Annotated in this window: 59 protein-coding genes and 1 pseudogene (2 of these 60 only partly in view); 23 read left to right on the top strand and 37 right to left on the bottom strand. The window is 73.0% G+C overall.

The annotated features are described in order from the left end of the window. Together ABZ193_RS06105 and ABZ193_RS06100 are read left to right on the top strand one after the other, a co-directional pair. Positions 1-609, top strand: partial view of a class I SAM-dependent methyltransferase gene (locus ABZ193_RS06105; RefSeq protein WP_354709110.1) — the 3' portion only. The gene continues 99 nt to the left of window position 1, outside the view; 609 of the gene's 708 nt are visible here — the last part of the coding sequence; its start codon lies off the left edge, out of view; the stop codon is at positions 607-609. Positions 610-620: 11 nt separating this feature from the next. After that, positions 621-1,472, top strand: coding sequence for a dihydrodipicolinate synthase family protein (locus tag ABZ193_RS06100; RefSeq protein ID WP_354709109.1), 852 nt, complete (start codon positions 621-623; stop codon positions 1,470-1,472). Here ABZ193_RS06100 and ABZ193_RS06095 read toward each other — a convergent pair. Next, on the bottom strand, positions 1,462-2,031 hold the full coding sequence (locus ABZ193_RS06095; RefSeq protein ID WP_354709107.1) for a class I SAM-dependent methyltransferase: 570 nt from the start codon (positions 2,029-2,031) through the stop codon (positions 1,462-1,464). The two genes, ABZ193_RS06100 and ABZ193_RS06095, sit on opposite strands and share 11 nt — an antisense overlap. Before the next feature lie 79 nt (positions 2,032-2,110). Here ABZ193_RS06095 and ABZ193_RS06090 point away from each other — a divergent pair, with 79 nt between their 5' ends. Next, entirely contained in the window at positions 2,111-2,695 is a 585-nt protein-coding gene (locus ABZ193_RS06090) for a helix-turn-helix domain-containing protein (RefSeq protein ID WP_237334883.1), read from the top strand. Here the strand turns inward: ABZ193_RS06090 and ABZ193_RS06085 are convergent. From ABZ193_RS06085 to ABZ193_RS06075, 3 genes are read right to left on the bottom strand one after another with little or no spacing between them, the layout of a single operon-like run. Then, positions 2,680-3,393, bottom strand: coding sequence for a TRIC cation channel family protein (locus ABZ193_RS06085; protein ID WP_020417904.1), 714 nt, complete (start codon positions 3,391-3,393; stop codon positions 2,680-2,682). The two genes, ABZ193_RS06090 and ABZ193_RS06085, sit on opposite strands and share 16 nt — an antisense overlap. A gap of 31 nt (positions 3,394-3,424) precedes the next feature. After that, a complete protein-coding gene (locus tag ABZ193_RS06080) occupies positions 3,425-3,655 on the bottom strand; it encodes a hypothetical protein (protein ID WP_237334882.1) in 231 nt (76 codons plus the stop codon). Next, positions 3,652-4,029, bottom strand: a complete 378-nt coding sequence (locus ABZ193_RS06075; protein WP_237334881.1) for a helix-turn-helix domain-containing protein — start codon at positions 4,027-4,029, stop codon at positions 3,652-3,654. The genes ABZ193_RS06080 and ABZ193_RS06075 overlap by 4 nt, the downstream gene beginning before the upstream one ends. Before the next feature lie 98 nt (positions 4,030-4,127). Between ABZ193_RS06075 and ABZ193_RS06070 the strand changes: the two genes are divergently transcribed. Then, on the top strand, positions 4,128-5,018 hold the full coding sequence (locus tag ABZ193_RS06070; RefSeq protein ID WP_237334880.1) for a zinc-binding dehydrogenase: 891 nt from the start codon (positions 4,128-4,130) through the stop codon (positions 5,016-5,018). A 4-nt stretch (positions 5,019-5,022) separates the two neighbouring features. Here the strand turns inward: ABZ193_RS06070 and ABZ193_RS06065 are convergent, their stop codons facing one another. From ABZ193_RS06065 to ABZ193_RS06055, 3 genes are read right to left on the bottom strand one after another with little or no spacing between them, the layout of a single operon-like run. Next, positions 5,023-6,021, bottom strand: a complete 999-nt coding sequence (locus ABZ193_RS06065; RefSeq protein WP_354709106.1) for an ADP-ribosylglycohydrolase family protein — start codon at positions 6,019-6,021, stop codon at positions 5,023-5,025. Further along, positions 6,018-6,725, bottom strand: a complete 708-nt coding sequence (locus ABZ193_RS06060; protein WP_354709105.1) for an NUDIX domain-containing protein — start codon at positions 6,723-6,725, stop codon at positions 6,018-6,020. Before ABZ193_RS06060 ends, ABZ193_RS06065 begins: the two co-directional genes overlap by 4 nt. 25 nt (positions 6,726-6,750) lie before the next feature. Then, positions 6,751-8,151: a DHA2 family efflux MFS transporter permease subunit gene (locus ABZ193_RS06055; protein ID WP_354709104.1), complete on the bottom strand. Its 1,401-nt coding sequence runs from the start codon at positions 8,149-8,151 to the stop codon at positions 6,751-6,753. 92 nt (positions 8,152-8,243) lie between these two features. Here ABZ193_RS06055 and ABZ193_RS06050 point away from each other — a divergent pair, with 92 nt between their 5' ends. Continuing rightward, complete coding sequence (locus ABZ193_RS06050; RefSeq protein ID WP_354709103.1) at positions 8,244-8,741, top strand: helix-turn-helix domain-containing protein; 498 nt, start codon at positions 8,244-8,246, stop codon at positions 8,739-8,741. Positions 8,742-9,084: 343 nt separating this feature from the next. Here ABZ193_RS06050 and ABZ193_RS06045 read toward each other — a convergent pair whose 3' ends face one another. Then, on the bottom strand, positions 9,085-10,227 hold the full coding sequence (locus tag ABZ193_RS06045; protein ID WP_354709102.1) for a hypothetical protein: 1,143 nt from the start codon (positions 10,225-10,227) through the stop codon (positions 9,085-9,087). 258 nt (positions 10,228-10,485) lie between these two features. Here ABZ193_RS06045 and ABZ193_RS06040 point away from each other — a divergent pair, with 258 nt between their 5' ends. Both ABZ193_RS06040 and ABZ193_RS06035 read left to right on the top strand, forming a co-directional pair. Then, the gene (locus ABZ193_RS06040; RefSeq protein ID WP_237334874.1) at positions 10,486-11,604 is read left to right on the top strand and encodes a tyrosine-type recombinase/integrase; all 1,119 of its coding nucleotides are present in this window, start codon (positions 10,486-10,488) and stop codon (positions 11,602-11,604) included. 37 nt (positions 11,605-11,641) lie between these two features. Next, entirely contained in the window at positions 11,642-12,526 is an 885-nt protein-coding gene (locus ABZ193_RS06035; RefSeq protein ID WP_237334873.1) for an SMP-30/gluconolactonase/LRE family protein, read from the top strand. A 137-nt stretch (positions 12,527-12,663) separates the two neighbouring features. Here ABZ193_RS06035 and ABZ193_RS06030 read toward each other — a convergent pair whose 3' ends face one another. Further along, positions 12,664-13,500, bottom strand: a complete 837-nt coding sequence (locus tag ABZ193_RS06030) for a patatin-like phospholipase family protein (protein ID WP_354709101.1) — start codon at positions 13,498-13,500, stop codon at positions 12,664-12,666. Further along, positions 13,497-13,676 (bottom strand): hypothetical protein, encoded by a 180-nt coding sequence (locus tag ABZ193_RS06025; protein WP_084506088.1) that lies wholly within the window; start codon positions 13,674-13,676, stop codon positions 13,497-13,499. Before ABZ193_RS06025 ends, ABZ193_RS06030 begins: the two co-directional genes overlap by 4 nt. A gap of 25 nt (positions 13,677-13,701) precedes the next feature. On the opposite strand from ABZ193_RS06025, the gene ABZ193_RS06020 reads away from it, so the two are divergent. The 4 genes from ABZ193_RS06020 to ABZ193_RS06005 all read left to right on the top strand — a co-directional run bounded on the left by ABZ193_RS06020 (position 13,702) and on the right by ABZ193_RS06005 (position 17,148). Further along, positions 13,702-14,214, top strand: coding sequence for a CGNR zinc finger domain-containing protein (locus tag ABZ193_RS06020; RefSeq protein WP_020417914.1), 513 nt, complete (start codon positions 13,702-13,704; stop codon positions 14,212-14,214). 87 nt (positions 14,215-14,301) lie between these two features. Further along, on the top strand, positions 14,302-15,474 hold the full coding sequence (locus ABZ193_RS06015) for an FAD-dependent oxidoreductase (protein WP_354709100.1): 1,173 nt from the start codon (positions 14,302-14,304) through the stop codon (positions 15,472-15,474). Then, entirely contained in the window at positions 15,471-16,379 is a 909-nt protein-coding gene (locus ABZ193_RS06010) for an RNA polymerase sigma-70 factor (protein ID WP_354709099.1), read from the top strand. The genes ABZ193_RS06015 and ABZ193_RS06010 overlap by 4 nt, the downstream gene beginning before the upstream one ends. 10 nt (positions 16,380-16,389) lie before the next feature. Continuing rightward, positions 16,390-17,148 (top strand): SGNH/GDSL hydrolase family protein, encoded by a 759-nt coding sequence (locus tag ABZ193_RS06005; RefSeq protein ID WP_354709098.1) that lies wholly within the window; start codon positions 16,390-16,392, stop codon positions 17,146-17,148. Here the strand turns inward: ABZ193_RS06005 and ABZ193_RS06000 are convergent, their stop codons facing one another. Then, positions 17,149-17,709 (bottom strand): helix-turn-helix domain-containing protein, encoded by a 561-nt coding sequence (locus tag ABZ193_RS06000; protein WP_354709096.1) that lies wholly within the window; start codon positions 17,707-17,709, stop codon positions 17,149-17,151. A 137-nt stretch (positions 17,710-17,846) separates the two neighbouring features. Here ABZ193_RS06000 and ABZ193_RS05995 point away from each other — a divergent pair, with 137 nt between their 5' ends. Then, complete coding sequence (locus ABZ193_RS05995) at positions 17,847-19,190, top strand: MFS transporter (protein WP_354709094.1); 1,344 nt, start codon at positions 17,847-17,849, stop codon at positions 19,188-19,190. On the opposite strand, the gene ABZ193_RS05990 is transcribed toward ABZ193_RS05995, so the two are convergent. The 5 genes from ABZ193_RS05990 to ABZ193_RS05970 all read right to left on the bottom strand — a co-directional run bounded on the left by ABZ193_RS05990 (position 19,162) and on the right by ABZ193_RS05970 (position 23,654). Continuing rightward, positions 19,162-19,374 carry a hypothetical protein gene (locus tag ABZ193_RS05990; protein ID WP_020417920.1) on the bottom strand — a complete coding sequence of 71 codons (213 nt, stop codon included), beginning with the start codon at positions 19,372-19,374 and terminating at the stop codon, positions 19,162-19,164. The genes ABZ193_RS05995 and ABZ193_RS05990 overlap by 29 nt on opposite strands. Positions 19,375-19,491: 117 nt before the next feature. Next, positions 19,492-20,865, bottom strand: coding sequence for an SPFH domain-containing protein (locus tag ABZ193_RS05985; protein WP_354709093.1), 1,374 nt, complete (start codon positions 20,863-20,865; stop codon positions 19,492-19,494). A 28-nt stretch (positions 20,866-20,893) separates the two neighbouring features. Next, the gene (locus ABZ193_RS05980; RefSeq protein ID WP_354709092.1) at positions 20,894-21,325 is read right to left on the bottom strand and encodes an NfeD family protein; all 432 of its coding nucleotides are present in this window, start codon (positions 21,323-21,325) and stop codon (positions 20,894-20,896) included. A 75-nt stretch (positions 21,326-21,400) separates the two neighbouring features. After that, entirely contained in the window at positions 21,401-22,210 is an 810-nt protein-coding gene (locus ABZ193_RS05975; protein WP_354709090.1) for a DUF3097 domain-containing protein, read from the bottom strand. Continuing rightward, the gene (locus tag ABZ193_RS05970; RefSeq protein WP_354709089.1) at positions 22,191-23,654 is read right to left on the bottom strand and encodes a DHA2 family efflux MFS transporter permease subunit; all 1,464 of its coding nucleotides are present in this window, start codon (positions 23,652-23,654) and stop codon (positions 22,191-22,193) included. The genes ABZ193_RS05975 and ABZ193_RS05970 overlap by 20 nt, the downstream gene beginning before the upstream one ends. Positions 23,655-23,853: 199 nt before the next feature. On the opposite strand from ABZ193_RS05970, the gene ABZ193_RS05965 reads away from it, so the two are divergent. The 3 genes from ABZ193_RS05965 (at position 23,854) to ABZ193_RS05955 (ending at position 26,019) form a co-directional block, all read left to right on the top strand. After that, positions 23,854-24,234, top strand: a complete 381-nt coding sequence (locus tag ABZ193_RS05965; protein WP_020417924.1) for a helix-turn-helix domain-containing protein — start codon at positions 23,854-23,856, stop codon at positions 24,232-24,234. Between the two features lie 79 nt (positions 24,235-24,313). After that, positions 24,314-25,150 (top strand): helix-turn-helix domain-containing protein, encoded by an 837-nt coding sequence (locus ABZ193_RS05960; RefSeq protein WP_354709088.1) that lies wholly within the window; start codon positions 24,314-24,316, stop codon positions 25,148-25,150. 149 nt (positions 25,151-25,299) lie between these two features. Further along, complete coding sequence (locus tag ABZ193_RS05955; protein WP_354709087.1) at positions 25,300-26,019, top strand: SGNH/GDSL hydrolase family protein; 720 nt, start codon at positions 25,300-25,302, stop codon at positions 26,017-26,019. 20 nt (positions 26,020-26,039) lie between these two features. On the opposite strand, the gene ABZ193_RS05950 is transcribed toward ABZ193_RS05955, so the two are convergent. The 12 genes from ABZ193_RS05950 to ABZ193_RS05895 form a co-directional block, all read right to left on the bottom strand. After that, entirely contained in the window at positions 26,040-26,612 is a 573-nt protein-coding gene (locus ABZ193_RS05950) for an alkaline shock response membrane anchor protein AmaP (RefSeq protein ID WP_354709085.1), read from the bottom strand. Beyond that, a complete protein-coding gene (locus ABZ193_RS05945) occupies positions 26,609-27,139 on the bottom strand; it encodes a DUF6286 domain-containing protein (RefSeq protein ID WP_354709084.1) in 531 nt (176 codons plus the stop codon). Before ABZ193_RS05945 ends, ABZ193_RS05950 begins: the two co-directional genes overlap by 4 nt. Beyond that, positions 27,136-27,507 (bottom strand): Asp23/Gls24 family envelope stress response protein, encoded by a 372-nt coding sequence (locus ABZ193_RS05940; RefSeq protein ID WP_354709082.1) that lies wholly within the window; start codon positions 27,505-27,507, stop codon positions 27,136-27,138. The genes ABZ193_RS05945 and ABZ193_RS05940 overlap by 4 nt, the downstream gene beginning before the upstream one ends. A gap of 4 nt (positions 27,508-27,511) precedes the next feature. After that, on the bottom strand, positions 27,512-27,688 hold the full coding sequence (locus tag ABZ193_RS05935; RefSeq protein WP_020417930.1) for a hypothetical protein: 177 nt from the start codon (positions 27,686-27,688) through the stop codon (positions 27,512-27,514). A gap of 1 nt (position 27,689) precedes the next feature. Continuing rightward, positions 27,690-28,142 (bottom strand): Asp23/Gls24 family envelope stress response protein, encoded by a 453-nt coding sequence (locus tag ABZ193_RS05930; protein WP_354709080.1) that lies wholly within the window; start codon positions 28,140-28,142, stop codon positions 27,690-27,692. A 58-nt stretch (positions 28,143-28,200) separates the two neighbouring features. Then, positions 28,201-28,497, bottom strand: a complete 297-nt coding sequence (locus ABZ193_RS05925) for a hypothetical protein (protein WP_020417932.1) — start codon at positions 28,495-28,497, stop codon at positions 28,201-28,203. Further along, positions 28,494-28,847, bottom strand: a complete 354-nt coding sequence (locus ABZ193_RS05920) for an Asp23/Gls24 family envelope stress response protein (protein WP_354709079.1) — start codon at positions 28,845-28,847, stop codon at positions 28,494-28,496. The genes ABZ193_RS05925 and ABZ193_RS05920 overlap by 4 nt, the downstream gene beginning before the upstream one ends. An 11-nt stretch (positions 28,848-28,858) precedes the next feature. Beyond that, entirely contained in the window at positions 28,859-29,410 is a 552-nt protein-coding gene (locus ABZ193_RS05915) for an Asp23/Gls24 family envelope stress response protein (protein WP_354709078.1), read from the bottom strand. Continuing rightward, positions 29,401-29,964 (bottom strand): sigma-70 family RNA polymerase sigma factor, encoded by a 564-nt coding sequence (locus tag ABZ193_RS05910; RefSeq protein WP_354709077.1) that lies wholly within the window; start codon positions 29,962-29,964, stop codon positions 29,401-29,403. Before ABZ193_RS05910 ends, ABZ193_RS05915 begins: the two co-directional genes overlap by 10 nt. 127 nt (positions 29,965-30,091) lie before the next feature. Next, positions 30,092-30,379 (bottom strand): CPCC family cysteine-rich protein, encoded by a 288-nt coding sequence (locus ABZ193_RS05905; RefSeq protein ID WP_354709076.1) that lies wholly within the window; start codon positions 30,377-30,379, stop codon positions 30,092-30,094. A 3-nt stretch (positions 30,380-30,382) separates the two neighbouring features. Further along, positions 30,383-31,186, bottom strand: a complete 804-nt coding sequence (locus tag ABZ193_RS05900) for an SCO1664 family protein (RefSeq protein WP_345069588.1) — start codon at positions 31,184-31,186, stop codon at positions 30,383-30,385. Between the two features lie 2 nt (positions 31,187-31,188). Beyond that, the gene (locus ABZ193_RS05895) at positions 31,189-31,767 is read right to left on the bottom strand and encodes a DUF3090 domain-containing protein (RefSeq protein WP_020417938.1); all 579 of its coding nucleotides are present in this window, start codon (positions 31,765-31,767) and stop codon (positions 31,189-31,191) included. A gap of 76 nt (positions 31,768-31,843) precedes the next feature. On the opposite strand from ABZ193_RS05895, the gene ABZ193_RS05890 reads away from it, so the two are divergent. Genes ABZ193_RS05890 through ABZ193_RS05875 form a run of 4 tightly spaced genes read left to right on the top strand, consistent with a single transcriptional unit; the run spans position 31,844 to position 35,417 of the window. After that, positions 31,844-33,766, top strand: a complete 1,923-nt coding sequence (locus ABZ193_RS05890) for a prolyl oligopeptidase family serine peptidase (RefSeq protein WP_354709074.1) — start codon at positions 31,844-31,846, stop codon at positions 33,764-33,766. Further along, positions 33,763-34,620: an LD-carboxypeptidase gene (locus ABZ193_RS05885; RefSeq protein WP_354709073.1), complete on the top strand. Its 858-nt coding sequence runs from the start codon at positions 33,763-33,765 to the stop codon at positions 34,618-34,620. Before ABZ193_RS05890 ends, ABZ193_RS05885 begins: the two co-directional genes overlap by 4 nt. Next, entirely contained in the window at positions 34,610-35,026 is a 417-nt protein-coding gene (locus ABZ193_RS05880; protein WP_354709072.1) for a TIGR03668 family PPOX class F420-dependent oxidoreductase, read from the top strand. The genes ABZ193_RS05885 and ABZ193_RS05880 overlap by 11 nt, the downstream gene beginning before the upstream one ends. A 28-nt stretch (positions 35,027-35,054) precedes the next feature. Beyond that, on the top strand, positions 35,055-35,417 hold the full coding sequence (locus ABZ193_RS05875) for a hypothetical protein (protein ID WP_354709071.1): 363 nt from the start codon (positions 35,055-35,057) through the stop codon (positions 35,415-35,417). Between the two features lie 5 nt (positions 35,418-35,422). Here the strand turns inward: ABZ193_RS05875 and ABZ193_RS05870 are convergent. From ABZ193_RS05870 to ABZ193_RS05845, 6 genes and pseudogenes are all read right to left on the bottom strand, one after another. Next, positions 35,423-36,241 (bottom strand): annotated as a pseudogene (locus tag ABZ193_RS05870) (IS481 family transposase); the annotation flags it as partial. Positions 36,242-36,344: 103 nt separating this feature from the next. Then, complete coding sequence (mptB, locus tag ABZ193_RS05865; RefSeq protein WP_354709070.1) at positions 36,345-37,898, bottom strand: polyprenol phosphomannose-dependent alpha 1,6 mannosyltransferase MptB; 1,554 nt, start codon at positions 37,896-37,898, stop codon at positions 36,345-36,347. A gap of 74 nt (positions 37,899-37,972) precedes the next feature. Beyond that, entirely contained in the window at positions 37,973-39,589 is a 1,617-nt protein-coding gene (locus tag ABZ193_RS05860) for an ABC transporter ATP-binding protein (protein WP_354709069.1), read from the bottom strand. Next, positions 39,586-40,482, bottom strand: a complete 897-nt coding sequence (locus tag ABZ193_RS05855; RefSeq protein WP_237334851.1) for an ABC transporter permease — start codon at positions 40,480-40,482, stop codon at positions 39,586-39,588. Before ABZ193_RS05855 ends, ABZ193_RS05860 begins: the two co-directional genes overlap by 4 nt. Next, positions 40,479-41,495, bottom strand: coding sequence for an ABC transporter permease (locus ABZ193_RS05850; RefSeq protein WP_020417947.1), 1,017 nt, complete (start codon positions 41,493-41,495; stop codon positions 40,479-40,481). Before ABZ193_RS05850 ends, ABZ193_RS05855 begins: the two co-directional genes overlap by 4 nt. 2 nt (positions 41,496-41,497) lie before the next feature. Next, positions 41,498-43,303: an ABC transporter substrate-binding protein gene (locus tag ABZ193_RS05845; RefSeq protein WP_354709068.1), complete on the bottom strand. Its 1,806-nt coding sequence runs from the start codon at positions 43,301-43,303 to the stop codon at positions 41,498-41,500. 115 nt (positions 43,304-43,418) lie between these two features. Here ABZ193_RS05845 and ABZ193_RS05840 point away from each other — a divergent pair, with 115 nt between their 5' ends. Continuing rightward, positions 43,419-44,246, top strand: coding sequence for a M55 family metallopeptidase (locus tag ABZ193_RS05840; RefSeq protein WP_237334849.1), 828 nt, complete (start codon positions 43,419-43,421; stop codon positions 44,244-44,246). Beyond that, positions 44,239-45,528: a M20/M25/M40 family metallo-hydrolase gene (locus ABZ193_RS05835; RefSeq protein WP_237334848.1), complete on the top strand. Its 1,290-nt coding sequence runs from the start codon at positions 44,239-44,241 to the stop codon at positions 45,526-45,528. The genes ABZ193_RS05840 and ABZ193_RS05835 overlap by 8 nt, the downstream gene beginning before the upstream one ends. 162 nt (positions 45,529-45,690) lie before the next feature. On the opposite strand, the gene ABZ193_RS05830 is transcribed toward ABZ193_RS05835, so the two are convergent. Genes ABZ193_RS05830 through ABZ193_RS05820 form a run of 3 tightly spaced genes read right to left on the bottom strand, consistent with a single transcriptional unit; the run spans position 45,691 to position 47,941 of the window. After that, positions 45,691-46,677, bottom strand: coding sequence for a HEAT repeat domain-containing protein (locus ABZ193_RS05830; protein ID WP_354709067.1), 987 nt, complete (start codon positions 46,675-46,677; stop codon positions 45,691-45,693). After that, positions 46,671-47,342 carry a HEAT repeat domain-containing protein gene (locus ABZ193_RS05825; RefSeq protein WP_354709066.1) on the bottom strand — a complete coding sequence of 224 codons (672 nt, stop codon included), beginning with the start codon at positions 47,340-47,342 and terminating at the stop codon, positions 46,671-46,673. Before ABZ193_RS05825 ends, ABZ193_RS05830 begins: the two co-directional genes overlap by 7 nt. Positions 47,343-47,380: 38 nt before the next feature. Next, a complete protein-coding gene (locus ABZ193_RS05820; protein ID WP_354709065.1) occupies positions 47,381-47,941 on the bottom strand; it encodes a TetR/AcrR family transcriptional regulator in 561 nt (186 codons plus the stop codon). A gap of 189 nt (positions 47,942-48,130) precedes the next feature. Between ABZ193_RS05820 and ABZ193_RS05815 the strand changes: the two genes are divergently transcribed. Continuing rightward, positions 48,131-51,946 carry a GH92 family glycosyl hydrolase gene (locus tag ABZ193_RS05815; RefSeq protein ID WP_354709064.1) on the top strand — a complete coding sequence of 1,272 codons (3,816 nt, stop codon included), beginning with the start codon at positions 48,131-48,133 and terminating at the stop codon, positions 51,944-51,946. A gap of 259 nt (positions 51,947-52,205) precedes the next feature. After that, on the top strand, positions 52,206-53,964 hold the 5' portion of the coding sequence (locus tag ABZ193_RS05810) for a GH92 family glycosyl hydrolase (RefSeq protein ID WP_354709063.1). It continues 1,337 nt past the right edge of the window; the window shows 1,759 of its 3,096 coding nt (coding positions 1-1,759); its start codon is at positions 52,206-52,208; its stop codon lies beyond the right edge, outside the window.

Raw genomic sequence — 53,964 nt, 5'->3', positions numbered from 1 at the left:
GTCTGTGACCTGCTCGACGCCATCCCCGAGCCGCACGTGCTCGACGTGTGCTGCGGCGAGGGCCTGCTGTCCGAGGAGTACCTGCGCCGCGGAACCGCCGGCCGCGTCACCCTGCTCGACGGCTCGCCGGAGATGCTGGACAAGGCCGCCGCCCGGCTCGCGCCGTTCCCCGGCCGGTGGCAGCGGGTGCGGGCGGACATCCACGACCGCGGCTGGCGGCGCGGCCCGTTCGGCGGCGTGATGACCTCGCTCGCGGTGCACCACCTCGACGGCCCCGGCAAGCGGGCGCTCTACCGCGACCTGCACGACATGCTCGTGCCGGGCGGGGTGTTCGTCATGGCCGACCTGGTCGAACCCGTCGGCGCCCGCGCCCGCGAGGTCGCCGCCGCGCACTGGGACCGGGCCGTGCGCGACGCGGGCGGCGACGACGCGGCGCAGGCGTTCGAGGGCGCCGAGTGGAACTACTACCGCCTGCCGGGCCCGGACCCGGTGGACACGCCGTCCTCGATCGCCGAGCACCTGACCTGGCTCGCCGACGCCGGGTTCGCCGACGTGGACCTGGTCTGGCTGCACGCCGGGCACGCGATCTTCACCGCCACCCGCCCCTGAAAGGACGACGCATGTTCACCGGCCTGTCCGCCTTCCCGCTCACCCCGGTCACCGGATCCGGCATCGACACCACCGGCTACGCGCGGCTCGTCTCCCGCCTCGCCGAGGCCGGGGTGGACTCGATCGGCGCGCTGGGCTCCACCGGTTCCTACGCCTACCTGACCCGCGAGCAACGCGCCGAAGCGGCCAAGATCGCAGTCGACGCGGCGGCGGGCACCCCGGTGATGGTCGGCATCGGCGCCACGGCCACCAGCCAGGTCCTCGCGCTGGCCGAGGACGCCCAGAACGCGGGCGCGGCCGCCGTGCTGCTCGCCCCGGTCAGCTACCAGCCCCTCACCGACGACGAGGTGTTCGGGCTCTACGAAGACGTCACCCGCGAACTGTCGGTCCCGCTGTGCGTCTACGACAACCCGCGCACCACGCATTTCCAGTTCAGCGACGAACTGCACGGCCGCATCGCCGCCCTGCCGAACGTGGGCTCCATCAAGATCCCCGGCGTGCCCGACGACGCCAAGGCCAGGGTGAACGCCCTGCGCGCCCGCATCCCGGACACCGTCCGGATCGGCGTCAGCGGCGACGCTGTCGCGGCCACCGGCCTGGCCGCCGGCTGCGACGTCTGGTACTCGGTCCTGGGCGGCCTGTTCCCGGACACCGCGCGGGCGGTCATGCGCGACCCGGGCGAGTCGGAGCGCCTACGGCCGCTGTGGGACCTGTTCGCCCGCCACGGCAGCATCCGGGTCGTCGCCGCCGCGGCCACCCACCTCGGGTTGACCGGCGAGCGCGTGCTGCCCCGCCCGCTGCGCGAACTCGACGGTGCCGCGCGCCGCGAGGTGATCGACACCCTGCGGGAACTCAACCTGTAGCCCGCCGCGCCCGCAGCACGGTGTCCCGCGTGTACCGGCCGGGCCGGGCGCGCGGCCGGATCTCGTCGGCCAGCACGGTCCACTCCGGACCGAGGAGCGCCGCGACGTCGGCCGGCTGGTAGTAGTCGGCCGGGTCGAAACCCTCGCGTGGCGTCAGCTCCGCGGGGTCGTGGCTCGCGACCAGCACCGTGCCGCCCGGCGCGACCGCGGCGAGCAGACCGCGCAGCACGCCGGGTTCGGCCTTGCGCAGCGGGACGTAGTGGGCCGACACCAGGTCGAAGCAGCCCGCCGGGGGTGACAGCACCGTCAGGTCCGCGTGCATCCACGCCACGCGTCCGGTGTCGTCGGCCGCGGCCGCGCGCTCCAGCGCCACGCGGGAGACATCGATCGCCGTGACGTGCCAGCCCCGCCGCGCCAGCCACAACGCGTCGGCCCCTTCCCCGCATCCCACGTCCAGCGCCTGCCCCGGCGCCAGATCGGCCACTTCCGCGACCAGCACCTCGTTGGGTTCGCCGCTGAACACCCGCTCACGGCCCCGGTACATCTCGTCCCAGTCCATGACCGCCACCGTGCCCGGCAACTGGCCGGACTGACAAAGTTCTTTGCGGAATCCGCAAAAGCGGGAGCACAGTGGGGGCATGAGCGACGAGTTCGACGCCGTGCTCGGCGCCGTCGGGCCGCGGCTGCGTGAGCTGCGCCGGCGCCGCGGCACCACCCTGACCGCCCTGTCGCAGGCCACCGGCATCCCGGTCAGCACGCTGTCCCGCCTGGAATCCGGGCAGCGCACCCCCGGCCTGAAACTGCTGCTGCCCCTGGCCAAGGCCTACCAGGTGCCGCTCGACGACCTGGTCGGCGCGCCGGCCACCGGCGACCCGCGCGTCTACCCGCGGCCCAGGACCCACCACGGCATGACCGTCATCCCGCTCACCCGCAAACCCGGCGGACTGCAGGCCGTCAAGCACATCCTGCCCGCCGGGCGGTCCGACCTCGAGCCCGATCCCCGCTCGCACGAGGGCTACCACTGGCTCTACGTCCTCAACGGACGGCTCCGCCTCGTGCTCGGCGAGCAGGACCTGGTCCTGTCCGCCGGCGAGGTCGCCGAGTTCGACACCCACCTGCCGCACTGGTTCGGCAACGCCGACGGCCACCCGGCCGAGTTCCTGAGCATCCTCGGACCGCAGGGCGAGCGCTTCCACATCCGGGCCCGCTACCGGCCTTCTTGACCCTCCGGCGGGTTGCGCCGCACCCGGCGGCTGCGCCACGCGCTCGCCAGCCGGGAGTGCGGCTGCCACTCCAGCCCGTTGGGCAGGTTCCACCCGAACTTCACCGCCGCCAGCCGGAACAGCAGCGCGCCCACGACCCCGGCCACGACACCCACCAGCGGGGCGCCCAGGTAGTGGCAGACGACCATGGTGGCCGCGACGGCCGCCGCGACCGTGCCGTACAGCGCGTTGCCGCCGAACACCGCCGGCACGCGCCGGAGCATGATGTCCCGCAGCGCGCCGCCGCCGACCGCGGTCGTCGTGCCCAGCAGGATCGCCGGCAGCCAGCCCAGCCCGGCGGCCAGCGTCTTCTGCGCCCCGGTGACCGCCCAGAACCCGATCACCGCCGCGTCCAGCGCCGTGAACAGCTTGTCCCACGCGTTCTCGCTGATCGAGATCACGAACGACAGCAGCGCCCCGGCCAGCGCGGTCGGCAGGTAGGCGTAGTCGGTCAGCGCCACCGGGGTGCCGTGCTGCAGCAGCGTGTCCCGGATGACGCCGCCGCCCAGCCCGGACACGCTGCCAACCACGAGGAACCCGAACAGGTCCAGCCGCTCGCTGCGGGCGATCGCGCCGCCGAGGATCGCGCAGGCGAACACGCCCGCCAGATCCAGGTAGCGCGTCACCTGGTTGATCGCTTCGACCGCCGTTCCAGCCACACCGGCACCCTAGTCCGCAGTGGACGGACGATCAGGACACGGCGAGGCACTCCGCACAGCGCGGCACCTGCTCACCGCCGGGCACGTGCTCGATCGCCGTCCAGATGCGGCGCCGCTCACCGCACCGCGCGATCCGGTACCCCAGGTAGGGCTGCTCGTCGGCGAACAGGTGCGCCCGCCGCTCGTCGGCGAACGGAGCCGGCACGTCCGGCACGAACCACGGCAGCGCCTCGAACAGGCTGAGCTGGTCCTTCGCCTTCACCGCCGGTCGTACTCCGCGCGCGCCCGGTCCACCTCGGGCATGTGCTCCTCGGCCCACTCCTTGAGGTGGCGCATGATGCCGAGCAGCGACCGGCCCAGCGGCGTGAGCTCGTAGTCGACCCGCACCGGGACCGACGGGGTCACCGTGCGGCTCACCAGCCCGTCCCGCTCGAGGTGGCGCAGCGTCTGGGTCAGCATCTTCTGGCTCACCCCGGCGATCCGCGCGGACAGCTCGGAGTACCGCATCCGGCCGGTCAGCCCGAGCGCGACGATCACCAGGCTCGCCCACTTGTCGCCGATCGTGTCCAGCAGCCGCCGGCTGGGGCAGTCCGCGGCGAACGCGTCGAACCGCGCGGGCCGCTCGGTGACCTCCATGGCGCACCTCCGGGTGCCTACCCGACTTCGAAGTGCCTACTTCCCAACGGAGAGTAGGTCCCCGATGGTGGTGCTGTCCACACCAGGGAAGGAACACCATGACTCTCGCACTCGTGTCCCGGCCCGGCGCCACCGCGCCGGTCGCCGAAGAGGTCACGCTGCCCGCGCTCGCGCCCGGCGAGCTGCGGGTCCGGGTCACCGCCGCCTCGGTCGACCCCGTCGACGTCCTCCTCGCCGCCGGGCCTGCCCGCGCGATCTTCGGGCTGACCGGCACGGTCGGGCTCGGCATGTCGCTGACCGGCGTGGTCACCGAGACCGCTGACACCGCCTTCGCGGCAGGAGACCCGATCGCCGCGCTGCATCCGGACTTCACCGCGCCGGTCCGCGCGCACGCCGCGGAGACCGTCCTGCCCGCGTCTGCCGCCGCTCGGCTGCCCGACGGCCTCGATCCGGTGACCGCAGCCTCCCTGCCGGTCAACGCCCTGACGGCCGCGGAGCTGGTGGACAGCCTGGGGCCCGCCGGTGGGCGGAGCCTGCTGGTGACCGGCGCCGCCGGGGGTGTCGGCGGGTACGCCGTCGCGCTGGCCGCCCACGCCGGCTGGACCGTGACCGGCCTCGCCCGCGAATCCGACCGGGCCTTCGTGCTTCGGGCCGGGGCGCGCGAGCTGGTCACGCAGGTGCCGGGCCCGTCGTTCGACGCCGTGGTCGACGCCGCCGTGCTGCACCAGGCGGCGTTGCCCGCCCTGCGCGACGGCGGGGCGTTCGCCGGCGTGCCCTCGGCGTCTCCGGCGAGCCCCGAACGGGACATCTCGATATCGATCTCGAGCGTCCAGCCCGACGGCGCCCGGCTCGCTCGCTTGCTCGGACTGGCCGCGTCCGGGGTCCTGGAGTTGCGGGTCGCCGGCCGCGTGCCGCTGACCGACGCCGCCGTCGCCTACGACAAGGTGGCCGGCGGCGGCCAGCGCGGCCGATGGCTGCTCGTGCCGTGACGGGTCAGGCCAAGTCCCACTTCGCGCCGAACGCCAACAGCTCGTCGCGGTGCTCCAGCCGCGCGACCCACTCCGGCGGCCAGGCTCCGGCGCCGTGGCAGGCGCCCGCGAACGCACCGGCCAGCGCGGCTATCGAGTCCGAGTCGCCGGAGGTGCAGGCGGCGCGGCGCAGCGCGAGCACCGGGTCGCCGGGGAACAGCAGGAAGCACAGTAGTCCCGTGGCCAGCGCTTCCTCGGCGACCCAGCCCTCGCCGGTGGCCAGACACGGGTCGGTGTCCCGGTCGCCGTCGCGCACCGCCGCGTCCAGCCGGTCCAGGGCGGCCAGGCACTCGTCCCAGCCACGGGCGATGAACTGCTCCGGCGAGGAGTCCCCGGCGCGCGACCACAGGTCGCCCAGCCACCGCTCGTGGTAGGTCTCGCGGTGCTGGACGGCGTAGTCGCGCAACTCCCCGGGCAGGCCGGCCGGTTCGGCGCCCTCGGCCAGCAGGCGCACAGCGTGCGCGGTGAGATCGGCGGCGGCGAGCCCGGTCGGGTGGCCGTGCGTGAGGCCCGCCTGCAACTGGGCGGCGCCCGCGCGCTGCTCGCTGTCGATCCCGGGCAGCAGGCCCAGTGGCGTGACCCGCATGTTCGCGCCGCAGCCCTTCGAGGTGATCTGACTGGCTTCCGGCCACGGCTCGCCGGCCTCCAGCAGGCGGCAGGCCCGCAGGCAGGTGGCGCCGGGGGCGCGGTTGTTGTCGGGCGAGCGCAGCCAGGTGACGAACTCCGCCCGCAACGGCGGCTCGAACCGCTCTGGCTCCAGTTCGCCCTGGATGGCCGCGCGGGCGACGGCCAGCGCCATCTGGGTGTCGTCGGTGATCAGCGCGACGGGGCCGGGCAGGTCCATCTCCCGCCAGGGCCCGTGCGCGGCGAGGATCGCCGGCACGCCCTGGAACTCGGTCGGCGCGCCGAGCGCGTCGCCCAGTGCGAGGCCCAGCAGCGAGCCGGTGGCCGGTTGTCTGGTCATGAACGTCGTCCTTCCGTCGGTCGGAGCAGCGGCGGGTGCAGCGTGGCGGCGCCACCGGCCCGGTAGAGCGCGGCGGGCTTGCCGCGCCCGCCGGTGAGCCGGGCGCCGTCGACCGGCGTGACGAACCCCGGGGTGGCGAGCACCTTGCGCCGGAAGTTCGCCGGGTCGAGACCGGTCCCCCACACCGCCTCGTAGACCCGGCGAAGCTCGCCGAGGGTGAACTCGGGCTCGCAGAACTCCGTCGCCAGGCCCGTCCGTTCGAGTTCCCCGCCGATCCGGTCGTGGGCGTCGGCCAGGATGCGGTCGTGGTCGAAGGCGAGCGGCCCCTGCTCACCGAACGGCACCCAGGCGGCCCGTGCCGCGTCACCGCCGCCGGCCGGCTCCGGCGCGCCCGGCATGAGCGCCGCGAAGGCCACCGAGACGACCCGCATCCGCGGATCCCGGTCCGGCTCGCTGTAGGTGCGCAACTGTTCCAGGTGCAGCCCCGCGACCTCGGCGAACCCGGTCTCCTCGGCCAGCTCCCGCCGGGCCGCGGCCTCCGCGGACTCGTCCGGCCGCAGGAACCCGCCCGGCAGCGCCCACCACCCCGCGAACGGCTCCGCACCCCGCTCCACGAGCAGGATCCAGAGCCGCCCCGCGCGCACGGTGAACACCGCGAGGTCGACCGTCACCGCGAAGGGCTCGTACGCGTGCTTGTCGTACATCCACCCCCCTTATTGGTCTCAGTGACTATAAACCATCCGGGCGCCGGGGTGTGAGGCCGAGCGCGGTGATGGCACCGAGGCCGGCGGCAGCGGCGATGAACCACCAGGCGCCCGCGAAGCCCGTCGTCGTTCCGGGGTCTGGGGTGTCGAGTGTGCCGAGGACCGCGACCAGGACCGCCACGCCCAGGACGTACCCCAGCTGGCGGCCGGTGTTGACCACCGCGCTGCCGGTCGCGGCCTGCGCGGGCGGCAGACTCGCCGTCGCGGCGGCCATCAGGCTCGGCAGTGCCAGGCCGATGCCGACGCCGGTCACGATCCATCCGGGCAGGACGTCCGTGGCGAATCGCGCCTGCGCCGAAGCGTTCCAGGCCAGCATCACCGCGCCCAGGCAGAACACCAGGTTTCCCACGGCCACCAGCAGGCCGACCGGCATCCGGCGCGCCAGCCGCTGGCCGACCATCGCGAAGATCGGGACCATCAGCGGCCCCGGCAGGATCGCGACACCGGTGGCGATCGCGCTGTAGCCGGCGACGTTCTCCAGCCACAGCACGACGCTGGGGAACAATGCCCCGAACGCCGTGCAGAACACCACGGCCGTGACGTTCGCCCACACGAAGGCCGGCACCCGGAACAGGCTCGGCTCCACGACCGGCGCCGGGTGCCGCAGCACCCGCACCACCAGCAGCGCGATACCGGCCACCGCGACGCCGAACGCAACCAGCGCCGCCACGCTGACCCAGCCCCACTCGCCGCCCTTCACCAGACCGAGCGCGAGTGCCCCGATCGCGACCGCGAGCACCACGGCGCCGAGCACGTCGGGCAGCCGGGTGACCGACTCGTCCCGGGACTCCGGCACCAGGTGCACCGCCGCGGCGAACGCCACCACACCGACCGGCACGTTGATCAGGAACACCCAGTTCCACGACAGCTCGACCAGCGCCCCGCCGACGACCGGGCCGAGCGCGGCGGCGAACGAGCTGGTGGTGGCCCACACCTTCACCGCACCCGCGCGCCGCTCGGGCGGCAGGGCGGTCAGCAGCAGGCCCAGACTGGCCGGGGTCAGCGCGGCGGCGCCGGCGGCCTGCAGCACCCGGAACGCGACCAGCCACCACAGCCCGGGCGCCATCGCGCAGCCCACGCTGGCGAGGGTGAACACGGTCAGCCCGACGAGGAAACCCGCCTTGCGGCCGTGCCGGTCCGCCAGCCGCCCGGCCGGGATCAGCAGCGCCGCGTAGACGATCGTGTAGGCGTTGAGCACCCAGCTCAGGTCCGCCAGCGAGGAGCCGGCGAAGCTCGCGCCGATGTCGGTGAACGCGACGTTGACCACGAAGACGTCCAGCATCGCCATGAACGCCGCCAGGCACAGCACGACCACGATCGCGGTGTCCCGCTGCCGCGTCCCGGTCACCAGTGTTGCTTCTGACATGAAGATCTCCGCTTCCCCAGGCTGACTACATCTTTGTGTAGCCAGCGGCTGACTATACATGGGTGTAGTCAGCGAGGGGTAGCATCGGTGCCATGCCCGCCGTGATGGAAGGTCCGCTCGCGGATCTCAGCTCGTGGAAGACCGACCACTGCTCGCTGGTCAAGGCCCTGGAGATCGTCGGCACGAAGTCGGCGCTGCTCATCCTGCGGGAGGCCTTCTACGGCACCACGCGGTTCACCGCCTTCGCCGAGCGGATCGGCATCACCGAGACGGCTGCGGCCCGGCAGCTGCGGCACCTCACCGAGGCCGGCCTGCTCGACAAGCAGCCCTACCGCGACGCGGGCGGCCGCACCCGCGACGAGTACGTGCTCACCGAGATGGGCCGCGACCTGCTGCCGGTGGTGATCGGCCTGATGCAGTGGGCGGACAAGCACCTGCAGGACGGCGGGCCGCCGCTGCTGTACGTCGAGCACGAAACCGGAGCCCCGGTGAAGGCCGGCCTCCACACCGACAACGGGCAGCCGGTCGAACTGGAGGAACTGGGGGTCCGCCTCAACCCGGCGTGGCGCCGGCCGCGCTCGGACAGCTGATCAACCACGCTGCCCGGTTGAGACCGCCGGCTGGCGGTGCCGGTAACGACGTGGGCAGCCTGGCCCGCCGTTTCGGCCAGTGTGGGCCGCCACGGTCAGGTCATGGGCGGTGCCGCTGCCGGCGGCTCCCGCGGAGCGGTGCCGGGACTGGTAAGCAGCGGGGCGTAGCGCCGCTAACCGGAAGCAGCCGGGGCGGTCTCGGCAAGCAGGGTGCGCAACCGGGCAGGTAAATCCCCTCGGGGTCGGCCAGTGCGCCAGCCGCCACGATCAGGTCATGGGCCGGAGCCGTCGGCGGCTCCTGCAGACCAGCGTCGGGACAGGTACGGCGCGGGGCCCGGCGCCGCTAACCGGAGGCAGCCGGGGCGGTCTCGGCCAGCAGGGTGCGCAACCGGGCAGGCAGGTCCACCCCGGGGTCGGCCAGTGCGGTCAGCACGCCCTCCCGCAGGGTGGACAGCCGCGCCGCGGTGGCATCGGCTGTGCGGATCGCCGTCGTGGCGGTGGTGCGTGCTTCGGTGGCTGCTGTTTCGGCTCGGGCGGCCGCCGTGGCCAGCTCGGCGGCGCGTTCGCGGGCGGCGCTCAGCGCTTCCTCGTGCTGTTCGCGCAGCGCGGCGATCCGCTCGTCGTGCTCGGCCTGCCAGCGCTCGCGGTCCTCGCGGTGCTTCGCGCGCTCCTCGGACAGCGTCCGGTCGTGGCGGGCGCGCAGCTGTTCGAGGTCCTCGTGGTGCTGCGTCGCCAGGTCGCGCAGATCGGTTTCGAGTTGCCGTGCCCGGACGTGGGCCGCTTCGGCTTCGCTGGCCCGGGCGGCCGCCGCGGCGGTGAGTTCCTCGATGCGCGCCGCCGCGGTCTCGGCAGCCTGGCGGTGCTCGGTTTCGAGCTGGTCCAGCCGCTCCCGCAGCTGGCGGATCTCGCCCTCGGCGGTCAGCCGGTCGGCGATCGCACGCTGGGCCTGACCCCGGTCGGCCGCGGCGCGCTCCTCGGCTTCCGCCGCCCGCTTGCCGGCGGCTCCGGCCCGGTCGGCTGCTTCCGCGGCCGCCGCCTCGGCCTCGACGGCGCGCTGCTCGGCGGCGTCCGCCCTGGCCTCGGCGTCGGCGCGCGCGGCTTCGGCTTCCGTGACCCGCTCCCGCGCCTCGGCGATCTCGGCGTCGAGCCGCCCGTCCAGCGCGGCGAGGGTCTGCTGCAACGGCGTGATCTCCGCCAGCGCCCGGCTCACGTCCCGGCCGACGGCGGCCACGTCCAGCCCCGGCATCGCCGGCCCGTAGGCGGCGTACGCGATCTGGTCGGCCTCGTCCAGCCGCGCGCACGTCACCTCCCGGCCGCGCTCGTCCACCGCCCACACCGTCGTGCAGTACTCCCCCGGCCGCCCACCCCGCGGCCCCGGCTGCTTCCGCGGGTGCCGGCGGCAGTACCGGCACAGCGCCGGATCGGACACGGTCTCCCGGCTTCCCGTGGCGTCCCTGCGAGGCGGTGGTGGGGGTGTTTCCTGCATAACCGCAGGTTATCAGTTTGCGTTTGATAACTCTAACCTGGGGTTGCGATAACTAAACTACAATTGAAGCAGAACCGCGATAATCACGGTTATCGCGGAGGCAAGGCAGACAGAGGAAGGGGCGCGGAAAAGCCGCGATCGTCACTGTGACGAAACGACCCCGGCTCAGGAGTAGGCCGAAGACCGCGGCTCCGAAGCCTCCGACCGGTGGTCTGATACCTCGCGAGCATCAGGAGAACCTGAGGCAGAATCCAGGACGTGACCGGCGACGACACCATCGAACTGGCGCCGTTCGCGCCGCGGCCGCTGCCCGCCCGCGCGCCGGCTCCCGACGTGCTGCGGGCCTGGCTCGACGAGGCGGTCGCCGAACTGCCCGCGCTGCCCGGGAAGCTGACGGACCGGCACGGGCCGCGGGCGATCACTCACGCCTGGCTGCTGGCGATGAAGAGCCACCAGACCCGCCGTTCCTACTGGCGCGGTCTCGGGTTGTGGCTGTCCTACTGCGACTGGCACCGCGTCGACCCGCTGGCCGCCCGCCTCGCCGACGTGCGGGACTGGATCGCCCTGCTCGACCCCGGCAGCCCGGTCACCCACAACGCCCGCCTGGCCGCCGTCAGCTCGTGGTACACCGAGCTGATCGACAACCGCGTCCACGACGACAACCCGGCGCGGCTGGTCCCCCGCCACAAGCGCGACCAGGAGTCCCAGACCCGAGCCCTCACCTACGAGGAACTCCTCGCCCTCCTCGGCCACGCCCGGGACCGCGCCTCGCAGCTCGGCACCGAAGCCGCGCTGCGCAACCTCGCCATCCTGGAGATCATGGCCACGACCGCGGTGCGGTCCGGCGCGATCCTGCACGCCCGCTGCGGCCCGGACGGCGACCTCGGCGTCGACCACGGACACCGGATCCTGCGCTACGTCAACAAGGGCGGGCACCGCAAGACCGCCGACATCCTCGGCCGTGCCGACGCCGCCCTCGGCGACTACCTGGCCGCCCGCGCCGCGCGCGAAGGCAAGCCGGTCGCCGAGCTGTCCGGCTGGCTGTTCGCCACCCGCACCGGCACGCCCCTGACCTCCCGCGACCTCGGCAACCTCCTGCGGGAGACCGCACGGGGCGCCGGTCTGGACCAACCTGACGACGTCGTCCCGCACTCGCTGCGGCACACCGTCCTGACCCTCGGCTACGAGAAGGGCGTCTCGGTCGAGGACCTGGCCGACCTCGCCGGCCACGAGAGCGTTGCCACCACCCTGATCTACGTGCGCCGCAGCCGGCGCCGCCAGACCACGCAGATGCTCGCCGACCTCACCGGTGGAACCACGACTGAGACATCGGAACCCGCCGAACAGCGCCACCTCCGGCTGGTGCGCGACGCGTGACTTGACACCGTGCCCGTGGCGTGACTGACTACCCCCCGTGCACAACTCAGTTCTGAGCGGGTTCTCCTACCTCGAATGCCCGCGCTGGCACGAGGACCGCATCTGGTTCGCCGACTTCTACACCCACCTCGTGCAGTCCAGCCTCGAGGACGGCAGCGATCTGCGGGTGGAGGCCGAGGTGCCCGGTCAGCCCTCCGGGCTCGGCTGGCTGCCCGACGGCCGGCTGCTGGTCGTCTCGATGCGCGACGCCCGCCTGCTGCGCCGCGAGCCCGACGGCACCCTGGTCACCCACGCCGACCTGTCGGCCCACGTGACCGGGCACCCCAACGACATGGTCGTCGACGCCCAGGGGCGCGCCTACGTCGGCAACTTCGGGTTCGACCTGATGAACGGCGCCCCGGTGGCGCCGGCGAACCTGCTGCGCGTCGACCCGGACGGCAGCGTCACCGTCGTCGCCGAGGACCTGTGGTTCCCCAACGGCAGCGTCATCACCGACGACGGCGTGCTGCTGGTCGACGAGACCTTCGGCAACCGGGTGACCGCCTTCGACATCGCCGCCGACGGGTCGCTGACCAACCGCCGCGTGTGGGCCGAGTTCGGCGAGCCGCTCACCGAGCGCGAGTTCGAGAAAGCGCTTCCCCAGCTCGCCGTCGCGCCGGACGGCTGCTGCCTCGACGCCGAAGGCGCCCTGTGGGTGGCCGACGGCATCGGTGGCAGGCTGCTGCGCGTCCGCGAGGGCGGCGAGATCGCCGACGAGATCCGGCCGGGCACCGGGGTGTTCGCCTGCATGCTGGGCGGCGCCGACGGCCGCACGCTGTTCGCGTGCGCGGCACCGGACTTCAACGAGCACGCCCGCAAGGACGCGCGGGAAGCGAGCCTGCTCGCCTTCCGCGTCGAGGTCCCGCACGCCGGGCGCCCCTGAGGGCGTCGTGGTCCGGCGTCCGCACGGGGATCGCGGGCGCCGGACCGATCCTCCGTGGCCGCGCGGCCGGCCCCGGTCAAAGACCAGGGCGTGTTTCGGAAGTGGCCAGTGTGGCGGCGCTCCGCCGCTGATGGAACCTAACCCCAGACGGCCGTGACCTCCGCGGCCACCCGCACGGCCTGGTCGTACCCGGCGCGCGCGGCCGCGTCGCGGACCGACGGGTCCAGCAGGTTCGGCCCGATCGCCTCGGCCGCCGGCGCGTCCGGGGCGAGCACCAGCACCGCCGCGCCGTCCCGCCGCAGCGCCGCCACCTGCTCGTCCAGGTCGGTGTTGCCGGGCACCTCGGTCACCCGCAGCACCAGCACCCGGTCGCAGCCGGCGGCGAGGTCGGCGTTCTCCATCGACCGCACCCCGCCGTCGATGTAGCGGCGGCCGCCGATCGTGACCGGCGGCCAGGTGCCCGGCACCGCGCAGCTGGCCGCGACCGCGTCCACCAGCGACACCCCGGACTCCGCGGTGAACACCCGGTCGTCGCCGGTCGTCGCGTCCACCGCCACGATGTGCAGGGCCGCCGCGGGCCAGTCGTGGACCGGCAGCCGCGCCTCGATCACCTTCAGCCGGTCGGCCTCCGGCACGGTCCGCGCCGCCAGGGCCAGGTCACCGATCCGCCGCCGCGCGTCCTTCGCGTCGGTCGCGCCGCTCACCGCCGCGCCGAACATCTCCGCGATCGTCTCGGCGTCGACGTCGGCCGGGATCTCCGGCGACTGCAGCGCCGGATCCACCTGCCGCCGGAACAGCTCGGCCAGCGCGGTGCCGCTGGTGATCTGCGCCGCCACCGTCGATCCGGCGGAGGTGCCGACGAACCGGTCCGCGCCGAGAACGTCCACTCCGGACTCCGACAAACCGTGCAACAGGCCGGTTTGCCACGCGATTCCGGCCACACCGCCACCACCGAGCACGAGCGCACGCGTCATGCGCCGATCCTAGGCCCCCGCGTGGCTCCGGCGAGAGCGCCGTTGACGAGGAGCAGCCAGGTCCCGCACACGCAGCGGCGGTAGTCGACGCGCCCTGCCGACACCGGGTGGCTCGACCCGGCGCGGAGCAGTTCGGACAGCGGCCACTGGCAGCGGGGGCAACGTTCGTCGGTCATGACCCCAGCGTGCTGTAATGGGTCAGTGCACTTCAACCCTTACGGCGGACCGGCCGCGCAGGTCGCGGCCGGCCTGGTCAACATGCCGGACGCCGCCGCGCCCGAGCTGCTGCGGATGATGCGCGAGGCGGGCATGTCGCTGACCCGGCTCACCGAAGCCGAAGCGGCCCAGGCGCGGGCGTGGGGCCGCCGGATCCGCGCGGTGTTCGCCGAACCCGATGCCGACCGGCGGATCGACCTGGTCAACGAGCTGCTGGCGGAAACCGCGTGCCGTCCGTTCGTCTCCCGCCACGACGGCTTGCCCGCGCACCTGCACTACGCCGGCGAGGACGACACCCTGACCCGCCGGATCCGGGCCTTCACCGCGGGCGGGCTGGCCCACCTGCTGTGCGAGGACCCTGGGCGGATCGGCGCCTGCGCCCGCGAGGGCTGCGACTTCGTCTTCGTCGACACCTCCCGCAACGGCCGCCGCCGGTTCTGCTCCACCCGCTGCGCGACCCGCGTCCACGTCGCCGAACACCGGGCCCGAGCCATGTAGGTGCCGCCCGTCACACCGCGCCATGTCACGAACGGGCCGGCACCTCCCATCTCGTGGTTGTCAACAGCCGACGAGGAGGCGACAACGATGACCACCCACAAGGTTCTGGTGCTGGGCGCGGGGTACGCGGGCACGGCCGCGGCGATCCAGCTCGCGGCACGCACGAAAGGCCGCGACGACGTCGAGGTGACCCTGGTGAACGCGCACGAGATGTTCACCGAGCGGCTGCGGCTGCACCTGACCGCCACCGGGCAGCAGGTCGCCGAGCTGAGCATCCCCGAACTCCTGGACGGCACGGGCGCGCGATTCGTGCGCGGCTGGGTCACCGCGCTCGACCCGGACACCAGGACCGTGCGCGTCGACGACGACCGGGTGCTGCGCTACGACACGCTGGTGTACGCCCTCGGCGGCGTGGCCGACAGCGTCACCGTGCCGGGCGTCGAGGAGCACGCGCACACCCTGAACAGCCCGGAGGACGCCGAAGTGCTGGCCGGCCGGCTGGCGCGCCTGGAGCAGGGCACGGTCGTGGTCGCAGGCAACGGGCTCACCGGCGTCGAATCGGCCGCCGAGATCGCCGAGCAGCACCCGCGGCTGCGGGTCGTCCTGCTGGGACGGGGCGAGCCGGGCGCGACGATGAACCACAAGGCCCGGGCCCACCTCCACGCCGCGCTCGAGCGGCTGGGCGTCGAGGTGCGCACCGGCGTGGAGGTGACCAAGGTGCTCCCGGACGCCGTCGAACTGGCCGGCGGCGAAACGATTCCCGCCGGCGCCGTCCTGTGGACCAGCGGCACCCGCGCCGCGCCGCTCGCGGCCGCCGCCGGGCTGGCCGTCGACGATCGTGGCCGCGTGATCACCGACGCGACCCTGCGCTCGGTGTCGCACCCGGACGTGCACGCGGTCGGCGACGCGGCCGCGATCAGCCAGGGCTACGGCGTCCTGCACGGCACCTGCCAGAGCGGGATGCCGACCGGCGTGCACGCCGCGGTGTCGATCCTGCGCGCCCTGGCGGGCGAGGAACCGAAACCGTTCCGCTTCGGCTACTACCACACCCCGGTCAGCCTGGGCCGCCACGACACGGTGGTGCAGTTCACCCACCCCGACGACAGCCCGCGGCGGATCTGCCTCACCGGCAGGCTCGCGGCCCGGTACAAAGAAGCCGTGACCGCCTCGCCCTGGCCGACGTACCTGCGCATGAAGAAGATGCCCGCTTCGGGCGCGTTCTGGCCCCGCGGCGGCCGCTTCACCCGGGGCGCCCGGTGACCGAGGCGTTCCACCAGCACCGCAACCTGCTGTTCGCGGTGGCCTACCGGGTCCTCGGCAGCGCCGCCGACGCCGAGGACGTCGTGCAGGACGCGTGGATCAAGTGGTCCGCCGCGGACCGCTCCCAGGTCGCCGACCCGAAGGCCTACCTGGCGCGGATCGTGTCCAACCTGGCGCTGGAACGGCTGCGGTCGGCGCGGCACCAGCGGGAGACCTACGTCGGGCCGTGGCTGCCGGAGCCGATCCTCACCACCGCCGACAGCGCGGACGCGGTCACCGGCGCGGATTCGGTGTCCACGGCGATGCTGGTGGTGCTGGAGACGCTGAGCCCGCTGGAACGCGCGGTGTTCGTCCTCAAGGACGTGTTCGGGTTCAGCCACGCCGAGATCGCCGAGGCGGTGGACCGGTCGGAAGCCGCGGTGCGGCAGGCCGCGCACCGGGCACGCGAGCACGTGCGAGCCCGCCGCCCGCGGTTCCCGGCCGACCGCGCGAAGCAGCGCGCGGTCACCGAGCGGTTCCTCGCCGCCGCGACCGGCGGTGACGTCAACACCCTGATGGAACTGCTGTCCCCGGACGTCACACTGTGGACCGACGGCGGCGGCAAGGTCCGCCAGGCCCTGCGCCCGGTGACCGGCGCGGAGACGGTGGCGGGCTGGTTCGCCGCCATCGGCACCGTCACCTACCAGGGTGTCCCGCCCGCGGACGTGGTCACGGAACTGACCGAGATCAACGGCGGCCCCGGGCTCGTCTTCCGCGGCCCGGACCGCGTGCTGGCCACGGTCACCTTCGACTTCGACGCCGAAGGCCGCATCACCACACTGCACAACGTGGCCAACCCGGACAAACTCGGCGCGGTCGCGACCGGCACGGTGCACGGTCTCGGGCCGTCCGGGACGGTCGCCTAAAGTGCTGAGCATGTACAAGCGTTTCGTGGCCCTCGGCGACTCCTTCACCGAGGGCGTCGGCGACGAAGACCCCGCGCGCCCGAACGGCGTGCGGGGCTGGGCCGACCGGGTGGCCGAGCAGCTGGCGGCCGCCGACCCCGGGTTCCGCTACGCCAACCTCGCGATCCGCGGACGGCTGCTCGACCAGGTGCTCGCCGAGCAGCTCGAACCGGCACTGGCGCTGCAACCCGACCTGGTGTCCATCTACGCGGGCGGCAACGACCTGCTGCGCCCCAAGGCCGACATCGACGCCCTCGCCGCGCGGTTCGAGAACGCCGTCGAGCAGCTCGCCAAGACCGGCGCCACCGTGCTGCTGTTCACCGGGGTGGACGGCGCCGAGGACCCGGTGTTCCGGAAGCTGCGCGGACGCACCGCGATCTACAACGAGCACACCCGCGTGATCGCCGCCCGGCACGGCGCGCACGTGGTGGACATGTGGGGCATGCGGCAGCTGCGGGACCGGCGCCTGTGGTCGGCCGACCGGCTGCACCTCAACGCGCTGGGCCACACCGAGGTCGCGATCGCCGTGCTCGACGTGCTCGGCCGGCCGCACGACCTCTCCCCCGCCGCGCTGGGGCCGCGGGAGCTGGTGGACCGGCGGCGGCAGCGCGCGGAGAACCTGCAGTGGGGACGGGAACACGTGCTGCCCTGGATCGGGCGCCGCCTGCGTGGCGAGTCCTCCGGCGACACCCTGTCCGCGAAACGACCGGCGCTGCTGCCGCTGGACTGATCAGCGGGGACGCAACCCGTCGAAGACGATCCCCAGCGTGCGGGCGCGCAGCCCGGCGTCGTCGCCGACGTGCTCGGCCGCGCGGGAGGCGCCGACCATCAACGCGATCAGCTCGGCGACCCCCACGTCCTCGCGCACCGCGCCCGCCTGCTGCGCCCGCGACAGCAACGCGCCCAGCGCGTCCCGCACCTTCGCACCGACCTCCGCGGCGAGCCGGGGCACCTCGGCCCCGGCCAGCGCGTCGGCGTAGGCGTTCTTCGCCGCGGACACCTCCGCCCAGCGCGCGAGGAATCCGAAGAAAGCGCTCTCCGGATCGGCCGCGGCGGCGAAGGACTGCGCCTCCTCGGCGAACCGGCGCATCCGGTCCGCCAGCACCGCCTCCAGCAGCGCCTCCTTGGTCGGGAAGTGCCGGAACACGGTCCCGATGCCCACGCCCGCCTCCCGCGCGACCTCCTCGGTCGGCGCGCCGGTGCCCCTCGCGGCGAACACCGTCTCGGCGGCGGCCAGCACGCGCGCCCGGTTGCGGCGGGCGTCGGCGCGCAACGGCCTCGGTTCCGTCATGCGGCGCATCGTAGAGCTTCGTGAGGTACCGCCGGAACGCGGCGAACGGTGGTGATTCCCGGTCTGCCTCTGGACATCGTCACTCCGGTGAGGGATCGTCTTCGGGAAGTGAAGCCGATCACAGGAGGCTCGGCGGCATGGTCCTCGGACGCGACGAAGCGGACACCGTTCTCCAGGCACAGACCAGCCAGAAGACCACCCAGGTGCGGCGCGCGGCCTTCGCCAGCGCCATCGGCACGACCATCGAGTGGTACGACTTCTTCCTCTACAACACGGCCGCGGCGCTGATCTTCCCGCAGCTGTTCTTCCCCGCCTCCTCCAGCTACGCGGGGGCGATGCAGTCCTTCGCCACCTACGCCGTCGGCTTCGCCGCACGGCCGATCGGCGCGGCGATCTTCGGCTACTGGGGCGACCGGATCGGCCGCAAGACCACGCTCGTGGTCACGCTGCTGATGATGGGCATCGCCTCGGGCGTGGTCGGGGTGCTGCCCGGCGCGGCCACCATCGGGATCGCCGCGCCGCTGATCCTGGTGACGCTGCGGCTGATCCAGGGCATCGCGATCGGCGGCGAGTGGAGCGGTTCGGTGCTGCTCGCCATGGAGTGGGGCGATCAGCGCAAGCGCGGGCTGCTCGGCAGCTTCGCGCAGGTCGGTGTGCCGGTCGGGCTCGTGCTCGGCACCGGCGGCATGACCCTGCTGTCCGCGGTGCTGCCGGAGGAGGCGTTCGACTCGTGGGGCTGGCGGCTGCCGTTCCTGGCCAGCCTGCTGCTCGTCGCCGTCGGACTGGTGATCCGGCTGCGAATCCTGGAGACCCCGATGTTCGCCAAGGTCGTGGCGCAGAAGCGGACTTCGCGCAGCCCGGTGGCCGACGCGGTGAAGCACCACTGGCGGGAAATCCTGCTCTCGGCCGGGTTGCGGTTCAGCGAGCAGATGCCGTTCTACCTCTACACCAGCTACGTCCTGGTGTACGTGGTCGCCCAGCACGGTTACTCGAAGACGTTCGTGCTCAACGCCGTCCTGCTCGGCGCGGCGGTGGAGCTGGCGCTGATCCTGTGGTTCTCGCAGCTGTCCGACCGGATCGGCCGCAAACGGGTGTACCTGACCGGGGCGGTGCTGACCGGGCTGCTGGCGTTCCCGTACTTCGCGGTGCTGAAGAACGGCGGCGAGGTGCTGATCTTCGTCGCGGTCGTGGTGTCGATGATCCCGCACGCCATGCAGTACGGGCCGCAGGCCGCGTTGATCGGCGAGAGCTTCCCGACGCACCTGCGCTACGGCGGCGCCGGGCTCGGCTACCAGCTGGCGTCGGTGTTCGCGGGCGGCCCGGCGCCGCTGCTGGCGACCTGGCTGCTGCACACCACCGGGACGCCGTACTCGATCTCGGCCTACGTGGTGCTCTCGGCGGTGGTCACGATCGTCTGCGTGGCGCTGCTGAAGGACCGCTCGCGAGCCGACATCACCGACGACGCGGTCTACCGGCGCTGACCCACTGGTACCAGCCGAGCGCGGCGAGCACGGCAAGGGCGATCCCGTAGGGCAGCCAGTTCGACCGGGCGCCCAGCGCCCCGGCCAGTCCGGGCACGAGGATCGCCAGTGCCACCACGGTGGCCAGCACCGACCCCCACAACAGGCGCCGCCGTTGCGCGGCGGGCGCGGGCTCTTCGCTCACGACTCCAGGATGACACCCGCCCCGCCGGCCGAGACCACGCCCCGCCGAGCGTGGCACCCGGTCCGCGGGCAAAAGAAAAGGGGCCGCACCGGATTCCGGTGCGGCCCCCGAGTGGGACTACTGCTGCGGCGGCGCGGGTGGCGGCTGCTGCGGCGGGTACTGCGGCCGCGGCGGGTTGCCGTAGTGCTGGCCGGGGCTGCGGGTCGGCAGCTGGCCCTGCTGTCCGCCCGCCGTGGGGAACTGCGGTTGCGGCGTGGTCGGCGGCGAGATCGGCTCCGGCGCCACCGGGGGCTCCATGGCGGGCGCCTCCTGCGCCTCCTCGGTCACCGGGTTGCCGCGCAGCGCGCTGGTCGCCTGCGGAGCCGGCGGCTGCGGCTGGTGCGACAGCGGGCCGGGCACCTCCTGCCGCGCCACCGCCTCGGCCTCGCGCACCGCCTCGGCGATCCGCGGGTCGGTGGAGGTGTCGAACCAGCTGGCGACCTCTTCGTCGTCCAGGGTGGGCGGCTCGGCCCCGTCGGTTTCGGCCGGCTCGTACCGGAACACGCCGTCGGCGTCCTGCTTGGCGAACGCCCGGGCGAACTGCTGCAGCGCGTTGCCGTAGTCGCTGGGCACCAGCCACACCTTGTTCGCGTCGCCCTGCGCCATCTGCGGCAGCGTCTGCAGATACTGGTAGGCCAGCACCTCCGGCGTCGGCTTGCCCGCCTTCACCGCGGCGAACACCTTCTCGATCGCCTTGGCCTGGCCCTGCGCCTGCAGGTAGCGGGCCGCGCGCTCACCCTGCGCCCGCAGGATCCGCGACTGCCGCTCCGCCTCGGCCGCCATGATGGTGGCCTGCTTGGCGCCCTCCGCGGCGAGGATCTGCGACTGCTTCTGCCCCTCCGCCGTCTTGATCTGCGCTTCCCGCTGACCTTCGGCGTTGAGGATCATCGCGCGCTTCTCCCGGTCGGCGCGCATCTGCTTCTCCATCGAGTCCTGGATGGACGGCGGCGGGTCGATCGCCTTGAGCTCGACCCGCGCCACGCGGATGCCCCACCGGCCGGTGGCGTCGTCGAGCACGCCGCGCAGCTGGTTGTTGATCTGGTCGCGGGAGGTCAGCGCCTGCTCCAGCGTCATGCCGCCGACCACGTTGCGCAGCGTCGTGGTGGTCAGCTGCTCGACACCGACGATGTAGTTGGAGATCTCGTACACCGCGGCGCGCGCGTCGGTCACCTGGAAGTAGACGACCGTGTCGATGGACACCGTCAGGTTGTCCTCGGTGATCACCGGCTGCGGCGGGAACGACACGACCTGCTCGCGCAGGTCGATGCGGGCCCGCACCTTGTCCAGGAACGGCACCAGGAAGTTCAGGCCGGGCGAGGCGACCGACTTGAATCTGCCCAGCCGCTCGATCACCGCGGCCTGGGCCTGCGGGACCACCATGATCGCCTTCGCGATCGTCACGATCACGAACAGGGCGATGACCGCGACAACAATGATCGCTGCGGTTCCCAAGATCGCTCTCCCGATATGCAGGTTGTGGTTACGGCTCGGGCGCCACCACGGCCGTGGCGCCCGCTATCTCTACCACGGTCACGGTCGTGCCGGGTTCGATTCGCTGACCGTCGGCGATGGACCGTGCGGACCACACGTCGCCGGCCAGCTTGACACGCCCGGAGTGGCCGTCCACAACGGACACGACCACGGCCCTGGCGCCGATCAGGGCCTCGGTGTTGGTGCGGTGACCCGTCCCGGTGAGGAACCGGCGCTTGAGCGCGGGCCGGGCCAGGAAGATCAGCGCGCCGGACGCGATCGCGAACACGACCGCGTCGATGACGATGTTGCCGGTGATCAGCGCCGCGCCGGCCCCGAACAACGCGCCGAGGCCGAGCATCAGCAGGAAGAAGTCGCCGGACAGCACTTCAGCGGCCATCAGGACGATGGCGACGATCAGCCAGACGAGCGCCGGTGTCATGCGCCCATCGTGGCAGAAGGTGACCGCTCGCGACCAGCGGACAACCCGAAGTGATCTCCGCGTGACCTGCCGGATTCAGCCTTCCGGGTCGGTCACGAAGTCGATCAGCCGCTCGACGGCGCCGATCAGGGGCGTCTCCAGGTCGCGGAAGCTGCTCACCGCGGCCAGCACCCGCTGCCAGCCCTCGTAGGTCTCGCCCCAGCCCAGCGCCGCGCACACGCCCTCCTTCCACGGCGTGCCGCGCGGCACCACCGGCCATTCCCGGATGCCGACCGCGGACGGTTTCACCGCCTGCCACACGTCGACGTAGGGGTGGCCGGTGACCAGCACGTGCTCGTCGCGGATCGCGTCCACCAGGCGGGATTCCTTGCTGCCCGGCACCAGGTGGTCGACCAGGACGCCCAGCCGCCTGCCGGGGCCGGTGCCGAACTCCTCGATCGCCTCGGCCAGCACGTCCACACCGTCCAGCGGCTCCACGACGACGCCCTCGACGCGCAGGTCGTGCCCCCACACGCGTTCCACCAGTTCGGCGTCGTGCTTGCCCTCGACCCAGATGCGGGAGTGGCGCGCGGTGCGGGCCCGCAGCCCCTGCACCTTCACCGACCCGGACGCCGAACGCGCCGAAGCCGGTGACGGCGGGGCGGCCTTCGGCCGCACCAGCGTCACCGGCTTGCCTTCGAGCAGGAACCCGGCGGGCTCCAGCGGGAAGACGCGGTGGCGGCCGTGGCGGTCCTCCAGCACGACGTTGCCGTGCTCGAACCGGACCACCGCGCCGCAGAAACCGCTTCCCGGTTCCTCGACCACCAGCCCGCGCTCCGCCACGACCTCGGGGATCTTGCGTCTGCGCGGGCCGGCGAGGATGTCGTCATAGCTGTGGGAGCGCACGGTCCGGGACGGTAGCGCCGGGTTCACCCGTTCGTCGCGCCGCCACGCCGGGGCGCAGCATCACCGCGGCCACGGCCAGCGCGGCGGCCACGAGACCGGTGCCCACCCAGAAGGCGAGGTGGTAGCCGGAGGTGAGCGCCTCCTCGGTCCGCACCCCGGTCAGCGACTCGGTGCGGGTCGCGGCGAGCACCGCCAGCACCGACAGCCCCAGCGCGCCCGCCACCTGCTGGGTGGTGTTGAACAGCCCGGAGGCCAGACCGGTGTCCTCGGCGGCGGCGTCCCGCATGCCCAGTCCCATCAGTGCGGGCATGGCCAGGCCGAACCCGAGGCCCATCGCCACCGTCGGCCCGAGCACGTCGGTCGCGTAGCCGCCGTCGGCGGGCACCCGGGCCAGCCAGGCCAGCCCGCCGCCGATCACCAGCAGCCCGGCCAGCAGCACCTTGTAGTCGCCGAAGCGGGTGGACAGCCGCGGCGAGAAGACCAGCGACACGACCGCGATCGTCGCGGCGATCGGCACCATCGCCAGCCCGGTCGCCTGGGCGCTCAGCCCCAGCACCTGCCGCAGGTAGAGCACGACGAGGAACTGGAACCCGAACATCGCCGACACCAGCAGCGCCATCGTCAGGTTCGCCCCGGTCAGGCCACGCGAGGCGAAGATGCGCAGCGGCAGCAGCGGGTCGCGGGTCCGGGCCTGGCGCACGCCGAACGCGGCCAGCAGCACCAGCGACACGGCGCCGAAGCCGATCGTGTGGGCCGACGCCCAGCCGTGGGACTCGACCTCGACGATGGTGTAGACGCCGAGCATCAGCGCGGCGGTCACCAGCACCGCGCCCAGCCAGTCGGCTCCGGCACGCAGCCCGAGGCCGCGGTCGTTCTCCAGCACCCGCAGCGCGACCGCGCCGGCGACCAGGCCGATCGGCAGGTTGATCAGGAAGATCCAGTGCCAGCTCAGCGCCTGGGTCAGCACGCCACCGGCGATGCTGCCGATCGAACCGCCTGCGGCCTGCACGAAGCTGAACGTGCCCAGCGCCTTCGCGCGTTCGGCCGGCTCCGGGAACAGCCGGACGACCATGCCGAGCGCGACGGCGGTCGACGCGGCGCCACCGGCGCCCTGCAGGAACCGCGCGGCCATCAGGGTTTCCGGGTTCCAGGCGAACCCGGCGAGCAGCGAGGCCAGCGTGAACACGGCCATCCCGGCGAGGAAGACGCGGCGGCGGCCGGCCAGGTCACCGAGGCGCCCGGCGAGCAGCAGCAGCCCGCCGAAGGGGATCAGGTAGGCGTTGACGACCCAGGACAGGTTCGACGGCGTGAAGCCGAGGTCGTCGCGGATCGCGGGCAGGGCGACGTTCACGATCGTCTGGTCGAGCACGATCATGAGCGTCTGCGCGGACAGCACGGCGAGCGCGGGCCACCGCGAGCGGGCTGCCGGCTGATCGAGGGACATGGCCTTGACCTCCAAAGGGGCACGATTTGTAACTGGGGCAATGATGTGAGCCCGTAGTCGTGCCGGGAAGAAGGCAGTTCCCTGTGCCAGAGGCACATCGATGTACCACTCCTGGTCCCGCCGGTGGCCCTGTGAGGGAGGTCACGATCCGCTTGGGGAACGGGTGGTAACTGAGGGGCGGACGTGGAACCATCCAGGTATGGCTGCTGACACCGCTTCCCCGGTCACCGAGGCTTGCCCCATCGTCGAGGTGCTCGATCACGTCGCCGGCAAGTGGGCGATCGGCATCCTGGTCACCGCCGCGCACGGCCCGGTCCGCTTCACCGAGCTGGAGCGCGAGGTGGAGGGCATCAGCCGGCGCATGCTGACGCTGACGCTGCGCAAACTGGAGCGCGACGGCCTGCTGGTGCGGACCGTGTACCCGACGGTGCCGCCGCGGGTGGAGTACACGCTCACCGACATGGCGCGCGAGCTGCACCAGACGCTGGTCGGGCTGACCTCGTGGGCGGAGAAGTACCGGGGCGAGATCGCCGCGGCCCGCCGCGCCTACGACGAGCAGCAGACCCCGGCGCCCGTCTAGGGACCGCGAGCCTCCTCGCATCAGCCACGGCAGCCTTGGATGGCGATCTTCCTGGGCTGGGGGCTCGTACACTGCCGAAATGGAGGACCGCGCGGCCACCGGGATCGGCGCACGTCCGGCGCCCGCCCTGCGCGAGTACGTCGACTCGTATGTCGGCTTCGACCTCCGCGGGCTCCCGACGGGCGTGCACTGCGGCCCGCCCGGCCGCGCGCTCACTGCGGTGATCAGCCTGTCAGATCCCTTGGAGGTGGCGGCGGGCGTTGACGACGGGTCGCCGGTCACCCGATTCGACAGCGTGGCCAGTGGTCTGATGTGCCGGTCCGTCGCGATTCACCACGACGGACGTCAGCAAGGCGTTCAGGTGTCGCTGACCCCGCTCGGGGCCAGGGCCATCTACGGCATGCCCGCCGCCGAGCTCGCCCACCGGCTGGTCCCCCTTGACGAGCTTCTCGGAGCGCTTGGGGTCGAGCTGGTCGACCGGCTCCGGTCGGCGACCACATGGGCGGCGCGGTTCACCGCGCTGGACGATTTGCTCCTCCGGGCCGTCGGCCGTGGCGCCTGCGGCGACCAGGTGCGCTGGGCGCGCCCCGAGGTGGCCGAGGCGTGGCGCCGCCTCGTCGCCGCGCGGGGTTGCGTGCAGGTCGGGGCGGTCGCGGCGGAACTCGGCTGGAGCCGGCGGTACCTCAGCGAGCGGTTTCGCGGTGAGGTGGGCCTGTCGCCGAAGACCTTCGCCCGGGTCCTGCGCTTCGAGCACGCGCACGAACTGGCGGCGGAGCAGAACCCGCTCTCCTGGGCCGAGGTGGCAACCGTCTCGGGCTTCGCCGACCAGGCCCACCTCGTTCGTGACTGGCGCGAGTTCACGGGCCGGTCGCCGACGGCCTGGCGCCGCAGCGAAGTCCTCCTCGGAGCCGGGTAGCCCCAGCCCACCGGCTTCTGTTCTCTTTTCTTCAAGACTGCCCGAAAGCTGTCGTGGACGATCGTCGGCATGAGACTCGTCAACCCGGAACGCAAGGCCGTGGACCAGGTCCACGGAGGCGTCGGCACGCCCAGCCCGGAGGAAGCGCCGTGACGGCCCGCATCGCCTGCCTCGGCGACAGCCTCACCCGCGCGCAGTTCAGCGTCGACTACCTGGATCTTCTCGGACGACGTCACGCTCCCGGTGACGTGCAGCTCGCCCGTTTCGGCGTCAACGGCGACTTCGCCCACAACCTCCTGCTGCGCCTCGATGCCGTCGTCAGGAACCCACCCGATGTGATCACCGTGCTGATCGGGACCAACGACGCCCGGGCGAGCCTTCCCGGCTATCCCGTCGAGCAGGCCATGAAGCGCAAACGGCTCCCCGGTCGCCCGTCGGCGGGCTGGTTCCGACAGTGCCTGGGAGCCGTCGTCGCACGGCTGCGGGCGGAGACCGACGCGACGATCGGTCTGCTGTCGATACCGGTACTCGGCCAGCAACTCGACGGAGCAGCGGCACAGGCGTCCCTGGCGTACACCCGGATGATCGCCGAGGTCGCCGCCACCAACGAGGTGGCCTACCTTCCGCTCCACGAACGCCAGGTCGAGGAACTGCGCCAAGCGGACCCGCCGCCGATTCCGTACCGGGAGGTGACGCCCGCGGCGGCTGTCGGCGTCCTCGTCCAGCGCGCGGTGCTGCGCCGCAGCCTCGACACGATCTCGCGGCGGCGAGGTCTCGTGCTCACGACCGACCACATCCACCAGAACAGCCGCGGCGCCGCCCTCATCGCCGAGGTCATCGACGCCGGTCTGCTGACGCCGAGCGCGTAGCCGGTTCCGTCACGCGCCGTCTAGATCACCCGGACGGCGGCTTCCGCGGCGATGCGGAACTCGATCACCGACGGCAGTTCCGCCAGGTCGAGCGCCTGCTTCAGCCGGGCCACGCCGTCGTCGGCGATGTGCTCCCGCAGCGCGCTCAGGTCCGTGCCGGGTTCGGCGGTCACCGTCACCAGCAGCGTCGGCCGGTCCTGCGGGCCGGACAGCGTCGCGTCCGCCGAGCGCACCTGCGGGTAGGCCGCGATCTCCGACTCGAACGGCGCGACGGCCGCGTCCGCGGACAGTTTCGTCACCCCGTGCGCGGGATCGTCTTCCAGCCGCCAGGTTCGCGTCTTCGGCCGTCGCATCGCCTGCGCGGCCAGCCACCGCAGGAACAGCAGGCCCAGCACGACGGCCGCCACCACGGTCACGTACAGCACCCAGGTCGGCGGCCGGTCGTCGCCGGGCACGAGCGGCGCGGTGCGGTCCAGGACGGTCAGCCAGCCGAGTGAGGTGGCCAGCGCGAACCCGCCCGCGCCGAGCAGGGCGAGCCCGATCACCGCGAGCAGCGTCCGGTTGAGCCGGGCGGGACGGTTCAGGCTGGTCATGGCGTGCTCCTCACGTGCACCTTCACCCGCGGCCGCCGCGCGGGGCCGATGCGGTCCAGCTGGTCTTCGACCGCTCGCCGCACCTGGCCCGCCACGTCGTCGGCGGCCAGCCGGCTGCCGCGCACCCTCGCGGTCACACTGCGCCGCCGCAGCCGCACCTTCGCCGACTCCACCCCGTCGGCGGACTCGGCCGCCGACCGCAGGCTGCCGGTGATGCTGCGGCGGCTCGCCCCGGCCTTGACCGGCGCACTGCTTCCCCCCGACAGGGGCAGTACGAGCGCGCGGCCGGGCAGCACCGCCGCCAGCAGCACCACCAGGCCCAGCGCGGCGAGCACCCCGCCGCCGATCGCCACGGGAAGCGCTTCCCAGCGCGTGGCGTGCAGCCGGGCCGCGACGGCGTCGTAGTCCAGGACCGGCCGCTCGCCCAGCAGGAGCTGCACCGCGCTGGTCGCCACCAGCGCGCACGCGATCACCCCGGCCAGCGCCACCACCGAGGCCAGCAGGCTGCGCCGGGACCGGCGGATCATGACAGGCTCCTCTCCCGCGACCGGTCGCTGTGCAGCGCGGTCACCGTGATGTCCACCCGCTCCACGACCAGCCCGGTCAGCTCGCCGACCTCCCGGACCAGCCGTTCCCGCGCCGCCCGCGTGGTGCGGGCGACCGGCGCCGGGTAGCCGACCGACAGCTCGACCGCCAGGCTGACCCGGCCGTCCCGCACGCGGGCGGTGACGTTGGCGGGCTGCTCCGGATCACCACTGCCCACGGCGACGCCGAGCACCCGGCGGGCCGCGCCGCCGACCCCGTCCAGCCCGGTGATCACCTGTTCCGCGATGCGCTGCACCGCCCGGTCGGCCACCACCGTGGTGCCGCGCCGCTCCCGCGCTTCGACGGTCACCGGCTCACCTCCGCTCGCGGTCGGTGAACTGGGACAGGTCGAGCTTGCCGTCGAGCACCCGGCCGACCAGCAGGCCCAGCGCGCCCAGCACGGCGACGATCAGGAACGCGCCGAACCCGCCGAACGCGGCGGCCAGGCCGAGGACGAGCCCGGTCAGCAGACCGGCGATCGTGGCGCTCACGTCACTGCACCCGCGCGGGCGCGCCGCCCTGCGGCTCGTCGTCGCCGGGCAGGTGCACGTCGTTGACGGTGATGTTGACCTCGACGACCTCCAGCCCGGTCATCTGCTCGATCGCGCCGATCGCGTTGGCCCGCACCGCCTGCGCCAGGTCGGCGATGGACACCCCGTACTCGACCACGATCTGCAGGTCCACCGCGGCCTGCTTCTCCCCGACCTCCACCGACACGCCCTGGCCGACGCTGCCGCTGGCGCCCGGGATCCGCTCGCGCAGCGCGTTGAACGCCCGCGCCGCGCCGCCGCCCAGGTCGTACACGCCCGGGATCTCCCGCGCCGCCAGCCCGGCGATCTTCTGCACCACCGTGCTCGCGATCGTGGTGGTGCCCTGGCTGGTCACCAGCGAGCTCGTCGCCGGCTTGCTCACCGCGGCGGCCTTCTCCTCTGTTCCGGTGCTCATCTTCTCTCCCCTTTCCGGTTGGTGTTCCCACTTCTTCGACACCGCAGGCGTGCGAACCTCACGCGCCGAACGCGGATCCGTCCACATCGGTCACCACGAGCCGGATGACCGCCTCCGTGTAAGCGCTTCCCACCAGCGCCTTCGCGACGGCGTCCCCCGCCAGCCGCAGCCGTGGCGGCAGCGGCAGCGCCGTGGCGACCAGGCGCACGCGCACGACCTCGGGTGTCAGGTCGACCGCCAGCGCGGCCGGGTTCCACGACGCCACCGGCCGCACCGCGGGCGCGGCCGGGCGCAGCCCGTCCACTTCGGACAAAGCGGTCAGGATCGCCTCGACGTGCTCGGCGCGGGCGGTCATCGGACGACGTCCAGCACGGTCACCGAAACCCGGCCGGGTTCGACGCCGGTGTCCCGGACCAGCCGGGCGCGCACCTCGCGCTGCACCGCCCTGGCGACGGCGGCGGCCTGCGCGCCGGCGCGGGTGGCGATGCCCACCCACACCTCCACGTCGTCCCCCGCGCGCCGCACGCCGACACCGTCCGCGGGCGCCGGCGTGAGCCCCTTGACCTGCTGCCACCGGGACCGGCCCCAGCCGCGCACCAGCCCGGCCACCCCCGGTTCGAGCCGGGCCACACCCGGCACCGCCCTGGCGGCGTGCGCGGCCACCGACGCCACCACGGCGTCCTCGACGTGCCACTCCACGTGCACCGGTTCCCCCCTCAGCGGTCGTAGAGGTCGTCGACTGTCAGGTCCAGCCGCACCAGCCGGACCCCGATCGCGGACGAGCAGGCGGCGGCGAGGCGGTCCCGCAGGCGCGCCAGCACCTCGGCGAGGTCGTCGCGGTAGGCGGCGGCCACCGACAGTTCGGCCTCGATCAGGGTCTGCCCGTCCTCGATCCCGCCGGCGATCACCCGGCAGCGGCGGGCGCGGATGCCGTCCGTCTCGTCGGCGGTGAACCGCAGCACGGCCGCGACCGCCTGCTCGCTCACCTCGAGCGTCCCGGGCTCCGGCGCGGACAGCGGCACCATGCCCCGGTGGCGGCGCACGTCGGCGCGCACCGCGGCCATGATCCTGCCGGTCAGGTCCAGCGAGGGCTGCGTCTCGTCGGCCGCCAGCTCGCGGGTCGCGTCACGCAGCGCGAGGAGGCTGCCGCGGGCGGTCGAGCAGTGCGGGCAGGTCAGGTCGTGCTCGGTGACCGCGTCGAGGCGGTCCCACACGTCCTCCAGCGCCCGGCCGCACGGCAGGTCGTGGGTGGTCTGGTCTAGCGCCATGGCCGCATCACCTCCGCCAGTTGCGCGCGAGCCCGCGCGATGCGCCCGCGGACCGCGGTGGGCGAGGCCGACACGGCCTCCGCGATCTCCTCGTAGGACCGGCCGTGCACCTCGCGCAGCAGCCAGCAGGCCCGCTGCTCCGGGGTCAGCCCGGCCAGCGCCGTGGTCAGGGCGGCCATCTGGGCGCTCACCTCGGCGGCGCGCTCGGGCCGGGCGTCGCCGCGCGGGGTTTCGGTGTCGTCCGGGTCGACGTCGGTGACCGGGCGGCGGGCGCGGATCACGTTGAGGCAGCGGTTCGTGGTCGACCGGTACAGCCAGCCGACGAAGGCGCTGTCGTCCTGGAGCTGCTCCAGGCGGCGCCAGACGGTCAGGAACACCTCCTGCACCACGTCTTCGGCGTCGCCGGCGGCGGCGAGCATGCGCAGCGCGAGCCGGTACATCGGACCCTGGTAGCGGCGCACCAGCTGCTCGTAGGCGCGCACGTCCCCGTCCCGCGCCCGCGCGACCAGCGTCGCGTCGTCCAGGACCTCGCCGAGGCCGGTCCCGGCCGTCACGGCATCCCGCCCATGCGCAGCCTCCCCGTGTTCGCACCCGATTCACTAGGCCAGACACGGGGCACGGCGAAAGCTCACGCCCCGTTCCGTCACGAGTTCGGGTGAGTGGGGCCACCGGATTGGTGGATCAGCGCTTGAGGGGATGTTCCTCATCGCGCGGCGGGCGCACGTGGCCGAGTGCCGTCTCTGATACGGCGCCGAACGTTCCGAAGTTGCGGCGCGCTCGCGTCAGGCTCAGACGGCCGTTCGGCCCGCCCCGCACCTCGTCGGCGTCGTGCACGTCCTGGCCGTCGTCCTCCCAGAAACACACGGGGCAAATCTCGAACACGCCGCGTTCCCGGAGGGTCAGGTAGCCGCAACACGGGCACGGCCAGCGGCCGGCGGCCTCCGGCCGGCGCACGTCGAGCCACGTCATGGGTCAGAACAGCGGCCAGGGGATGGCGCGCCAGTCGTCGCCGGGTTCGGGGAACACGCCCGTCGCCACGAGCATCTCCGCGCGTTCGGCGATGGCGCTGATCTCCAGCTTCGTCAGGTGCGGCGCGAGCTGCTCGCCCAGGTCGCCGCGGATCTTCTCCGGCAGCGCGCGCAGCTTCTCCAGCGTCTCGGCGGGCAGCGGGTCACCCACCCAGCCCCACAGCACCGTGCGCAGCTTCGGCTCGGCGTGCAGGCAGATGCCGTGGTCGACGCCGTACACCGTGCCGTCCGTGCCGACCAGCACGTGCCCGCCCTTGCGATCGGTGTTGTTGGCGATGATGTCCAGCACCGCCAGGTCCCGCATGCCCGGGTGGTCGGCGTGCGCGAGCACCGCGGGCTCACCGGCCCGGTCGTGGGCGTGCAGCACGATGCGCCAGTCGTCCGGCACGTCCTTCGGGGACCGGACGTCGATCAGCTCCTCGTCGCCGGTCTCCACCCACAGCTGCACCATGCCCTCGCCGAACGGGCCGTCCCGCAGCACCGTCGGCGGCACCCGGCCCAGGCCGGCGGCCTCGGACAGCAGGGCGGTGGCGACCTCGCGGCCGGCGAGCGTGCCGTCCGGGAAGTCCCACAGCGGCCGCTCGCCGGACACCGGCTTGTACACCGCCTGCGCGGAGAGCCCGTTCAGCTCGACCGAGCAGAACAGCGTGACGTTGGAGGCGTCGACCAGGCGGCCTTCCACGGTCAGGCGGCCGCGCGTGAGCAACTCCCTGGCTTGCGGATCGGCTGGACCGACCGGTGGGGCCACGTCTAGCTCTCGTCGGCCAGGTCGGTGTTGCGCCGGTAGCCGTTCTGCCGCGGGCAGATGTGGCCCTCCGGGTCCAGCGGCTCGCCGCACAGCGGGCACGGCTTCCGCCCGGCGCGCACGACCCGGTCGGCGCGCTCGGCGAACGCCCGCGCCGCGGCGGGGCTGAGGAACACGCGCACCGCGTCCGGGCCCTCCTCGGTGTCGTCGAGCACGACGGTCTCGTCGACCTCGCCCTCGGTCATCGCGAGCAGCTCGATCACGACCGCGCTGGTCTCCGCGTCCCAGCCCAGGCCCATCGTGCCGACCCGGAACTCCTCCTCGACCGGGACCTCGAGCGGGTCCACGTCGACGAGGTCGTCGGGCACGGTCTCGGGCACCTCGGCGCCGAACCGCGCGACGATCTCCTCGAGCAGCGACGACAGGCGCTCGGCGAGCACCTGCACCTGCTGCTTCTCGATCGTCACGCTCACCGTGCGGACGTCCTCGGTGGCCTGCAGGTAGAAAGTGCGGTCGCCCGGTTCCCCGACGGTCCCTGCGACGAACCGGTCGGGCTGGCGGAAGACGTGGATTACACGAGCCATGGCACCCCCGACCCTATGCCACCGTTTCATGATCGGCATCCGCCGCCCCCGCTTGCATCTTAGTTAGAGTGCGGCGGTGGCTGAAACCGCGCCGTACGGCACCTGGACCTCCCCCATCTCCGCCGCCGACGTCGCCGCCGCGGGCGGTGGCGCGCAGTGGCTCGACGTCGTCGGCGACGCCGTCTGGTGGGCCGAGGCCCGGCCGGCCGAGGGCGGCAGGCTGACGCTCGTCCGCGCTGGTCAGGACGGTGCGGAGGAAATGCTGCCGCCGCCGTGGAACGCCCGGAACCGGGTGCACGAGTACGGCGGACGGCCGTGGCTGGTGATCGGCCGAACCCTGTTCTTCACCCACTGGGACGACCAGCGGGTGTACGCGCGCGACCTGGACAGCGGCGAGGTGGTTCCGGTCACACCGGAGCCACACGTGCCGCAGGGCGTCCGGTACGGCGACCTCCGGCCCGGTCCGGACGGCGCGGTGTGGGCGGTGCGCGAGACGAGCACCGGGCCGCGGCGCACCGACATCCGGCGCGACCTGGTGTCGATCACCGGCGGCGAAGTGGTGCCGCTGGCGGCGACCCACCACTTCCTGACCGCGCCGCAACTGTCGCCCGACGGCCGCCACGCGGTGTGGCTGGGCTGGGAGCACCCGGACATGCCGTGGGACTCCACCGAGCTGTGCGTGGCCGAGGTGCGGCCCGGCGGGTTCGGCCCGCACCGGGTGCTCGCCGGCGGGCCCGGCGTGTCGGTCTGCCAGGTGGAGTGGGCCGGGGACGGCACGCTGCTGGCGCTGATGGACCCGGACGGCTGGTGGAACCTGCACCGGATCGGGCTCGACGGGACGGCCACGGCGCTCGTACCGGGAGAGCGGGAGCTGGGCGGGCCACTGTGGAAGATCGGGTCGAACTGGTTCGTGCCGCTGGGCGGCGGCAGGCACGCCGTGCTCGACTCCGGCCGCCTGGCCGTGCTCGACGAGCACAGCGGAACGGTCACGCCGGTCGCGGAGCACCTGACGAGCTGGGCGGCGACCCTGGCGCGGCACGGCACCGGGGTCGCGGGCATCGCCGCCGGACCGCGTCACGAGAGCGCCGTCGTGCACGTCGACCTCGGCAGCGGCGCGGTGACCGAGCTGACCCCGCCCGCGCACCCGCTGCCGCCGCCCGAGTACCTGCCGGTGCCGCGGGAGCGGGTGTTCCCCGGTCCGGACGGCGTGCCGATCCCGGCCTACGTCTACCCGCCGACCAATCCCGGCTTCACCGGACCCGAGGGCGAGCGCCCGCCCTACCTGGTGCACGTCCACGGCGGCCCCACCGGGCGCGTGTCCGGCGACCTCGACCTGGACTTCGCCTACTTCACCAGCCGCGGCATCGGGATCGTCGCGGTCAACTACGGCGGCTCGGTCGGCTACGGGCGCGCCTACCGGGAACGGCTGCGGGAACAGTGGGGCGTGGTCGACGTGCGGGACTGCGCCGCCGTCGCCGAAGCGCTCGCGGCCGAGGGCACCGCCGACCCGGCGCGGCTGGCGATCCGCGGCGGCAGCGCGGGCGGCTACACCTCGGCCGCGTCCATGACGAGCGTGACCACCTACCGCGCGGCGACGATCAAGTACCCGATCCTGGACCTGGCCGAGTGGACCGGCGACGGCGGCGAGACCCACGACTTCGAGTCCCAGTACGTGCTCGGGCTCGTCGGGCCGCTGCCGGAGACGCGCGAGCGCTACGTGGAGCGGTCGCCGTTGCGGCACGCCGGGCGGCTGGCCGGGCCGGTGCTGCTCCTGCAGGGGCTCGACGACCAGATCTGCCCGCCCGAGCAGGCCGACCGGTTCGTCGCCGCGTTGTCCGGCAGCGGCATCCCGCACGCCTACCTGACCTTCGAGGGCGAGCAGCACGGGTTCCGGCGCGCCGAGACCATGATCGCCGCGCTGGAGGCTGAGCTGTCGTTCTACGGGCAGGTGTTCGGGTTCGCCACGCCCGGGGTGCCGAAGCTGGAGCTGCGCTCGTGAAGACCGTCGCCCTCGTCGCGCCCGCCGGGCCGGTCGCCCCGGAGCGGCTGGAGCGGGCGCTTTCCGTGCTCGGCTCGTGGGGGCTGCGGGTGCGCAACCTCGTCAAGCCGGGTTCGCGGCACGCCTCCTACCTGGCCGACACCGACGCGGCCCGGGCGGAGCTGTTCACCGAGGCGTGGCTGGACCCGGAGGTGGACGCGGTGCTCGCCGCGCGCGGCGGCTACGGCACGCAGCGGATGCTGGACCTGCTCGACTGGCCCGCGCTGCGGGGCGCCGGGGCGAAGGTGTTCGCGGGTTCGAGCGATGTGACGGCGCTGCACGCGGCGATCCACCAGCACCTGGGCCTGCCCACGCTGTTCTCACCGATGCCGGCCGGTGACTACTGGGACGACGCCGGCGGTGCGGGGTTGCGCCGCGCGTTGTTCGAGCCGGGACCGGTGACGCTGCCCGGAACCGAGGCGCTGGTGGCGGGCGCCGCGCGGGGCCGGTTGACCGGCGGGAACCTGAGCCTGCTCGCCTCCAGCGTCGGCACGCCCGAGCAGGGCGGCGCGCGGGACGCGATCGTGGTGCTGGAGGACGTGACAGAGCCGGTCTACCGGCTGGACCGGATGCTCACGCAGCTGCTGCGCTCCGGCTGGTTCGACGGCGTGGCCGGGATCGTGCTGGGCACGTGGACCCAGTGCGGCGACCCCGGGCAGGTGCGCGCGCTGATGCTGGACCGGCTGGCGCCGCTGGGGGTGCCGGTGCTCGCCGGGGTGCCGTTCGGGCACGTCGAGGGGTCGCTGACGGTGCCGCTCGGGGTCGAGGCGGTGCTGGAGACGGAGGCGCTGCGGGTGGTGACGGGTGCGGCTTGATCCGGCGGAGGCGCGGGCGCGGTTCGTGGCGGCCAGGGTGGCGCGGCTGGCGACCGTGTCGGCGGAGGGACAGCCGCACCTGGTGCCGGTGACGTTCGCGGTGTCCGGGGACGAGATCGTGTTCGCGGTCGACCACAAGCCGAAGTCGACGCACGCGCTGCGGCGGCTGGCGAACATCGCGGCGAACCCGGCGGTGGCGTTCCTGGCCGACGCCTACGACGAGGACTGGACCCGGTTGTGGTGGGCGCGGGCGGACGGCACGGCGACGGTCGAGGAGCCCGGGCCGGTGCCGCTGCTGGTGGCGAAGTACCCGCAGTACGCGGAGCGGCCGCCGGAGGGACCGGTGGTGCGCACCCGCGTGACCCGGTGGAGCGGTTGGGCAGGAACCGGCCAAACCGGCCGCTGAGCGGTGGCGTGATCTCTACGATCGGCGCATGAGAACCCTGCGCGCGGCGGCGATGGTCCCGGTGTTCGTGCTGGCGGCGGCCTGCTCCGGCGAGCCTGAGGAGCCGCACACCATCGTCTACGAGGTCACCGGCACCGGGCAGATCGCGTGGATCGAGTACAAGACCGACGGCCGGAACTCGGTGCGGGACGAGGGCATCACCCCGCCGTGGACGAAGTCGTTCACGCTGCCCGCCGAGGGGACGCAGCAGCTCCAGCTGCTGATCCAGCCGGCGGGCGAGCACGACCTGTCCGCCTCGATCGAGGTCGACGGGCAGCCGCTGACGAGCAGCGCCAGCGCCGGCTCCGACGGCGGCGGAACGATGTCGCTGACCGGCGAACTGGGCGGCTAGTTGTGCTACTGACGCTGCTCGTTGAGGGCGGTGTGGGCTCGGTGGTGGTTGTAGTTGTGGAGGAAGTCGGGTACGGCGGCGGTGCGCTCGTGTGAGCTGGTGAAGGGTTGGGCGTAGGCCCATTCTTCGGCGAGGGTGCGGTTGAAGCGTTCGGCTTTGCCGTTGGTTTGGGGGCGGTAGGCGCGGGTGAAGCGCTGGTGGGCGCCGATGTCGGTGACCGCGGTGCGGAAGGCATGCGAGCGGCGGTAGGCCAGGGCGTTGTCGGTCATGATTGGTTCGATGGCGGGGATGCCGTGGGCGGCGAACACGGCGGCGGCGCGACGGAGGAAGTCGGCGCAGGTGGTGGCGGTTTCGTCGGGGTGGATCTCGGCGTAGGCCAGCCGGGAGTGATCGTCGACGGCGCAGTGCACGAACTCAAACCCCACTCGGGGCGCGCGACGGGCGGCCTTGTGCTGATCACTGCCGCGACCGTGCGCCCACCAGCCGCCGCCCTCGCGCAGCCGGCCGAGTTTCTTCACATCGACATGGACCAGCTCGCCCGGCCGGTCCCGCTCGTAACGGCGAATCGGCTCGCCGGTGGGACGGTCCAGCCAGGCCAACTTCGGCATTCGATTACGGGCCAGGATGCGATGCACGGTCGAGGCCGGCACGTCCAGGACGCCGGCGATCCTGGCGGGGCCGAGCCGGCGGTCCTGCCGCACCTGCAGGACCTCGCGCTCCACCTCCGCAGACGTTCAGGTCGGTGAAGTGTGCGGGCGACTCGGACGGTCGGCCAGCCCGGCCTCGCCCTCCTCCCGGAACCGGCGGATCCACTTGTGCCCGTTTGTGCGGGAAAGGCGTCAAGCACCTTCACCCCACACGGAGGTCTTCGCCTTGATCAACCCGACGCGCCGACCACACCGTCAACAACGTCCATGACCCCAACAGCTAGCCCTTGGCGACGAAGTCCGGCACCTCGGGCTGGCGCCGCCATGCGCCGACCAGGCCGAGGGGGTCCGGGCGCAGCAGCGAAGCCGCCGCGTAGACCGACAGCGCCAGGACCACCACGACGAACCACCAGTCGTAGAGGGCCTGCTCGCCCGTCGGGTAGTAGGCGAGCACCAGGAACGACGCCACGGCGACCACGATGGCCAGGTGCCTGCGCCGCCACGGGAACGCCGACGCGATCACGAAGCCCCAGGTCAGATACCACGGCAGGGTCGGCGGGGCGAGGATCGCGGTGGCCAGCAGCGTCATGGCCATCCGGAAGATCGCCTCGTTGCCGCCGTTGCGCGCCTTCCACCACTGCCGCACGCCGAACGCGGCCAGCGTCAGCATCGCCAGTGCGCGGGCCACCGTCACGAACGGCGACTCCGGCACGGTGATCACCAGGTTCACCAGCGTGTGCGCCAGCTGTCCGAGCCCGGTCGGGAAGTTCAGCCAGTTCGTCACCAGCGTCGGCGCCTGCAGGCCGGTCACCCAGCCCAGGTTGAACGAGCCGAGCGACACCCAGGTGCCGACCACGAACACGACCCCGAACAGGCCGACCGAGATCGCGCCGGCCTGGAAGAAGCTGCGGACCCGGCTGGGGTGGGGCAGGTGGTTGGCCCACACCCACACCAGGAACGGCAGCGCGACCGCCGCGGTCGGCTTGATCAGCATGCCGATCGTGACCAGCACGATCGCGACCGCGTGCTTGCGTTCCAGCGCGGCGAGCACGCCGATGGTCAGGAAGCCCAGCATCAGCAGGTCGTTGTGCGGGCCGCCGACGAGGTGGATGACGGTCATCGGGCTGGCGACCGCGAGCCACACGGTGATCGGCAGCTTGCCGCCGAGGTGGCGCACCAGCCGCGGCAGCGCCCACAGCATCATCGCCAGGCCGATCAGCAGCACCAGGCGCGTCACGATGACGCCGGCGATCACGTTGTCGCCGGTCAGGGCGACGACACCCTTGGCGATCAGCAGGAACAGCGGGCCGTAGGGCGCCGGGGTGGTCTGCCAGACCGGGTGCACGTTCTGCACCACGTCGCGCAGCACCTCGAGCTCGGCCGGGCCGTGCGCGTACGGGTCGAGCCCGTGCAGCAGCTGGGCGCCCTGGCCGAGGTAGGAGAACACGTCGCGGGTGAACAGCGGCGGCGAGACCAGCAGCGGCGCCATCCAGCACGCCGCGGCGACGAGGATCGGCCTGCTGCCGATGCGCCCGGCGAGCATGTAGCGGCCCAGCCGGACCCACGCCCACACCACGAGCGCGAACCCGCCGTAGAGCACCGCGTTGGCGAGCATCTGCCCGTGCCCGTAGCGGACCCAGGACAGTGGGCCGTGCCCGAGGACCGGGTCGCGGATCAGGATGCCACCGGCCCCGAGCGCGCCGATGAGGAGCAGGAGACTGCCGAGGGTGCCCATCGCGATCGTGCGGTACGGGAACCGCGAGGGCACGCGCACGCGCGCGGCCGGGTGCGCCTGCGCGGGCGCCCCGGGAGCGGGGTCAGTGGTGGTCGCCATTTCGTCCACGGAGATTACACACCGTTCCCGTGCCGGTTCGCGCCGGGAACGTCATTTCCTTGACTTGCGGGCATTCAGGACGGTAGTGAAGCTCGCGTCGTTCCTCCCGGAAGCGCCGCGAGCAGGGAGCGCGTGTACTCGTGCTCCGGGTCGAGCAGGACTTCCTCGACGGTGCCGACCTCGACGAGTTCGCCGCGGTACATCACGGCGACGCGGTCGGCGATGTTCCACGCCAGGCCGAGGTCGTGTGTGATGACCAGGCCGGCCAGCCCGAGTTCGCGGCGCAGCCGCAGCAGCAGCCCGAGGATCTCGCCGCGCACCGAGGCGTCCAGCGACGCGACGGGCTCGTCGGCGACGAGCACCCCCGGCTGCAGGGCGAGCGCGCCGGCGATGACCACGCGCTGCCGTTGCCCGCCGGAGAGCTCGTGCGGCAGCCGGTGCAGGAAGTGCTCGGCCGGGCGCAGTTCCGCGGCCTCCAGCGCTTCGGTGACGATCTGCCGCTCGTCGCCGGGCATCCGGTGGATGCGGGGCCCCTCGGCGACGGCCTCGTAGACGGTGTGCCGCGGGTTGAGCGCGCTGGCCGGGTCCTGCAGCACGAGCTGGACGTGCCGCCGGTAGGCCTTGAGCGCCGCGCCCGCCGACGGCACCGGCTGCCCGTCGTAGCGGACCACGCCGGAGGTCGGTTTCTGCAGGCCGAGCAGTGTGCGGGCGAGGGTGGTCTTGCCGGAGCCGGACTGGCCGACGAGCGCGACGATCTCGTTGCGCCGCACCTGCAGGTCCACACCGGCGACGGCGTCGATGCGGGCGCCACGCCGGTCGCGGAAGCTGACCCGCAGGTTTTCCGCGGCCAGCAGCACGTCCGGCGCGGGCGGGGTGTCCGGTTCCGGCGGCAGCGGCGCGGTGGTGGCGGGCGCGAAGCGGGCGGCCGGGTCGCCGACCGTGGGGAACGCGGCAGCCAGCGCGCGGGTGTGCTCGTGCCGCGGCGAGCGCATCACCTCGGCGGACGGGCCTTCTTCGACGATCTCCCCGCGGTACATCACGGCGATGCGCGCGCAGGTCGCGGCGAGCACGGACAGGTCGTGGCTGATCATGATCAGGCCGAGGCCGTGCTCGGCGACCAGGCGGGTCAGCAGGTCGAGCACCTGGGCCTGCACGATGACGTCGAGCGCGGTGGTCGGCTCGTCGGCGATGATCAGCCGCGGGCGGCAGGCCAGCGCCATCGCGATCATCACGCGCTGTTTCTGCCCGCCGGACAGCTCGTGCGGGTAGGCCCCGGCGCGGGACGGCGGCAGGTCCACCGACTCCAGCAGCTCGGCGACCCGGCCGTCGACGTCGGTGGCCGACGGGTCGTGCAGCCGGATCGGTTCGGCGATCTGGTCGCCGATGGTGCGGACCGGGTTGAGCGCGTGCATGGCGCCCTGGAACACCACCGACGCCTTGGCCCACCGCACCGCGCGCAGGTGCCCCCAGCGCATGGTGGTGACGTCCTCGCCGTCGAGCCGGATCTCCCCGGTGACCTTCGCGGACTTGGGCAGCAGCCGCAGCACGCTCATCGCGACCGTGGACTTGCCCGAGCCGGACTCCCCGGCGACGCCGAGGGTCTCCCCCGGCGCCAGCGTCAGGTCCACGCCGCGCACCGCCTCCACGTCCCGGTAGGCGACGCGCAGATCCTTGATCTCCAGCAGGCTCACGCGTGCTCCCCCTTCAGCCGCGGGTTGAGCACCGTCTCCAGCGCGCGGCCGGCGAGGGTGAACGACAGCACGATCACCACGATCGCCAGGCCGGGCGGGATCAGGTACCACCACGCTCCGCCGGTGACCGCGCCGGAGGACAGGGCGCGCTGCAGCATCTGGCCCCACGACGGCGCGGTCGGGTCGCCAAGGCCCAGGAAGGACAGCGTGGACTCGGCGATGATCGAGTTGCCCACCACGAGGGTGGTGTTGGCCAGCACCAGCGGCAGCACGCCGGGCAGCACGTGCTTGCCGATGACGTGCAGGTGCCCGCCGCCCAGGGCGCGGGCCCGTTCGATGTAGGGCCGCGACTCGATGGTCAGGGTCTGCGCGCGCACCAGCCGGGCCGTGGTGGGCCAGGAGGTGACCCCGACCGCGACGATGATCGTCGGCACGCCGTGCGGCAGCACGGTGGACAGCGCGATCGCCAGCACCAGCGAGGGCAGCACCAGGAAGAAGTCGGTGAACCGCATCAGCAGGCCGGAGATCCAGCCGCCGAAGTGCGCGGCGGCGATGCCGACGAGCGTGCCGATCAGCACGGACAGGATGGTCGCGGCGAACCCGACCAGCAGCGACACCCGCGCGCCCCACAACGTGAGCAGCAGGACCGAGCGGCCGTCGATGTCGGTGCCGAGCGGGAACTCGCCGCTGGGCGGCTGCAAGGGCTTTCCGGGAGCGTTGACCACGTCCAGCCCGGCCGGGTCGGTGATCACCGGCGCGAGCACCGCCAGCAGCACCACCAGCACGAGGACGCCCAGCCCGGCCAGGCCGCCGCGGTCGGCGGCGAACTCGCGCCACACCGAAGCGGCCGCGGCGCGGCGGCGCTGCCAGGCGATCGCGGCAGGCGCGGTCACTGCGCACGCACCCGGGGGTCGAGCACGCGGTAGAGCACCTCGGCGATCAGGTTCATCACGATGACCGAGCCGGCCATGACCACGAAGACTCCTTGCAGCAGCGGCAGGTCCGGCACCCGCAGCGCTTCGTAGGTGAGCAGTCCCAGCCCGGGCCAGGAGAACACGGTCTCGACCGTGACGGTGCCGGACACCACCAGGCCGAACTGCAGGAACACCAGCGTCACGGTGGGCAGCAGCGCGTTGGGCACCGCGTGGCGGCGGCGCACCAGGTCTTCGCGCAGGCCCTTGGCGCGGGCGGTGGTGAGGTACTCGGCGTTCATCTCGCCGAGCAGCGACGACCGCATGACCAGCATGTACTGGGCGTAGATCACCGCGAGCAGCGTGACGCACGGCAGCACCAGGTGGTGGGCGACGTCGAGCAGCTGCGGGAAGAACTCCGGCGGGGTGTCCGGGGAGCGCATGCCGCCGCTGGGGAACACCCCCTGCGTGGCGATGAGCAGCAGCAGGCCCAGCCAGAACTGGGGCATCGACCACAGCGTCAGCGCGATCCCGGTGTGGGTGCGGTCGAACAGGCTGCCCCGCCGCCACGCCGCGCGCACGCCGAGCCACAGCCCGAGCGCCACGGCCAGCACGGTGGCGGTGCCGACGAGCAGCAGCGTGGGGCCGAGCCGCTCGCCGATGAGCGCGCTCACCGGCCGGTTGTAGCCGTAGGAGGTGCCCAGGTCGCCGTGCAGCAGCCCGCCGAGGTAGTCCAGGAACTGCCGGTACAGCGGCTGGTCCACGCCGAGCCGGGCCCGCAGCTGCGCCAGCTGCTCCGGGCTGGTGGGCCGGTCGCGGGTCAGGGTGGTGACCGGGTCGCCGGGGATCATCCGGAACAGCAGGAAACCCAGCGCGACGACGAGCAGCAGGCTGCCGATCGCGCCGCCGAGCTTGCCGAGCAGGAACCGGGCGGTGCCGGTGCCGCGGCGGGGCTCGTCGAGCTCCGCCGCGGCGGTGGAGAGCGCGTTCGTCACGCCTACTCCTGGTCGTCGGCGGACTTGCGGCGCCGCCCGGCCGCCGTGCCCGCGATGGCCAGGACGACCACGACACCGGCGCCGATCGCGATCCAGGCGCCGCTGGACAGGCCGCCGCTGGAGGACGAGCCGCCCTCGGCCGGGGTCGCGCCGTAGAAGCCCCAGTAGCCGCTCTGCTCCATGATCTGGCCGGTGCCCGCGGGCTGCTTGGTGAAGCTCGCGAAGTTGTCCGAGCGGTAGGCCTCGAGCACGTTGTCGTAGTCCAGCACGATGCTGGGCACCTGGGTGTAGTAGCGGGCCTGGGCCTGCTTCACCAGGTCGGCACGCTTGGCCGGGTCGAACTCGGTGCTCTCGGCGGCGTAGAGGCGGTCGAACTCGGGGTCGCAGAAGAACGAGGTGCTACTGCTGCTGCCCGCCACCGCGGGCAGGGCCGCGCAGGTCTGCTTGGACAGGATGTAGTCCGGGTCCGGGCTGGTGCCCCAGCCGGAGAAGGCGAGGTCGTAGGTGCCGTTGTTGGTGCGCTCGTCGACCTCGTTGTCGGAGACCAGCTGCTTGGTCGCCTTGATGCCGATCGCGCCGAGCCAGCTGACCACGTAGTCGGAGGCGCGCTGGGCGAAGTCCTCGCTGGCGCGGCCGAGCAGGCGCAGCTCGATGGGCTTGCCGTCCGGGCCGATCCGGGTGCCGTCGGCGCCGCGCGGGTATCCGGCCTGGTCGAGCTGGGCGTTGGCGGCCGCCGGGTCGAAGTTGTAGCGCTCGTTCGCCGCGGGCTCCCAGTGGTAGGCCGGGAAGGAGGCGGGCACGATGCCGCCGCCGGTCTGGCCGTAGCCGCCGAGCACCTTGTCCACCAGGGTCTGCGGGTCCAGTGCGCGGGCGATGGCCTGCCGCACGCGGACGTCCTTGAGCACCGGGTTGCCGTCGCCGATCGGCTGGCGGGACTGGGTCTGGGCGCCGTGGTTGACGATGATCTCGCGGTAGCGGCGGCCGATCGCCTGGTTCGTGGTGATGCCCTCGGCGTTCTTCAGCGTGTCGAACTGGGTCGAGGTGAGCCGGTTGACGAAGTCGACCTCGTCGTTCTTCAGCGCGTTGACCGCGGCCTCGGAGTTCTTGTAGCTGATGAACTGCAGCTCGTCGATCTTGGCGCGGCCGCGCCAGTAGTCCGGGTTGGCCTTGAGCCGGACCAGCTCGTTGGGCCGGTACTCGGTGATCAGGAACGGGCCGTCGCCGACGCCGACGACGGGCACCGAGTCGGTGGCCGGGTCGGTCATGTTCGGCTGGTTCGCCCAGATGTGCTCGGGCACGATCGGCACGTCCAGCGCGGTCATGCTGGCCTGCGGGGTCTTCGTCTTGATGACCAGGGTGCGGTCGTCGGTGGCGGTGACCGACTCGAAGTTCTCGACGTAGGTGCCGTTGGCTTCCTGGGCGTTCTCGTCGGTCATGATCCGCGTGAACGTGTAGGCGGCGTCCTTCGCGGTGACCGGCTGCCCGTCGGACCACTTCACGCCGTCCCGGATCTTGTAGGTCCAGGTGAGCTTGTCCGGCGAGGTGGACCAGGACTCGGCCAGGCCCGGCGCGGGGGTGTTGTCCTCGGCCGAGGGCAGGGTGAGGAACTCCCAGGTCATGCGCCCGACCATGGTGCTGGAGGCGAACGAGGCGAGGAACGGGTTCAGGTGGTCGATCTCCTGCACCAGCGCCACGCGCAGCACCGTGCCGCTCTGCTGCTGCGCCTGGGCCGCGGGCACGAACGGGCCCGCCACCAGCGCCGCGGCGGCCACCGCCGCGCCTGCCCGCGTTCGTCTCGGGAAACGCATCCCCACAGGTCCCACCTCTCTGGCTGATTCCGAAACCGGAAAGTAACCACTTCCAAGCACGTGGAGTCAACGACTCACGAGTGGTGTTGCCGAGCCGTGACGTAAGGTCTGGACCATGCGGATCTTGATCTCGGCGGACATGGAGGGCGCCACCGGCGTCACCTGGACCGACGACGTCGTCCCCGGCACCGAGCAGTGGCAGCGCTTCCGCCGTCTGTTCACCGGGGACGTCAACGCCGTGGTCCGCGGCCTGCACGCGGGCGGCGCGAGCGACGTGCTGGTCAACGAGGCGCACTCGTCGCAGCGCAACCTGCTGCTGGAGGACCTGGACGACCGGGCCCGCCTGCTCACCGGGCGGCACAAGCCGCTGTCGATGATGCAGGGCATCGACTCCGGCGTGGACGGGGTGGTGTTCCTGGGCTACCACGCCGGGGCGGGCGCGGACGGGGTGCTGTCGCACACCTACCTGGAGAACCAGATCACCGGGGTGTGGCTGGACGGGGTGCCCGCCAGTGAGGGCCGCCTCAACGCCGCCCTGGCCGCCGAGCACGGGGTGCCGGTGCTGCTGGTGTCCGGCGACGACCGGACGTGCGAGGACGCCGCCGACTACGCGCCGGGCGCGCGCCTGGTCGCCGTCAAGGAGTGCGTGAGCCGCTACGCCGCGATCTGCCTTCCCCCGTCGCGGACCGCCGAGATGCTGAGCGCGGCCGCACGGGCGAGCATGGACCGTGCGGTGCGGGCGCCGGGTGCGGCCGCCGCGCACCGCATCGAGGTCGAGTTCGACGCGAGCCACCTGGCGCAGGCCGCCGCGGTGGTGCCGACCGTCGAGCAGACCGGTGTGCGCCGGGTCGGGTTCGACGCGGCAACGATGACCGAAGCGATGAAGGCGTTCAAGGTGGTCACGGCGATCGCCGCGGGCGCGGTGCAGGGGAAGTATGGCTAACGTCGAGAGTCTGTGCGCGCAGCTGCTGCGGTTCGACACCACCAACCGCGGCCACGGCGACGCCGAGGGTGAGCGGGACGCGGCGGAGTTCGTCGCGGGCGTGCTCGCCGGCGCCGGTCTCGAACCGGTGGTGCTGGAGTCCGCGCCGCGGCGCACCAACGTGGTCGCCCGGCTCCCCGGCGCCGACCCCACGCTGCCGGCGCTGCTCGTGCAGGGGCACCTGGACGTGGTGCCCGCCGACGCCGCGGACTGGACGGTGCCGCCGTTCGCCGGCGAGGTCCGGGACGGCTACCTGTGGGGCCGGGGCGCGGTGGACATGAAGGACTTCATCGCGATGGTGCTGACCGCGGTGGCGGACGGGCTGCGGCCGCGGCGCGACCTGGTGCTGGCCTTCGTGGCCGACGAGGAGGACCGCGGCGAGTACGGGGCGCACTGGCTGGCCGACGAGCACCGCGAGCTGTTCGAGGGGTGTGTGGCCGCGATCAGCGAGTCCGGCGGCTACACCTACCACGTGCCCGCGGCCGACGGTTCGGTGAAGCGGCTCTACCCGGTGGGCACGGCCGAGCGGGGCACCGCGCACATGCGGCTGACGGCGCGGGGCCGGGCCGGGCACGCTTCGCGGCCCAACCACGAGAACGCGGTGGTGCGGTTGATCGAGGCGCTGAACCGGATCGCCGCGCACGAGTGGCCGGTCACGCTGACGCCGACGGTGGAGGCGTTCCTGGTCCGCACCGGCGAGGCGCTCGGCGTCGAGGTGGATCTGTCCGATGTGGAGGGCACGATGGCGCGGCTGGGCCCGGCGGCGAAGCTCGTCGAGCCGACCATCCGCAACAGCACCACCCCGACGATGCTGGACGCCGGGTACAAGGTGAACGTGATCCCGAGCCTGGCGCAGGCCCAGATCGACACCCGGACCCTGCCGGGCACCGAGAAGCAGTTGCTGGACCAGCTCGACGAGCTGCTCGGGCCGGACGTCACGCGCGAGTTCGTGGCACGCCAGCCGGCCGTGCAGGCGCCGGTGGACTCCCCGTGGTTCACCGCGATGGCCGAGGCGCTGCGGTCGCAGGACCCCGAGGCGGTCGTGGTGCCGTACTGCATGGGCGGCGGCACGGACGCCAAGGCGTTCAGCCCGCTGGGCATCGCCTGCTACGGCTTCGCGCCACTGTGGCTGCCCGAGGGCTTCGAGTACCGGGCGATGGCGCACGGCGTGGACGAACGGGTGCCGCTGGAGGGGCTACACTTCGGGAAGCGCGTGCTGGAGCACTTCCTCACTCACTGCTGAGTGGGCAGAGCGTCCCTCGTGGGTGGCTCGCGTAAGACGGTGCGGGTGGCGGCTCCTCCCGCCAGCCCGCCACCCCTCGCGGTCGCGCTCCGCGCGGGAGCGCCCCCACCCCGTCGGCGCTGTCCTCGCCAGGATCCGCCACAGCCGCTCAAAGCCACAGCCTCACTCCCCCAGCAGGGCCGTGGCGAGGAGGGCGACCGTGCGGTCCTCGTCGTCGGTCAGTTGCCGCAGTACGGCGTGTGCGAGCGGTGGTGGTATCTCGGCGAGTGCCTGGGTCAGGCGGAGCCGCACCGCGGAGTCCGTGGCGTGCGCGGCGAGTTCACCGGTGAGCGCGCTCATCACCGGCTCCGCGTGCCCGGGGTCCAGCGCCAGCGCACCCAGCGCCTCCGCCGCCTCGACGTCGCCGTCACCGGACACCACCATGCCCAACAGCGCCGGCACCGCTGCCGCGACGCCGGACCGGCCCAGTGCCAGCGCCGCGTGCCTGCGCACGATCCCGTCCGGGTCCTTCAGTGCTCCGGTCAGCGCCTCGGTCGCCTCGTCCCCCGGCATCTCCGCGATCGCCAGCACCGCGCGGCGCCGGACTTCGACGTCGTCGGCCCGCAGGCCGGGCACCAGGCTGGCCACCCCGTCGCCGCCGGCGCGCGCGAGTGCCCACCGCAGCGCGCCGGCCACGTTCGCGTCGGGTTCGGCCAGTACCGCCTCGGCCAGCAGTTCGGCGGGCACCGGCACGGCCTCGGTCAGCGCGGCCTGCTGCCGTCGCGCCGCGTAGGGCGAGTTCAGCCCGTGCAGCAGCTCCACGATGCGCAGCACGTCCGGCCAGCCCGACGGCGCGGAGGCGTCGACCGCGCGGAGCCGCTCCAGCAGCTCCTGCTCCCGCCGGATCCGGTCCTCGGTCCGCCGGATGAGGTCGGCGACCAGTGTGGACGGTGTGAACCCGGGATCCGCCAGCGCACGGCCGATCTGCCGCAGCGACAGCCCGAGGGACCGCAGGCTCTCCACGTGGAAGATCCGGCGGATGTCCTCGTCCGAGTACTCCCGGTAGCCCCCGACCGTGCGGCCGGTCGGGCGCACCAGCCCGAGGGTGTCGTAATGCCGCAGCATCCGGGTGCTCACCCCCGAGCGGCGCGCCACTTCGCCGATCAGCACGACGTGCCCGCCGCGCGTTCCGGGCCGAGCGCGGCCACCCGCTTCGCCTCCTCGACGTCCAGGGCGAACCCCGCGTCCGGGTCACGCAGGAGCCGCTGCGTGGCGCGGGCGTGCGCGCGCACCACCGGGTCCGGGTTCGCCAGCCCCGTCCGCAGGGCCGGCTCGGCCACGTCGCCGAGCGCGACGAGCGCCCGGCTGAGGCTCAGCTGCACGGCCCGGTCGCCCCGGCCCAGCTGTGCGGCCAGGTCGTCGGCGAGCGCGGCGCGCTCCTCGTCGGGCACCAGGACGACCGCGGCCCGCCACGCGCTGCGCGCGACCTCGTCGTCGGCGTCGTGCAGCAACGCGCGGGTGATCGCGGGCCACGCGCTCCGGTCCCCGATCTTGGACAGGGTGTGCAGCGCCTGGCTGCGTGCCTGAGCCCGCCCGGACGTGAGCTCGGCGAGGAGCCGGGGCACCGTGATCTCCGCGGGCAGCCGGGTCAGCGCCCAGGTGAGCATGTCGCGGACGAAGAAGTCCGGCTCGACCGCGCTGCGGGCCACCAGCTCGCCGAGGAGACCGGGGTCGGGGTGCGTGCCTGCCGCCAGCGCGGCCTTGAGCCGCGTGGACGGGTTCCCGGCGCTCAGGGCGCCGAGCAGGTCGCGGTGTGTCGGGTTGATCGGAACCACCTCCGCGTCCCAGTGAAGACCTTGTCACAGTGTCAACGTCAAGCGCGCCGGACGCTGACGCCGGTCAGGACCGAATCCACCAGCCGCGCCAGGTAGCGCCGGTCCGCGCTGCCGCCGCAGAGCAGCAGGTGGAACCACAGCGCGCCCGCGAGCAGGTCCACGACCAGGTCCGCGTCGCCGTCCGCCGCCAGCTCGCCCCGTTCCACGGCCCTGGTGAAGACCGGGTGGTCGCGGGTGAGCCGGCCGGTGAAGAACGCGCTGGTCGCTTCGGCGAGGAGCGGGCGACCCGGCACGGCGGCCAGCACCGCCGCGGTCGCCGGGCGGGTCAGCAGCCGGGACAGGCGGGTGGCCACGGCGAGCAGGTCGCCGCGCAGGCTGCCGGTGTCGGCGACGGGGAAGTCCAGCAGCGCCGAGCCGGTCACGGCCGCGGCGAGCAGTTCGTCCTTCGACGACCACCAGCGGTAGAGGGTCGTCTTGTGCACGCCCGCGCGCTGGGCGATCGCCTCGATGGTGAGCCCGTCGTAGCCGTGCTCGGTGAGCAGGTCGAGGGTCGCGGCGAAGATCTCCTGGACCCGGCGGGGCCCGGCACCGGTCGGCATGGCCTCACCCTAACCGCAACGCGACGGTGCGTTGCATTGCAACGGTCCGTTGCGTTCCACGGCGGCGCTGATCAGGCTAAACCTGGGGCGGCCGATCGCGGTGCGGGATTCACCCGTCCCTGTCCGGTTTGGGCCAGCTTTGGCGTGGCCGCTTGACGGTGCCCCGGCCCGCGCGTTTCGCTGCCTGACATGGTCCGAACCATTCGCGCGCTGGCCGTCGCCCTGCTGATGACCGGTCTGGTCGCCGCGCCGCCCGCGGGAGCGGAGGCACCGGTGCGGTTCGCGTCGTCGTTCGAAGCCGGCCAGCCCGAGCCGGACTGGGTGGACACCGTGGAGACCGGGCCGGACGGCCGCCCGCTCACCTCGGGCGTGAACGGCGCGAACGGCTCGGCCATCCCGGGCGACGTGCGCGGCCGTGCCACCGGCGCGACCGCGAGCGCGGAGAACACCGGCGCAGGCGAGGTCGCGCTGAACGTGCTCGACGGCAGCCCGGAGTCCAAGTGGCTCGCCTTCGCCCCCACCGGCTGGGTGCAGATCGAGTTCGCCGAGCCGGTCGCCATCACCCGCTACGGCCTGACCTCGGCGAACGACGCCCCGGAACGGGACCCCCGGGACTGGACCCTGCAGGGCTCCGACGACGGCGCCACCTGGACCACAGTGGACAGCCAGAGCGGCCAGACGTTCGGCGACCGGCTCGAGGCCAGGGAGTTCCGCCTCGCCGCCACCGCCACGCACCGCTTCTACCGGCTGGACATCACCGCCAACGGCGGCGCGGACATCGTCCAGCTCGCCGAACTGCTGCTCGCCGACGACCAGCCGGCCCCGCCGCCGCTGCCCGCCATGCGGTCCTACCCGGACAGCGGCCCGCCCGCCGGCTACACCAGCAAACCGCGCGCCGGGTTCACCGGGCTGCGTGCCTTCCACTACGTCGGCACCCAGACCGCGCCGCACGGCTACTCCTACAACAAGGTGTTCGACGTGCGGATCCCGGTGCGCGCCGACACCGAGCTGTCCTACACCGTGTTCCCCGAGCTGACCGGCAACGACCTGAAGTACCCGAGCACGAACGTCTCGGTCGACCTGGCCTTCACCGACGGCACCTACCTGTCCACCCTCGGGGCGGTGGACCAGTACGGGTTCCCGCTCAGCCCCCGCGGGCAGGGCGCGGCCAAGTCGCTCTACGCCAACCAGTGGAACCTGGTGCGCTCGGCGATCGGCACGGTCGCCCGCGGCAAGACCGTCGCGCGGATCCTGATCGCCTACGACAACCCGAACGGCGCCGCCTCGTTCAACGGCTGGTTCGACGACATCACGCTCGGGCCCGCCGCGCCGCAGGCCCGCGTCACCCGCCTGTCCGACCACGTGCTCACCACCCGCGGCACGAACGCCAACGGCACGTTCTCCCGCGGCAACAACTTCCCCGCCACCGCGGTGCCGCACGGCTTCAACTTCTGGACCCCGGTCACCGACGCCGGTTCGCTGAACTGGCTCTACCGCTACCAGGAGGGCAACAACGCGCAGAACCGGCCCGCGCTGCAAGCGCTGTCGCTGTCCCACGAGCCGAGCCCGTGGATGGGCGACCGGCAGACCTTCCAGGTGATGCCCTCGGCCGCCGCCGGCGTGCCGGACGCGAACCGGGCCGCACGGGCACTGTCGTTCGACCACGCCAACGAGACCGCCAAACCGCACTACTACGGCGTGACGTTCGACAACGGCGTCAAGGCCGAGATCGCGCCCGCCGACCACGCGGCGGCGTTCCGGTTCACCTTCCCCGGCGGCGACGCGAACCTGATCTTCGACAACTTCGACGACGCCGGCGGCCTCACCCTCGACCCCGCCACGGGCACACTGTCCGGGTTCACCGACGTGCGCAGCGGCAACTCCGCGGGCGCGGGCCGCATGTTCGTCTACGCGGCCTTCGACCGGCCGGTCACCGGCGGGGACATGCTGCCCGGCGAGGGACGGGACCACGTGCGCGGCTACCTGAAGTTCGACCCGGGCCGCGGCGGCGTCGTGGGCATGCGGATCGCGACCTCGCTGATCAGCGTCGACCAGGCGAAGCGCAACCTGGAGCAGGAAATCCCGGCGGGCACGGCGTTCGAGACGGTCCGCTCGGCCGCGCAGGCCGCGTGGGACCGCAAGCTCGGCGTGATCGAGGTCGAAGGCGCCAGCCGGGACCAGCTGACCACGCTCTACTCGAACCTGTACCGGCTGTTCCTCTACCCCAACTCCGGGTTCGAGAACGTCGGCACCACGCGCAGCCCGCGCCCCGCCTATGCGAGCCCGGTCTCGCCCAAGGCCGGGCCGGACACGCCGACGCACACCGGGTCGAAGGTCGTCGACGGCGAGATCTACGTCAACAACGGGTTCTGGGACACCTACCGCACCACCTGGCCCGCCTACGCGCTGCTCACGCCGGACGTGGCGGGCCGGATGATCGACGGGTTCCTCCAGCAGTACCGCGACGGCGGCTGGGTCGCGCGCTGGTCCTCCCCCGGCTACGCGAACCTGATGACCGGGACCAGCTCCGACGTCGCCTTCGCCGACGCCTACCTCAAGGGCGTGCGGGCCTTCGACGTCCAGGCGGCCTACGACGCGGCGATCCGCAACGCCACGGTCGCCCCGCCCAACGAGAACGTCGGCCGCAAGGGCCTGGAGCAGTCGATCTTCCTCGGCTACACGCCGACCTCGACCGGCGAGGGCATGTCATGGGCGATCGAGGGCTACCTCAACGACTTCGGCATCGCGATGATGGCGCAGAAGCTGGCCGACGAGGCCGCGCCGGACGATCCGCGCCGCCGCGAGTACGCCGAGAACGCCGAGTACTTCCGCGGCCGCGCGCAGAACTACGTGCACATGTTCGACCCGGCGGTCGGGTTCTTCCAGGGCCGCTCCGCCGACGGCGCGTTCCGCGTCCCGCCCGGCCAGTACGACCCGCGCGAGTGGGGCCACGACTACACCGAGACCAACGGCTGGAACATGGCCTTCACCGTGCCGCAGGACGGGCAGGGGCTGGCGAACCTCTACGGCGGCCGCGACGGGCTCGCGCGGAAGCTGGACCAGTTCTTCGCCACGCCGGAGACCGCCGGGTTCCCCGGGGCGTACAACGGCCTGATCCACGAGATGCGGGAGGCCAGGGACGTGCGGATGGGCCAGTACGGCCACTCCAACCAGCCCTCCCACCACATCGCCTACATGTACGACTTCGCCGGGCAGCCGTGGCAGACGCAGGCCAGGGTGCGGGAAGCGCTGTCCCGGCTGTACCTGGGCAGCGAGATCGGGCAGGGCTACCCCGGCGACGAGGACAACGGCGAGATGTCGGCGTGGTACGTGTTCAGCGCGCTCGGGTTCTACCCGCTGCGGATGGGCAGCCCGGAGTACGCGGTCGGGTCGCCGCTGTTCACCAAGGCGACGGTGCACCTCGCGGGCGGCCGGGACCTGGTGATCAACGCGCCGAAGAACAACGCCCGCAACGTCTACGTGCAGGGGCTGCGGGTCAACGGCCGGACGTGGAACTCGACGTCGCTGCCGCACGACGTGATCGCGGGCGGCGGCACGCTGGACTTCGCGATGGGCCCGAGCCCGTCGCGCTGGGGGGCGACGGAGGTCCCGCCCTCGCTCACGACGGGCGACTCGCCGCCCCAGCCGCCCGCGGACCTGACGACGCCCGGCGGGCCGCTGTTCGACAACACCTCGGCCACTCAGGCGCGCCCGCTGGAGACGGTCGACTGTCCGGTCCCGGGCCCGGTGACCGCGACGTTCTACACGCTCACCTCGGCCAAGGAGGCGGGGGACCCGAGCGCGTGGGTGCTGGAGGGCTCGGCCGACGGGCAGACCTGGACACCGCTGGACAGCCGCTCCGGGGAGACGTTCACGTGGCGGCAGCAGACGCGGGCGTTCAAGATCGCCGAGCCGGGCGCGTACGCCCACTACCGGCTGCGGATCACGAGCAGCACAGGCGGCGCCGCGGGATTGGCGGAGGTGGAACTGCTCGGCACGAAGTGAGAGCGGGGTGGGCGGTGATTGCCGCGCCCGGTCCGCGCCGGCGGTGCTCGGCAGAAGATGCTGGGGCGGGTGGTGCCAAGTGATTGTCGCGCCGGCGAGGCGCCGCCACTGGTGGATCCGCGCCACCGCGGACGCCCGCCCGGCTGGCCCCGCTCGGCGGCACGTGACTGCCGCGCCTGCCCCACCGACGTGCCCCGGATTGTCCAGCTTGGAACTGCTCGGCGGGAAGGGAGCGGGGCGGCCGGTTACGGTAGGCGACGTGACCCGGACCCACTTCTTCTCCTCGTTCGAGGACGGTGATCCGCGGCCCATCTCCGGCGCGGTCGTGACCGTCGGCTCCGGGCCGGGGCGGGCGCCCGCGGCCAAACCCGGCGTGGGGTTCACGGGGGTGCGCGCCGCCCGCTACACGGCGGACCAACCCGCCCGTCAGGTGCTGTTCGAAGTGGACTTCGAGATCGGCGCCGACACCCGACTGTCCTATGTGGTGTTCCCGGAGTCCGATGCCGGGCCGAGCTGGCGCAGCACCTTCGTCGCACTGGCCGTCGAGCTGGACGACGGCACCCTGATCGGGGGGTCGGCGCTCGACGCGGGCGAGTCCAAGACCCTCTACCTCGACCAGTGGAACCTCGTGCGCCACCCGCTCGGCGAGGCCGCGGGCCGCCGGGCTCGGGCCGTCGTGTTGCTCGCCGAGCCGTCGCCGGGTGAGCCGGTGTCGGGCTGGGTCGACGACGTCGCGATCGCCGGCGCGCCACCCGAAGGCCCGCGGGACCCGGTCGACTGGGTGCGCACCACGCGCGGCACCCACTCCAGCAACGAGTTCTCCCGCGGCAACACCTTCCCGGCCACCGCGATGCCGCACGGCTTCAACTTCTGGACCCCGGTGACCGACGCCGGGTCACTCGACTGGCTGTACGAGTACCACCGGCGCAACAACGCACAGAACCGCCCCGAGCTGCAGGCCTTCGCGGTCAGCCACCAGCCGAGCCCGTGGATGGGCGACCGGCACCCCTTCCAATTCCTGCCGGGAATCGGTCCGGTCACCGCGGACCGGAAGGCGCGGGCACTGGCGTTCTCCCACGACAACGAGACCGACCGGCCGCACCACTACGGGGTGCGCTTCGACAACGGCATCACCGTCGACCTCGCACCCACCGACCACGCCGCGCTCATCCGCTTCAGCTTCCCCGGCGAGGGCGGGTGGGTGCTGTTCGACAACGTCAACCGGCGCGGCGGCCTGCGCGTCGACCCGGCGCGCGGGGTGGTCACCGGGCACACGTGGGCACGCAGCCGCCTGTCCGTCGGCGCGCGCCGGATGTTCGTGTACGGCACCTTCGACCGGGCAGCCACAGGCGGCCGCCGCCTGCGCTGGCCCAACACCGGCTACCTGTCCTTCGACACACCGAAGGTCGAGCTGCGGATCGCGACCTCCCTGATCAGCCTGGAGCAGGCGCGCCGCAACCTCGAGCAGGAGATCCCGGCAGGCACCACCTTCGAGCAGGTCCGCGAGCGGGCGCGGGCGGCGTGGCAGGAGGTGCTGGGCCGGGTCGAGATCGACGGCGCCACCCCGGACGAGCTGACCACCTTCTACTCCGGCCTGTACCGGCTGTTCCTGTACCCGAACTCGTCCCACGAACAGACCCCGCGCGGAGTCCGTCACGCCAGCCCGGTGCGGCGCCGCTGGTGGCCGAGCACCCGCACCCGGACCGGGGCGAAGGTCGTGGACGGCCCGATGTCGGTCAACCACGGCTTCTGGGACACCTACCGCACGGTGTGGCCCGCGCTCGCGTTGCTGGCGCCGCGACGCTGCGGGGAGCTGATCGAGGGGTTCGTGCAGCAGTTCCGCGAGGGCGGCTGGATCGCGCGCTGGTCCTCCCCCGGCTACGCGAACCTGATGACCGGCACCAGCTCCGACGTCGCCTTCGCCGACGCCTACCGCAGAGGCGTGCGGAACTTCGACGTGCACGCCGCCTACGACGCCGCGCTGCGCAACGCGACCGTCACCCCGCCCGGCCGCAGCG

It is taken from the genome of Amycolatopsis sp. NPDC006125, assembly GCF_040614195.1.
Taxonomy (GTDB): domain Bacteria; phylum Actinomycetota; class Actinomycetes; order Mycobacteriales; family Pseudonocardiaceae; genus Amycolatopsis_E; species Amycolatopsis_E tucumanensis.
This window is presented reverse-complemented; position numbering and strand designations above follow the sequence as displayed.

Excerpts from the sequence above, each read along its gene's own strand:
- ABZ193_RS06100 (WP_354709109.1), top strand. The coding sequence starts at position 621 with ATGTTCACCGGCCTGTCCGCCTTCCCGCTCACCCCGGTCACCGGATCC.
- ABZ193_RS06095 (WP_354709107.1), bottom strand. The coding sequence starts at position 2,031 with ATGGACTGGGACGAGATGTACCGGGGCCGTGAGCGGGTGTTCAGCGGC.
- ABZ193_RS06090 (WP_237334883.1), top strand. The coding sequence starts at position 2,111 with ATGAGCGACGAGTTCGACGCCGTGCTCGGCGCCGTCGGGCCGCGGCTG.
- ABZ193_RS06075 (WP_237334881.1), bottom strand. The coding sequence starts at position 4,029 with ATGGAGGTCACCGAGCGGCCCGCGCGGTTCGACGCGTTCGCCGCGGAC.
- ABZ193_RS06070 (WP_237334880.1), top strand. The coding sequence starts at position 4,128 with ATGACTCTCGCACTCGTGTCCCGGCCCGGCGCCACCGCGCCGGTCGCC.
- ABZ193_RS06065 (WP_354709106.1), bottom strand. The coding sequence starts at position 6,021 with ATGACCAGACAACCGGCCACCGGCTCGCTGCTGGGCCTCGCACTGGGC.
- ABZ193_RS06060 (WP_354709105.1), bottom strand. The coding sequence starts at position 6,725 with ATGTACGACAAGCACGCGTACGAGCCCTTCGCGGTGACGGTCGACCTC.
- ABZ193_RS06055 (WP_354709104.1), bottom strand. The coding sequence starts at position 8,151 with ATGTCAGAAGCAACACTGGTGACCGGGACGCGGCAGCGGGACACCGCG.
- ABZ193_RS06050 (WP_354709103.1), top strand. The coding sequence starts at position 8,244 with ATGCCCGCCGTGATGGAAGGTCCGCTCGCGGATCTCAGCTCGTGGAAG.
- ABZ193_RS06045 (WP_354709102.1), bottom strand. The coding sequence starts at position 10,227 with ATGCAGGAAACACCCCCACCACCGCCTCGCAGGGACGCCACGGGAAGC.
- ABZ193_RS06030 (WP_354709101.1), bottom strand. The coding sequence starts at position 13,500 with ATGACGCGTGCGCTCGTGCTCGGTGGTGGCGGTGTGGCCGGAATCGCG.
- ABZ193_RS06025 (WP_084506088.1), bottom strand. The coding sequence starts at position 13,676 with ATGACCGACGAACGTTGCCCCCGCTGCCAGTGGCCGCTGTCCGAACTG.
- ABZ193_RS06015 (WP_354709100.1), top strand. The coding sequence starts at position 14,302 with ATGACCACCCACAAGGTTCTGGTGCTGGGCGCGGGGTACGCGGGCACG.
- ABZ193_RS06005 (WP_354709098.1), top strand. The coding sequence starts at position 16,390 with ATGTACAAGCGTTTCGTGGCCCTCGGCGACTCCTTCACCGAGGGCGTC.
- ABZ193_RS06000 (WP_354709096.1), bottom strand. The coding sequence starts at position 17,709 with ATGACGGAACCGAGGCCGTTGCGCGCCGACGCCCGCCGCAACCGGGCG.
- ABZ193_RS05995 (WP_354709094.1), top strand. The coding sequence starts at position 17,847 with ATGGTCCTCGGACGCGACGAAGCGGACACCGTTCTCCAGGCACAGACC.
- ABZ193_RS05980 (WP_354709092.1), bottom strand. The coding sequence starts at position 21,325 with ATGACACCGGCGCTCGTCTGGCTGATCGTCGCCATCGTCCTGATGGCC.
- ABZ193_RS05970 (WP_354709089.1), bottom strand. The coding sequence starts at position 23,654 with ATGTCCCTCGATCAGCCGGCAGCCCGCTCGCGGTGGCCCGCGCTCGCC.
- ABZ193_RS05965 (WP_020417924.1), top strand. The coding sequence starts at position 23,854 with ATGGCTGCTGACACCGCTTCCCCGGTCACCGAGGCTTGCCCCATCGTC.
- ABZ193_RS05960 (WP_354709088.1), top strand. The coding sequence starts at position 24,314 with ATGGAGGACCGCGCGGCCACCGGGATCGGCGCACGTCCGGCGCCCGCC.
- ABZ193_RS05950 (WP_354709085.1), bottom strand. The coding sequence starts at position 26,612 with ATGACCAGCCTGAACCGTCCCGCCCGGCTCAACCGGACGCTGCTCGCG.
- ABZ193_RS05945 (WP_354709084.1), bottom strand. The coding sequence starts at position 27,139 with ATGATCCGCCGGTCCCGGCGCAGCCTGCTGGCCTCGGTGGTGGCGCTG.
- ABZ193_RS05930 (WP_354709080.1), bottom strand. The coding sequence starts at position 28,142 with ATGAGCACCGGAACAGAGGAGAAGGCCGCCGCGGTGAGCAAGCCGGCG.
- ABZ193_RS05925 (WP_020417932.1), bottom strand. The coding sequence starts at position 28,497 with ATGACCGCCCGCGCCGAGCACGTCGAGGCGATCCTGACCGCTTTGTCC.
- ABZ193_RS05915 (WP_354709078.1), bottom strand. The coding sequence starts at position 29,410 with ATGGCGCTAGACCAGACCACCCACGACCTGCCGTGCGGCCGGGCGCTG.
- ABZ193_RS05905 (WP_354709076.1), bottom strand. The coding sequence starts at position 30,379 with ATGACGTGGCTCGACGTGCGCCGGCCGGAGGCCGCCGGCCGCTGGCCG.
- ABZ193_RS05895 (WP_020417938.1), bottom strand. The coding sequence starts at position 31,767 with ATGGCTCGTGTAATCCACGTCTTCCGCCAGCCCGACCGGTTCGTCGCA.
- ABZ193_RS05875 (WP_354709071.1), top strand. The coding sequence starts at position 35,055 with ATGAGAACCCTGCGCGCGGCGGCGATGGTCCCGGTGTTCGTGCTGGCG.
- mptB (WP_354709070.1), bottom strand. The coding sequence starts at position 37,898 with ATGGCGACCACCACTGACCCCGCTCCCGGGGCGCCCGCGCAGGCGCAC.
- ABZ193_RS05845 (WP_354709068.1), bottom strand. The coding sequence starts at position 43,303 with ATGCGTTTCCCGAGACGAACGCGGGCAGGCGCGGCGGTGGCCGCCGCG.
- ABZ193_RS05840 (WP_237334849.1), top strand. The coding sequence starts at position 43,419 with ATGCGGATCTTGATCTCGGCGGACATGGAGGGCGCCACCGGCGTCACC.
- ABZ193_RS05835 (WP_237334848.1), top strand. The coding sequence starts at position 44,239 with ATGGCTAACGTCGAGAGTCTGTGCGCGCAGCTGCTGCGGTTCGACACC.
- ABZ193_RS05820 (WP_354709065.1), bottom strand. The coding sequence starts at position 47,941 with ATGCCGACCGGTGCCGGGCCCCGCCGGGTCCAGGAGATCTTCGCCGCG.
- ABZ193_RS05815 (WP_354709064.1), top strand. The coding sequence starts at position 48,131 with ATGGTCCGAACCATTCGCGCGCTGGCCGTCGCCCTGCTGATGACCGGT.